Here is a 56,315-nt window from a genome sequence, read left to right as displayed (position 1 = left end):
GGACAAATTTGTGCACCTTGCGGCGCTGTGTCACGCGGCCCATAGGATACTCCTCATCAGCGTTAAGTGCGGGTTCGGCCGCCAGCTGCGGCGGCTCGCCCCTGAATCCATCATGAACTCTGTCCGGGCGTCAGCCAAGCAGACCGCTCCAGTCAACCGGACCCTCCGGTGCCGGCTTCCTGGCGGTGCGCTTGGTGGCCGGTTTGGCGGCAGCCTTCGCGGGGGCGGGCTCCGGAAGCGCGGCTCCCCACGGGAGGGCAAACGCCGGGACCGGCTCCCCCAGCTGGACGCCGTGCGGCGGGACCACCAGGATGCCGTCGGCCGCCGCCAGTCCCCGCATCATGCCCGGGCCGGTGTGCTGCGCCGGCGATGCCATCCCGTACAGCATACGGAACGGCATCAGCCTGGTCCGGCCGGGGTCGGGCTCGATCATGGTCCCGCACGGCACCTCGGTCACCGGCGGCGGCGTCCCGTGGCCCAGCGCGGCCAGCAGCGGGGCGCCAATCGTGGACAGCGCCATCATGGCGGCGAGCGGGTTCCCGGGGAGCCCGATGACGAAGCGCCCGTCCGGCAGTTCGGCCAGCACCGCGGGATGGCCCGGGCGCATGGCGATGCCATCAATCAGCAGCCTGCCGCCCAATTCCGCAACCGTGCGCCTGAGATGGTCAGTGCCGGAGCGGCCGGTGCCGCCTGTGGTGATCACGACGTCGGCCGGGAGTGTCTCGCCGGCCGACTCCGCGCCGCCCACCGGATCGTGAGCTGCGCCGGTGTCTTCGGTGTCTTCGAGCGCGGCGAGCCATTCGGCGTCGCTGTCCCCGATCTTGACCTCGCCCGCGCAGATTCCGCCGAGCATTTCCACGACGGCGCCGAGCTGCGGCCCGAACGTGTCCCGCACCTCCCCTGGCGCTGGGACGCCGGTGCTGACGACTTCGGCGCCGGTGAGCACCAGCCGCACCATCGCCTTGCCGAGGACCGGCAGGGCGTCGTGACCGGCGAGGGCGGCCAGGGCCAGGTGCGCGGGGTTGAGCACGGCGCCGGCCTTGATCAGCACCTCTCCGGCGGCGGCTTCCTCCGCGGCCTTGCGGATGTGTTCGCCGTTGCGGGGTTCCCCGGGCTTGGCGCCACCGCCCAGTTTCAGGACCGGCAGCCCGTCCTCGTCCGGGGCGATGACGCCGCTCTCGCTGCGGAGCACGGCTTTCGCACCCGGCGGGATCAGTCCTCCGGTGTTGATCGGGCTCGCCTGGTGCGGGGCCAGCCGCTGGCCCGGCTCGGCCAGGATCCACGGGCCGCTGCCGTTGACCGCCCAGCCGTCCATCGCGGAGGAGGCGTAGTGGGGCATGTCATGCAGTGCTGTCAGGTCCACGGCCAGCGTCCGGCCCAAGGCGTGCCGKAGCAGAATGGGCGAGGACGGGATGGGCACGGCGCAGTCGAAGGCCAGTTGCCGGGCTTCCTGCCAGCTGTGGGCGACATGCCGGTGCGGCGCCTCCGCGACGGCGGCGGCGCCGTCGTCGGCGTCATCGTCGTCGTGGGCGTTATTGTCGACGGAGGCGTCGGCATCCGGTGGCGCGGCGGACGGTTCGGACACGGAATCGTCGTCCTCGACGCCGCTGCTGCCGTCAGGGGGCTCCGGGGTCATGCCCCGGAAGCCTCGGCGGCGGCGTACTCCTTGGCGAGCTTCCGGGCCACGCCCATGGCGGCCTGCATTGACACGCTGTCCGGCGCCTGGCCGGATCCGGACGCCAGGCCGGCGGCGAAGCCGGCGATGAAGGTGGTCAGCGGCGCGGCCGGCCGGACGACGGAGTGGGCGGCCACACCGGCCAGCCCCAGCACTTCGTTGATGTCGATCTCGACATCTTCGAGCTCAAGGGCCTGGAGCAGCGCACGGCACCAGTCTTCAAGCGTTTCATCCTGGCTCTTCACCGTTTGCCTCCAAAGTTGAGTTGGGCCCCAGCGCCCCGGACTGGCCCGGACCGGGCGTGGACACCCCCATGGCGGAGGCGTCGTCCCAAGTGTCCACATCATCGGTGGAACCCGACGGAACCGGAACCTGCCGCAGCTCAAGACTAGCAAGGAGGGAGAACACTGAGCCCCCCTCGAGGGCGTTCCGCCGCGCCGCGTCGGCGACGGCGCGTTCTAGCGCGGCCGTGCCATAAAGTCCCACGAGGGGTTGCAGGCGGCCGTCCGCCGAAACGGCCACGAACCCGTCGACGGGGCCGGCCGCGGCGTCACCCGGGGCATTGGCGAGGACATCAGCCAGTGCGTCGAGCAAGGCGCGGACGGCGTCGGCCACGCGGGGCATGTCGCAGGCCAGCACGAGGGTCAGCGAGGCCGCGCCGGCTGCGGCGGGCTCGCCGCGCCCAACGGCGGCCAGGGCGGAAAGGCCGGCGGCAATCGCGGCGGCGGGTCCGCCAAACGGCGGGTCCTCGCGACAGCCGAGCACATCTGGTGGGAGGTCGCCGGGGTCGGGGCCGACGACGACGGTCCGGCGGGCGCCCCGGGCAGCCTGCAGTGACCGACTTAGCAGGGTGCCGCCGTCGACCGTCAGCCGGGCCTTGGGTACGCCGCCAAGCCTGGCGGACCGGCCCCCGGCGAGTACAACAGCGTCAAATTCCACCAGCCCAGCCTAGCCGCATCGGCCTCACCGCGGCCGGGTCAGCCCGCGACGCCGGTGCGCCTGCTCAGTGCGCCTTTTCGGGGAGCAGGAACGGATCCCAGGCGGGCGTCGGCTTCTCCAGTTCCTTGATCTGCCAGATCGTGCCCTTCGGCGGCCCGGGAACGAAGCCCAGTTTCCAGCCCATTTCGGCGGGCGTGTGGTCTCCCTTGGCGTTGTTGCAGCGCAGGCAGGCCGCCACCAGGTTCTCCCAGGAATCCGCCCCGCCCCGCGACTTGGGGTGGACATGGTCGATGGTGTGGGCAGCCTTGCCGCAGTAGGCGCAACGGTGGTTGTCCCTGCGGAGCACTCCCCTGCGGCTCACGGCCGTCAGGGTGTTGTAGCGCGGCCTGATGTACCGGTTAAGCAGGATCACCGTCGGTCGGCCGAGGATATCCTGCGGGCCCACCACGGGGTCATCCCCCTCGGCCACCACGCTGGCCTTCCCGGTCAGTACAAGCACCAGCGCCCGGCGGAAGGTGACTACCGCCAGCGGTTCATATCCAGCATTCAGAACGAGAGTGCGCATCCGCATACCTCTTCACGGCCGCACCCGCCAGGGGCACGAGGGCCGGCTGCCCTGTGCATGGTCGGGCTATGGATCGACACCACAAGAGTAAACACCGAACGCCCGGATTGCCGAATTTTTCTTTCCCCGGGCTTCCTGGCCGCGCCTCGGCGGTCGGGCGCGAACGAGCCGCAAACTGCAAAGGACCCCTGCCGCGAGGGCAGGGGTCCTTCACAAAGCTTCAGGCGTTAGACGCGCCTAAGTCCTAGCCGCCGACGCGGATGAAGACCGGGCCGGAGCCCACGTTGACGCTGTACAGCGCGGTGGTGCCGCCGTTCCAACCGCCATGGACGGCCATGCCGTTGCCGACGTAAACGGCGATGTGGGCCATGCCCATGCCGCCGTTCTGGTAGTAGGCGAGGTCGCCCGGCTGGGCCTCGGCGGCGCTCACGGTGCGGCCCAGGGACAGGTAACCCGCCGGCCAGCCGTGGTAGTGGACGCCGACTGCGGCCAGCGCGTTGGTGGCCAGCATGGTGCAGTCCTGGGAGACACCGATCTGTGCGTAGGCAGCAGCGGCGATCGAAGCGCCCATGCCGCTGACGGCGGCCGGAGCCTTGGTGGCCAGCGATGCGGTAACCGCGGTGCCGGTACCAGTTCCGGTACCGGTGACGGCGGTGTCCGCTTCCTGGACGTTGACGACGGGCTTGACCGCCTCGACAACCGGAGCCGGCGCGGTGGTGACAGCAGGCTTCTCGTAGGAGATCGCGATGCTGGAGGCCGCGGAGATCGTGGCCGGTGCGTTGGACTGTACTTCCATGGCCGAAGCGGAAGTCGATTCACGCTGAACGTTGGTCTCGGCAGCGTTGGCTGCGATACCACTGGTCAGGACCAGGCCGGAGGCTGCGGCGATAACCGCGGCCTGGCGACCCATACCACCGGCGTTGTCGCCGACGGCCTTAGCAATGACAGCCAGCGAGTTGGTCTTGGTGACCTCCGCGCGGTGGCGTGCAATGGTTGCACGAGTAGTCATTCAGTTCTCTCTTTCGTGATCCTTGGGTCCGCGCTGCTTGCAGGCGGGACTGAGGACGCTCCGGCATCTTGGGGGTACGCCGGATCGCCCCGAAACGGGTTTCTTAGCGAAGGGTGTACTGCGAAGACGCGCCAAAAGCGGGAACTGCGTTGTGTGATCCAGTCCGGGCGCCGGCAAGGGCGGCACGGAGCATGGAATTCAGCGGGCTCAACTGAGCCTCGCCAGCGCGAGAACGCGCAGCATTGTGGCGTGAAGACACGAAAGTAGCCTCTCCCAATGCCTACGAGGTGAGCTGTCGGATTCGGATGGGAGTCACCCGGCCGCGCTGCTTCCTGGGAAGCTTTGCGACTTAACCCCAAGGTCTTCTTGCGAAGACCAAAATTGGTTCCCCCGCCCCTGCCAGACGATGTCATGCGAACGGACCTTGAGCGGTGGCAGAGTTAGGCAATCCACTCAAGAGCGCCAACTTCGGAGAAGTTGGCGTGCTTCATACGGTACAGCAGTTGGGACTCAATGTCACATTCAGATCACGGCGTGTCACAGAAATGCGAGTGGTCCCTCGGCTTGGCTAAAGCCAGCCGAGCGGGTCAACAACTTCCCCGTTGACCATCACCTCGAAGTGGAGGTGGCAGCCGGTGGAGGCGCCGGTGGTCCCGCTCATCGCCACCACATCGCCACGTGAGACCTGCTGGCCCACGTGGACGTCGGACGACGACAAGTGGTTGTACGTGGTCTCCAGGCCGTTGCCATGGTCGATCACGACCCGGTTGCCGCCCCCGTAGGGGTGCCAGCCGGAAAAGGTTACGGTGCCGCTCGCGGCGGCATGTACAGGAGTGCCGCACTGGGCCGCGTAGTCCTGGCCCCGGTGGAATTCCCCGACGGCTCCCGTGATGGGACTGACCCGGTAGCCGAACGGCGAGGCCGTGACCATGGAATCCAGCGGCGCCCCGAGGCTGCCCGCGGAGGCTGCCCGGGTGATGCTGCCGACGGACTGCGCGCTCAGCAACTGCTTGAGCTTGCTGTCCGGGTCACCCTTGGTGGTGACGGCCGTGCGGTTGAAGTTGATTTCGGCGGCCGGGGCCTTGACCTCGGGCTGGGCCGCCGCGGAAACCGAACCGGACCTGGCCGCATCGGTGGCCATCACGGGGCCGGTGGCCGGAACTGTAACGGTGAGGACCAAACCCGTGGCGGCCAGGGCAATGCCTGCCTTCTGCCCCACGCCGCTGACAGCGGCGAAGTCTGTTACCTGACGGAACGCGCTGCGCCGGCCGCGGCGCGCTTCGCGGTGCGCGTCACGCGGGCGCTCGTCGAGGACGACGGCGGCCGGGCGTGGCTCCGGAGCGGGACCGGTCGCACGACGGCGGCCCCTGACGGTCTGGGTGGTCAAGAACGGTTCCTCTCTGGATAGCCTGCGAAGTTAGCTGTCGGATTCGGGTCAGAGAGATCAAAGACCCGGTCCGCCGGTGCAAGCATCCAGACGCAGGGGCATCCACGGAGGTCCCAGTTTGAATTGCTTGCCGCTAGCGGACTTCACCCCAAGGCTGTTGAATCAACAGCCGGTTGTGGTTCCCCCGCCTCTGCCAGAAGGTGAATCGCCGGCTGATCCGCTGGCAGAGCTCGGCTCCGGATCAGATAACGCTTTAGTATCAGTGCTAGTCATCAACTATAGGGGATTAAGGCAGGCGGTAATAATTCCGTTATCTCGCCTGTGCACAACTTACCGGCTGTCCGGCGGAAGGATTTTGACGCCAGGTTACCCGAGCGTGACGAACACATGGGCGGCGACCTCGGGAGGCAGCTCGAGGGCGCCTTCAATGTCGGGGACCCGGACCGAGATGTACTCCCCCACCCGCTCCAGCGACACCCTGGCGCCCGGACGGATTCCGCCCTCGTCCAGCTGGACCAGCAGCTCCGGCTCGACCTGGATCGGCTCGGCCAGCCGGCTCACGGTGATCCGCGAGTCGGCGCCGTAGCCGGCCATGGCGTCAAGCAGGTTGACCACGGCGCCGCGGTCCGGCGTCGGAAGCCCGCCCAGTTCGGCGAGTCCGGGAATCGGGTTCCCGTAGGGGGACACGGTCGGGTGGTCCAGCATTTCGAAAATGCGGCGCTCGACCCGTTCGCTCATCACGTGCTCCCAGCGGCACGCTTCCTCATGGACGTAGGCCCAGTCGAGCCCGATCACGTCGGCAAGTAGCCGTTCGGCCAGGCGGTGCTTGCGCATGACCTCGATGGCGCGCTTCCGGCCCGTTTCGGTCAGTTCAAGGTGCCGGTCGCCGGAGACAACCACGAGGCCGTCGCGCTCCATGCGGCCGACGGTCTGGGAAACGGTGGGGCCGGAGTGACGAAGCCGCTCGGCGATGCGGGCGCGGAGGGCGATGATGTTCTCTTCTTCAAGTTCCAGGATGGTCCGGAGATACATCTCGGTGGTATCGATCAGATCCGTCATTCAGCTCAGCTCCTCGAGCGCCGTCCTTGCGTCATTCCCACCGTACAGCGTGCGGGTTGCGCCCTGGCGAGATCCGCCGTACGTCACCGCACAGCCTAGCCTATTTTGAATTAGTCCGGATAATCTGTGGGCTGCCGCGCGGACCTGTGGACTACGCCCCGCCCGGCGCCGGGTCGCCGTCTCAATGACCGGACTATGACGGGCTTTATTCCCACCCGCGTGGGGCCGTCGGGCAGAATAAATAGCGGGTCCCGGTCACGCCCGGCAGAGCCCGTCCAAGCCACGCCACACACCCAGCCGAAAATTGGAGCCCCTGTGAGCGACACCAGCATCACCATCCCCGCGAACCTCCTGCCCAAGGACGGCCGGTTTGGCGCCGGCCCGTCGAAGGTCCGGCCGGAGCAGATGGAGGCCCTGTCTGCGGCGGCGGCGACGCTGCTGGGGACCTCGCACCGCCAGGCCCCGGTCAAGAACCTCGTGGGATCGGTCCGGAGCGGACTGAGCGACTTCTTCCGCGCCCCGGAGGGCTACGAGGTCATCCTCGGCGTCGGCGGGTCCACGGCGTTCTGGGACATTGCCAGCTTCGGCCTCGTGGAAAACAAGGCGCAGCACCTATCTTTCGGCGAATTCGGCTCGAAGTTTGCCGCGGCCACCAACAAGGCACCGTTCCTGGCCGAGTCCTCGATCATCAAATCCGAGCCCGGCACCCGACCCGAGGCGCGGGCCGAGGCCGGCGTCGATGCCTACGCGTGGCCGCAGAATGAGACCTCCACCGGTGTCGCCGCGCCGGTCAAGCGCGTGGCCGGCGCCGATGCAGGCTCCCTCGTGCTGGTGGATGCCACCTCCGCGGCCGGCGGCCTGGACGTGGACGTCGCCGAGGCCGACGTCTACTACTTTGCCCCGCAGAAGAACTTCGCCTCCGACGGCGGCCTCTGGCTTGGACTGTTCTCCCCGGCGGCTTTGGAGCGCGCGGCCCGGATCAAGGCCGGCGGCCGCTGGATCCCGGACTTCCTGGACCTCCAGACCGCGATCGACAACTCGCGGCTGAACCAGACCTACAACACTCCGGCGCTGGCCACCCTCGTGACCCTGGACGCGCAGGTGCAGTGGCTCAACGCCAACGGCGGCCTCGACTTCGCCGCCGCCCGCACCGCCGACTCGGCCGGACGCATCTACCGCTGGGCCGAGGCCTCCGCCTACGCCACGCCGTTCGTAGCCAGGGCCGAGGACCGGTCCAACGTGATTGCCACCATCGACTTCGACGACTCGATCGACGCCTCCGCCATCGCCAAGGTCCTGCGCGCCAACGGGATCGTGGATACCGAGCCGTACCGCAAGCTGGGACGGAACCAGCTGCGCATCGCCACCTTCGTGGCGATCGAACCCGACGACGTCTCCGCACTGCTCGAGTGCATCGACTTCGTCGTCGGCGAGCTCAAGAAGTAGCCACCGCGGCGTCCCTTCCGGGACGCGTCAGCGGTCGACGGCGTCGTCCGGGTCTTCCTCCCGGGCGGCGCCGCCGGTCGCCGAGCCGCCGGTCGCCGAGCCGCCGGTCACAGAGCTGCCGGGGACGACCCGGAAATACCGCAGGCCCCGCGCACGCCGGTTGAAGGCGATCCGCAGCTGCTTGGCCCGGACAATCCAGAGTATGCCGATCAGTGCCGCGATCAGCCCGGAGGCCGCCGCCACCCCCATGGACCAGCGCGCGCCGGCGACGTTCGCCACCCAGCCGACCAGCGGTGCGCCGATCGGGGTGCCGCCCATGAAGATCGCCATATACAAGGCCATCACGCGGCCGCGCATCACCGGGTCCGTGGTGGTCTGGACGTAACCGTTGGCGCTGGTCATCATGGTGATCGCGAAGAGGCCGACCGGCACCAGCGCGACGCCGAACCAGAAGTAGTCCGGCGCCAGCGCGGCGAGGCCGGAGGTCAGGCCGAAGGCGCCGGCCGCGCCGAAGATCACGCGCATGCGCGGCCGGCCCCGCCCGGCCGAGAGCAGCGCTCCGGCGACTGAACCGATCGCCATGATCGAGTTCATCAGGCCGAAGGCGCCGGCATCGAGGCCGAATTCGGTGCCGACCATGGCAGCGATAAAGAGGACGAAGTTCAGCCCCAGGGTTCCCACGATGAACACCGCCACCAGCACCACCACAATGTCCGGCCGGAAACGCACGTAGCGCAGGCCCTCGCGGATCCGGCCCTTCCCGGCCGGCGCCCGGGGCAGCTGGCGCAGCGAGGCGGCGGGGATTTTGGCCAGGCTCAGGAGCAGCGCCAGGAACGTGACGGTGTTGACCAGGAAGACCCAGCCGGGCCCGATGGCCACGGTGAGCAGGCCGGCGACGGCCGGGCCGATCATCCGGGCCACGTTGAACGAGGCGCTGTTGAGGGCAACGGCGTTGGGCAGGTAGTCGTCGCGCACCAGTTCGGAGACAAAGGTCTGGCGCACCGGGGCGTCCAGGGCGGAGACCACGCCCAGCAGCAGGGCGAATATGTAGACGTGCCAGAGCTGCGCGGCCCCGGACAGCACCAGGGCACCGAGCGCTGCGCTCAACACGGCCATGGAGGACTGTGTCAGGACCAGCAGCTGCTTGCGGTTGAAGCGGTCGGCGACCAGCCCGGCGACGGGGGCGAGGAAGAGCTGTGGTCCCAGCTGCAGGGCCATCGTGATGCCCATGGCGCCGGCGTCCTGGGCACTCAGATGGTCAAAGACCAGCCAGTCCTGCGCGGTGCGCTGCATCCAGGTCCCGATATTGGAGATCAGGGCGCCGATGAACCAGATCCGGTAGTTCAGGATGTGCAGCGATTTGAAGGTGGACCTCATGTCCCGACCTTCCGCTGCACGCTCCCGAACGGCCCCAAACCGTTAGTCGACCTCGACGGCGGACTCGTCCTGGACCGCTCCAGCGTCGGTTCCTGCTTCGGCAGGCTCTGCCTGCGCCTCCGCGGCACCGTCGTCGGCGGTCTCATCCGACGCAGCCGCGGCGGCGGGAGCTTCGGCGGCCTCGTCCTGCTGCGCATCTTCCGGGCGCACGCGTTCGGCCCACGGAACCCACTCCGGGGCCAGGATGGAATCCTCGGAGGGCAGCAGGCCCAGCTCATCCACCGTCACGGTCTTGGAGCGCGAATTGCGGGTCAGCACCGCGTACCACTGCCAACCGCCGTAGCCGGGCAGCTTGGACTCGAAGAGGTGCGTGACCAGGCGGTCGCCTTCGCTCTTCGCGCCCAGGTGCCGGCCGATCTGCTCTGCCGGCGCGATGCCTTCCACGGCGGCACGGGCCACATCGACGGACGCGGCCAGGAAGGCGTCGGGCTTGCCGACGCGCCACACGGGCACGCCGTAGCGCGGCTTGGATCCTGCTTTGGCGCCGGCGGCCTTGGCGGCCGCACCGGCCGCCGCGGCGGCGTTCTGTTCAGGTTCCGTTGTCATCGCAGAGCCTTACGCGTCCAGCTCGTCGGCGACCTTACGAAGCGCGACGGCGATCGCCTTGGCCTTGTTGCCTTCCGGGTACTTGCCCGCGGACAGCGTTCCCGAGAGGTTGTCCAGCACGCTGACGAGATCCTGCACCAGCGGTGCGAGGTCCTTGGCGCTGGGTCGCTTGGCCTTGGCGATCGACGGGGTCTTGTCCAGCACCCGCAGGCCCAGGGCCTGGGCTCCCTTGCGGCCGTCGGCGACGCCGAATTCCACCCGGGTTCCGGCTTTGAGCTCGGTTACGCCCTCGGGCAGCGCCGACTTGGGCAGGAAGACCTCCTGGCCGTCTTCGCCTGCGAGGAATCCGAAGCCCTTTTCCTTGTCATACCACTTGACCTTGCCGGTAGGCACGTAATCAACCTTCTTCGTTCTGCGGGGACGCGGCCGGCGGTCACCGCATCCGCATGGATATGCGGGTTCAGGGTGTGACTGCCCGGACCGTGTTGGTCTGTTCCTCCAAGGTTATCCTGCCTTGGCCACTTTGACGGCTTGAGGCGCGGGCGAAGCCGGGCTGTTAGCGTTGCCTCCATGACACCACAGCGCTTCCGGCGGCCCCTCTTGATTCTTGCGGCCACCGTTGCCGCGCTCTCGCTGGCCGCCGTCGGAGCCGTCATGGTCATGGCCTTCAACAACACGGTGGCGCCGGCCTGGGTCACGTCGACCGCGCTCTACGGGCTGCCCGTGGCGTTCCTGCTCATGCTCGCCCTGGTGGTCGACGCCGTCGCTGCCCGGCGCCGGACACCCGGGCACGGCGGAAGGTAGCGTTGGACTGATGTCCCTCATCCGCGCGCTCAGCAAGGAACTGCAGTCCCGCAGCGACGACTCGTTGCGGGCCCTGTTCTCCGCGCGGCCGGACCTGATTTCCCCGCCGGTGCCGGATTTCTCCGCCCTCGCCGCCCGGGCCAGCGGCCGGGTCAGTGTGCAACGGGCGCTGGAACGGCTGAACCGTCCGCAAATGCAGGTGCTCGAAACCCTGCACCTGTGCACCAACACGGACACCGGACACAGCGCGTCCGCCGCGACGCTCAAGCGCCTGATCAACGGCTCTTCCGTCGCCGCGCTGGACCGGCTGCTGCACTCCCTGCAGGAACCGGCGCTTGTGCACCGGGCCGACCCCCCGCACGGCGCCAGCCAGGCCACGGCCCGGCAGCGCCATTACCTCCCGGTCGGCAGCCTCAAGGACGTCATCGGCATCTACCCGGCGGGACTGGGACGCAGCTACACGGAGCTCGTCCGGCTCCAGCCCGCCTTCGCGCAGCGTGTGGTGCAGCTGGTCGGCGAGCTCCACCACACCGGCGCCGACATCGCCCCCGCCAGCACCCCGATGGAGGCGGCGCTGTCGCTGCAGCACTGGACCGCGTCGCCGGAGGCCCTGCAAGCGATCCTGGCCACCGCACCTGAGCGCACGACCGCGCTCCTCGCCCGCTTCGGAAACTGGGCCATGGGCGCGGTGCCCCAGGCGCAGCGCCGCGCGTCCGTGCTGAACGAGGGCTCCGACGTCGGGCCCGTCGACTGGCTGCTGGCCCGCGGGCTGCTGGTGCCGCTGGACGCCGCCCACGTGGAGCTCCCGCACAGCGTGGGCGTCTCGCTCCGGGGGGGCTTCGTCATTGAGCACTTCGCGCTCAGCCCGCCGGTGCCGAGACTGGGACAGACCAGCGCTTCGCTGCGCCGCAATGCCGCGCTCGGCGCCATCGCCGAAACCCTGCGGCTGACCGGCGAACTGCTGTACGCCGTGCGCGAGCAGCCGCTCGCCACGTTGCGCAGCGGCGGTGTGGGCATCCGGGAAATGAAGCGCCTCGCCGACGCCCTCCGAATCGGGCTGCATGAGGCCGGCGTCCTCGCCGAGCTGTGCGCCCTCTCCGGGCTGCTCCGCCTGGACGTGGACAGCTCCGCCTGGATCCAGGCGCCGCAGCTGGAATGGCTGACGCTGCCCCGGCAGGAGCAGTGGCTGTGGCTGGTCAACGCCTGGCTTGCCAGCGAACGGGTCCCGTCGCTGGTCGGACAGCCGGTCAGCGGCGTCGCCACCGCGCAGGCGCACCGCGGCACCGCCGGCAGCGCCATCAATGCCCTCTCCGCGGAGGCGCAGCGGCCGGACGCCCCCGTGGTCCGGAAACGGATCCTGGAAATCCTCAACGAACTCACCCAGGAGGCGGCCGCGGCCGACGGGGAGGCGCCGGTGCTGGACGCCGCCGCCGTGTTGGAACGGGCCGACTGGTCGCAGCCGCGGATGGCGCGGCGCTTCAGTTCGCTCATCCAGGGCGTCCTCGCCGAAGCCGAAATGCTGGGCCTGGTCGGCTCGGGCGCCCTCAGCCAGATCGGGGCGGCGATCGCCGTCGAACAGCCCGACGAAGCCCTGGCCATCCTCGGCGAGCACCTGCCGGCTGCGCTGAACCACGTGCTGCTCCAGGCGGACCTGACCGCCGTCGCCCCCGGCTACCTGGACCCGGAACTGAGCGAGAAACTCCTGACCATGGCCGACGCGGAGGGCCAGGGGCCTGCCACCATCTACCGCTTTTCCGTGGCGTCCGTCCGGCGCGCCCTGGACGCCGGGCAGGACGCCGGGGCACTGATGGACTTCCTGCGCGAGCACTCGGCCACCGCCGTGCCCCAGCCGCTGCAGTACCTCATCGAGGACACCGCCGCGCGCCACGCCCGGCTCCGGGTGGGCCCGGCCGCCAGCTTCATCCAGAGCGAGGATGAAACAGCCCTGCTGGAGCTGCTCAACACCCCCGCGGCGTCCGGGCTGGGCCTGGTCCGGATCGCCCCGACCGTGCTGGTCTCGCACGCCGCACCCCGGGAAGCCGCCCAGCTGCTGCGCGGGCTGGGCCTGTCCCCCGCGGTGGAGGAAACCGGTTCGGCCACCGTCCGGCYGCGCCGCAGCACCGCGGCGCCAGGCAGCGTCCGGCCGGTCTACACCGCCCCGCGCACCGCTCCGGCGGACGCCGACGTCGACGCCCAGCTCGCGGTGCTGCGCGACGGCGGTTCGCCTTCCTCCTTCTCCGATGCCGCCGCCCCCGGAAGCCGCGGGGCCGGGGCGGGCGGCGGCGAGGCCGCGACGCAACTGGGCCTGGAGACCCTGCAGAAGGCCATCCGGCTCAAGCAGCGGGTGGTGATGAACATCGTGGACAGCCTGGGGAATGCCACCCGCGAAACCGTTGTTCCGGTAGCAGTGAATGGCGGGCGTGTGCGCGTGTTCGATCCGGCCAAGGAAACCGAACGTGTCCTGTCCATCCACCGGATCATTGATGTTGAAACCACAGAGGAATTGCTCCAGTGAATGACGGACCGCTGATCGTCCAGAGTGACAAGACCATCCTGCTGGAAGTGGACCACGAACAGGCCACCGAGGCGCGCCATGCAATCGCGGCCTTCGCCGAGCTGGAGCGCGCCCCCGAGCATGTCCACAGCTACCGCCTCACGCCGCTGGGACTTTGGAACGCCCGGGCCGCCGGGCTGGACGCCGAACAGGTCTTGGATACGCTGCTCAAGTACTCCCGGTTCCCGGTGCCGCACTCGCTGCTGATTGACATCGAAGAGACCATGTCCCGTTACGGCCGGCTGCGGCTGGAGAAGGATCCGCAGCACGGCCTCGTGATGCGCACCTCCGACTATCCGGTCCTCGAAGAAGTCAGCCGCGCCAAGAAGATCGCTCCGTTGTTGGGGCCGCGGATCGATGCCGAGACCGTGGTGGTGCACTCCTCCCAGCGCGGCCAGCTCAAGCAGCTGCTGCTGAAGATCGGCTGGCCTGCGGAGGACTTCGCCGGCTACGTGGACGGCACGCCGCACCCCATCATGCTCAACGAAACCGGCTGGAAGCTCCGCCCGTACCAGCAACTGGCCACGGAGAACTTCTGGGCCGGCGGCAGCGGCGTCGTCGTGCTTCCCTGCGGGGCCGGCAAGACCCTGGTGGGTGCCGCCGCGATGGCCACGAGTTCCACCACCACGCTGATCCTGGTGACCAACACGGTGTCCGCGCGGCAGTGGAAGGACGAGCTGCTCAAGCGGACCTCGCTCACCGAGGAGGAGATCGGCGAATACTCCGGTTCCGTCAAGGAAGTCCGCCCCGTCACGATCGCCACGTACCAAGTGCTCACCACCAAGCGCGGCGGGCTGTACCCGCACCTGGAACTGGTCGACGGCAACGACTGGGGCCTCATCATCTACGACGAGGTCCACCTGCTCCCGGCGCCGATCTTCCGGATGACCGCGGACCTGCAGGCGCGCCGCCGCCTCGGGTTGACCGCCACCCTGGTCCGCGAGGACGGCCGCGAGGGAGAGGTGTTCAGCCTGATCGGACCCAAGCGCTACGACGCCCCGTGGAAGGACATCGAGGCGCAGGGCTACATCGCCCCTGCGGACTGCGTTGAGGTCCGGGTCGACCTCCCCCGGGACGAACGGGTGGCCTATGCCATGGCCGAGGACGCCGACAAGTACCGGCTCTGCGCGACGTCCGAGACCAAGACCGGGATCGTGGAGCGGCTTGTGGCGGAACACGCCGGCGAGCAGCTGCTCGTGATCGGGCAGTACATCGACCAGCTGGACGAGATCGGCGAGCGCCTGCAGGCGCCGGTGATCAAGGGCGACACCTCGGTCAAGGAGCGCCAGCGGCTCTTCGACGCATTCCGCGCCGGGGAGGTCCAGACCCTTGTGGTGTCCAAGGTCGCCAACTTCTCCATCGACTTGCCGGAGGCCTCGGTGGCGATCCAGGTTTCCGGTTCCTTCGGCTCACGCCAGGAGGAGGCGCAGCGGCTGGGACGCCTGCTGCGTCCCAAGCAGGACGGCCGGGCCGCGCGGTTCTACTCGCTCGTGGCCAGGGACACCCTGGACCAGGACTTTGCCGCGAAACGCCAGCGCTTCCTGGCCGAGCAGGGCTACGCCTACCGGATCATGGACGCCAAGGACGTCGGCGCAGGCAACTAGCAGACGCCCATTCAACACACATCCGCCTTTCAGAAAACTCACAGAGTCTGGGAGCATCATGGGAACCATGAAAAAGAACGGTCCCGAAGCCAAGCTGCTCGTCGTCGATGATGAACCCAACATCCGCGAGCTGCTTTCTACCTCGCTGCGCTTCGCCGGGTTCGAAGTCGTCTCCGCAGGTACCGGCCGCGATGCCCTCGCCGCCGCGGAGCTCCACTCCCCGGACCTCGCCGTCCTCGACGTGATGCTGCCGGACATGGACGGGTTCACCGTCACCCGCCGGCTGCGCGCCGCGGGCAAGCATTTCCCGGTGCTGTTCCTGACCGCCAAGGACGACACCGAGGACAAGGTCACCGGCCTTACCGTCGGCGGCGACGACTACGTCACCAAACCGTTCAGCCTCGACGAGGTGGTGGCCCGCATCCGCGCCGTGCTGCGCCGCACCCAGCCGCTGCAGGACGACGACGCCGTCATCCGGGTCGACGATCTTGAGCTCGACGACGACGCCCATGAGGTGCGCCGCGGCGGCACAGTGATCGAGTTGTCCCCCACCGAGTTCAAGCTGCTGCGCTACCTCATGCTCAACCCGAACCGGGTGCTCTCCAAGGCCCAGATCCTGGACCACGTCTGGGAGTACGACTTCAACGGCGACGCCTCGATCGTGGAGTCCTACATCTCCTACCTCCGGCGCAAGGTGGACATCGACCCCGCGGCGCCGGCCCTGATCCAGACGAAGCGGGGCGTCGGCTACGTGCTCCGGACGGCTGAGAAGCGCTGACCTTGCTGCACCGATGGAAGGCGGCATCGCTGCGGTCGCAGCTGGTCGCCATCATGATGGCCCTGATGCTCGTGGCCCTCACCGCCACGGGCGCGGGCACGCTTGCCCTGCTGCACAGCTATCTGCAGGGCCAGGTCGATGACAAGCTCAAGGCCGCCGTGGGATCGGCCCGGCAGCAGCAATCCTTCAGCCAGCTGCAGGACCAGAACCCGAACGTCCCCACCGACTATTCGCTGATGCTTTTCAGCCCGGGCCAGTCCGCCTACGTGTTCGGCGGCAGCAAGGGCTCACGGCCGGCCATCAGCAGCATCGCGCCGCAGGAGGCCCACGACCGCGGCGAGGTTCCGTTCCAGGTCCGCGGCACCGACGGGCGGAACTGGCGGGTGGTGGCCGTCAACGTGCTGGACGGCAACCAGCGCGCCGCCGTCGTCGTGATCGGACTGCCGCTGTATCCGGTGGATTCGGTGATGGAGCACGCCGCGCTCGTGGTGGTCGGCGTCGGGCTGCTGACCCTGGTGCTGGCCTTCTTCATTGCCACCTGGACCGTCACCCGGTCCTTCCGGCCGCTGGCGCGGGTGGAAAAGACCGCGGCCGCCATCGCCGCGGGCGACCTCTCGCGGCGCGTGGAAGTCGAGAACCCCGACACCGAGGTCGGCCGGCTCAGCCGGTCCCTCAACGCCATGCTGGCGCATATCGAGTCGGCCTTTGCCGCCAGGATGGCCTCCGAGGAGAGGATGCGCCGCTTCGCCGCCGACGCGTCCCACGAACTGCGCACCCCGCTGGTCACAATCCGCGGCTTCTCGGAGCTGTACCGGCACGGCGCCCTGGCCACGCCGGAGGACGTCGCCACCGCGATGGGCCGGATCGAGAGCGAGGCCAAGCGGATGGGTGCGATGGTGGAAGACCTGCTGCTGCTGGCCCGGATCGACGAACAGCGCCCGCTGCAGCAGAAGCCGGTGGACCTGCTGCTGCTGGCCCATGACGCCGTGGTTGACACCCAGGCCAGCGACCGCAGCCGGGTGATCTCGCTCCGGGGCCTCGACGGCGGCGCGGGGGCGTCGGCCCCGGTGATGGGCGACGAGGCGAAGCTGCGCCAGGTGGTCGGCAACCTCGTGGGCAACGCCCTGCGCTACACCCCGGATGGCACCCCGATCGAGCTCGCCGTGGGGGTGCGGTCCGACGCCGACGGGACGCGCCGCTCCGTGATCGAAGTCCGCGACCACGGGCCGGGTGTCTCGGAGGACGAAGCGGCCCGGATCTTTGAACGCTTTTACCGTGCGGACACTTCCCGGACCAGGGAGACCGGCGGCAGCGGCCTCGGACTGGCAATCGTGGCGGCCATCGTCGGCTCGCACTCGGGCTCGGTCCGTGTCCAGCCGACCGAGGGCGGCGGCGCCACCCTGGTGGTCAGCCTCCCGTTCCTGGCCGAAGCGGAGCCGCCGGAGGCCGAGACAGCAGAAGCGGAGCTGAAAGGCGCTGGGTCCGGCGCTGGGTCCGGCGCTAATGCGGGCGTGGAGCCTGGCCTGGGGTCGGGCGGCGCGGCGCGCGGGTAACCCTTTTACGCTGGTCGGGTTTTCCACATAGGGGGCTTCTCCGCTGGGGCAGGCCGCAGCGCCTTCCTAGGCTGACGGTGTCCGGAAAATCCGGACATCCTCATCCCCGGCACCCGTGAAAGGCCCTCCAGTGAGCATCATTTCCGTCGATACCGAACTGCTCCAGCTCAAGTCCGCCAACGTCCAGGCCACGGTGGAAAGAATCAGCGCCGACGTGCAGGCCATGAGGCACGGGCTGGACGAACTGCAGGCGAGCTGGCGCGGGTCGGCCGCCACCAATTTCCAGGCCCTGCTTGCAGAATGGACCCTGACCCAGGGCAAGGTCGAGGCCTCCCTGGCTTCGATCAATCTCGCGCTCAAATCCGCCGCGGCCAGCTACGCCCAGGCCGAGCTGAGCAACGCCCAGCGGTTCAGCTAGCGGCGGAGGCCTGCCCGCGGCCCTGTGTGCCTCCTAGGCCTCGGGAGTGCCCTGGTGGAAGCGGAGCCGCCATTGCGCGCCGTCCAGGACCCACAGGGAGCTGCGCAACGCCGTCCCCGTGCGGGTGTGGCTGCGGTAGGTGAGCAGCACGGCGCCCTCACTGAGGCGGTCCGCGGCCAGAAGCTCCAGCTCGGCGGGCACACCGGGATCATCCTCGAGGGCCATCATCGTCTCGTCGCGGGTCCAGAGCCGTCCGGAACTGCCGATCTCGGTAAAGTCCGGGTGCAGCAGCACTCCTGTGCGCCCCAGATCCGAGCGCGTCTCGGGGAGCAGCAGCTCTCGCTCCAGCGCCTCGACGATTGCCTCCGGGCTCTGCTCCGGGCCGGCCGCCGCAACGCGGGATTCCTCCTCCAGTTCGCTGAAGAGATCCGGCTCAGCGAAAAGGCTGGATTCGCCGAACAGCGTCGGCTCAGCGATCAGTTCCCGCGTTCCGGCGTGAGCGGACGATGCCTGCCGGGACTGCGCCGGGGCTGAGGCCGGGGCCGGCGCGGCCGAAGCCTGCTGCGCGGCGGGGGCAGTCTGCACGCCGGTGGCGGCAACGTCTCCGGCTCGGACGAAGCCGGGGCCCTGCCGGGCCGCGACGCCCTGCTGGTAGGCGGTGGCGGCGGCCCTGGCGCGGTCATCCGCGGCCTCGTTGAGGTCGTGGCCGGCGTGTCCGCGGACCCATTCGAAGGTGTACTTGCGTCCGGTGAGCGCCTGATCGATCTCCTTGAGCAGCTCAACGTTGAGCACCGGCTTGCCGTCGGACTTCCGCCAGCCTTTACGCTTCCAGCCGGGCATCCACTTGGTCACCGAGTTGATGACGTACTGGCTGTCGCACAGAATGTGCAGGTCCTCGCCCGGAAGGTGCGCCGTGGCCCGGAAGAGGTCCAGGACGGCCATCAGCTCCCCCTGGTTGTTGGTCCCGTGCGGCCACCCGCCGGCCCGCCAGCAGTCGTCGTTCACGTACCAGGCCCATCCGGCCGGGCCGGGATTTCCTAAAGCCGAACCGTCGGCCGCTGCTGTAATCGTCACTGCACCATCCTGCCAGACCTCCGCCGCCCGACGCTCCCGCACCACCGGCACTGGCACCGGCGCCGACACCGGGCAAGGGCACCCCACCAACCGAGAGAACGTCCGGCCGACCACCGCACCACCTGAGGGGCGGTGCCCCGGGGCGGGAGGGTTTGACGCCGACGGCGGCCCCACCAGTGGTGGGACCGCCGTCGTCGAACGTGCCGTCGCTGACGGAGAACCGTCAGTTCAGGCGTTCAGGGCTTGGTAGCCGGGTGGTTAGAAACCGCCCATGCCGCCCATGCCGCCCATGTCGTCGCCGCCGCCCATGGCCGGGGAGTTCTTCTCCGGCTTGTCGGCCACAACGGCCTCGGTGGTGAGGAACAGGCCGGCGATGGAAGCCGCGTTCTGCAGGGCCGAGCGGGTGACCTTGACCGGGTCGTTGATGCCGGCAGCGAGCAGGTCGACGTACTCGCCGGTTGCTGCGTTCAGGCCGTGGCCCGCGGGCAGGCCGCGGACCTTGTCCACCACAACGCCGGGCTCGAGGCCGGCGTTGAAGGCGATCTGCTTCAGCGGGGCGTCGATGGCTACGCGCACGATGTTCGCGCCGGTTGCCTCGTCACCTTCGAGCTGCAGGTTGGCGAACGCCTTGGCGCCGGCCTGGATCAGGGCCACGCCACCGCCGGCGACGATGCCCTCTTCGACAGCAGCCTTGGCGTTGCGGACAGCGTCCTCGATGCGGTGCTTGCGTTCCTTGAGCTCAACCTCGGTTGCGGCACCGGCCTTGATGACTGCAACGCCGCCGGCCAGCTTGGCCAGGCGTTCCTGCAGCTTCTCGCGGTCGTAGTCGGAATCGGAGTTCTCGATCTCGGCGCGGATCTGGGACACACGGCCGGCGATCTGGTCGGCGTCGCCGGCACCTTCGACGATGGTGGTCTCGTCCTTGGTGACAACAACCTTGCGTGCCTTGCCCAGCAGTTCGAGGCCGGCGGTCTCAAGCTTGAGGCCGACTTCCTCGGAGATGACCTGGCCGCCGGTGAGGATGGCGATGTCGGCCAGCTGTGCCTTACGGCGGTCACCGAAGCCCGGAGCCTTGACGGCGACGGACTTGAAGGTGCCGCGGATCTTGTTCACGATCAGGGTGGCCAGGGCCTCGCCCTCGATGTCCTCGGCGATGATCAGCAGCGGCTTGTTGGACTGCATGACCTTTTCGAGGACTGCAACCAGTTCCTTGACGTTGGAGATCTTGGAGTTGACGATCAGGATGTACGGATCCTCGAGGACCGTTTCCTGACGCTCGGCGTCGGTGACGAAGTAGGCCGAGATGTAGCCCTTGTCGAAACGCATGCCCTCAGTGAGCTCCAGCTCGAGGCCGAAGGTGTTCGACTCCTCGACGGTGATGACGCCTTCCTTGCCGACCTTGTCCAGGGCTTCGGCAATCAGGGCGCCAATTTCGTTGTCACCGGCGGAGATGGACGCGGTGGCGGCGATCTCTTCCTTGGTTTCGATTTCCTTGGCAGAAGCCAGGAGCTCGCGGGTGACCGCTTCAACAGCCTTCTCGATGCCGCGCTTGAGGGACAGCGGGTCAGCGCCGGCCGCGACGTTGCGCAGGCCTTCCTTGACGAGGGCCTGGGCCAGCACGGTTGCCGTGGTGGTACCGTCACCGGCGACGTCGTCAGTCTTCTTGGCAACTTCCTTGACCAGCTCGGCGCCGATCTTCTCGTAAGGGTCGTCCAGCTCGATCTCCTTGGCGATGGAGACACCATCGTTGGTGATCGTGGGGGCGCCCCACTTCTTTTCGAGGACGACGTTGCGTCCACGCGGGCCGAGGGTGACCTTGACGGCGTCGGCGAGGATGTTCAGGCCCCGCTCAAGACCGCGGCGTGCCTCTTCATCAAATGCAATGATCTTGGCCATAACGGCAGTAGTCCTTTCGGGACAGTCGTTAAGAATGAACCTTGCGCTGCGGTGCCCGCGACGGACGATTCCAACCCGGCAGCCTCTGTACGCCGCCGGGCCGGGGATCTCACCCCAGCCAGGTATTTCTCTCGCTCCCGGTCCGTCCGCCGCCTCCACGCGACCGGCCGAACCGGGGCGTCGAGTTAGCAGTCAATACGCGGGAGTGCTAACTCCATAATTAGCACTCCCCCGGGGAGAGTGCAAGCAGTGGTGAGGTCAGGGTGCGCCCCGCCGGGCGCTCTTCGCTAGGAGCGATCAGGAGCCGGCGCTGCGGGCCGTTTCGCTGCCGGTCATCTCGGCGTTGTTGTCCGGGCCATAGCTGTAGACCATGTAGGCGGCGGCGGTGACGTCGCCGTTGCTGTCGAAGTTGATCGGGCCGGAGGCGCCGTCGTAGTCGGGGCGCTTGCCGGCGCGGAGCGCGGCCACGCATTCCTGGTAGGACTTGCAGGCCGCGGCTTCCCCGGACGGGGCCCCGGTGCCGGCAGCCGTTCCGCCGGACACTGCGACCAGCTTCGAGGCGATGGAGGTCCCAGCGTCGTCCTCCGCCGCGGCGGCGGCGAGGGCGGCGAGGTTGACGGCGTCGTACGTCTCGGCGGCAAACGCCATGTCCTTCAGGCCCGGGTCGACGGCCACGAGTTCCGCCTGGAAGTGCGCGGAGGGGAACGTGCCCGGCAGGACCCCGCGGGCGCCGTCCAGCGCCTTGGAGCCAAGGCCGTCGCCGTACTGGTTTACGGCCCCGTCGCTGAGGATGAGCTTCTTTCCGGACAGTCCCGCGTTGTTGAGCTCGGCGATGGCGCCCTGGGCACCGTCCCGGGCCACCAGCACGACGGCGTCCGGCGAGGCAGCCTTGGCCGCCGCGGCCGCCTGTTGCGCCTGACCGGCCTTGAATTCAGCGTCGACGGAGGTGCCCAGGCCCGCGGCCTTCGCGGCCGCCGAGACGGCCACGGAGACGTCCTTGCCGTAGTCGCCTTCCTCGTGCACCACGGCAAGGGTCTTGGCGCCGCCGTCCTGGGCGAGCTTGACCAGGACCGAGGCCTGCGCGATGTCGGCGGCCGCGGTCCGGAAGTAGTAGCCGCCGCTCTTGTACGAGCTGAGTCCCGGCGCGGTGTTGGCCGGTGAAATGAGGGCGACTTTGGCGCGGGAGAGGACGTCGATGGCGCCGGCGGCGCGGCTGGAGTCGGTGGGCCCGATCACGACGTCGGCCTTGGCCGCCACCAGGTCCTTGGCCTGGGCCGCGGTGTCCGTACCGATGGACTCCGGCAGCAGTTCCACGGGCTTGCCCTTGTGGCCGCCCGCCGCGTTGATTTCCTTGACCGCCAGCTTCGCCGCCGCCAGTTGGGGCGGATTGAGGAAGTCCTGCCGGCCGGTGTTGTCCAGGATCAGGCCGATCCGCAGCGTTCCGTCGCCGCTCGCCTCCGCGGCATCCACCCGGGCATTGCCGGTGGGACCGGCGCAGGCGGCCAGCGCCACGGCTGCGGCCACGCCGGCGGCCGCTGCACGGCTGAACCGCCGGAGCTTGCGCCGGCGGCCATCGCTCTTCGGGGCAGCTGCCGCAGCGGAGACTGCCACTAGGCGGGCCGGACGCTTTCGGCCTGCGGGCCCTTTTCGCCCTCGCCGACTTCCAGTTCCACCCGCTGGCCTTCAGCCAAAGCACGGTAGCCTTCGCCCGCGATCGCGGACCAGTGCACGAAGACGTCGGCCCCGGAGCTGTCGACGGTGATGAACCCGTAGCCCTTTTCGGCGTTGAACCACTTGACGGTCCCCAGTGCCATGTTCTCCACACTTTCAGCTAGCTTGCGAACGGCCCACCCCAATGTGCGCCGCGTTATGCGAAATGAAGTCCGCAGACACTCTACCCACAGCCTTCCACCGGTGCCCGGGCAGGGTCCCGGCCCGGCCGGGAATAGTTATTCAGGCGTAACCGAAGCCGGCGGCCAGCCTGGGGCTAATTGAAACCGGGGCCGAGGACGATGACCAGCGGCATCTGGAATTCCGCCGAATCCACCAGGGTGCCAATCCCGAGGAGGGAACCCAACTCTGCGGCGTTGGCCTTCTGCGCCGGGCCGTTGTAGAAGACGACCGAGGTCTGCTGGGGGGCGCCGCCCCAGTTGCCGAGCGGGCCCTGGACCCATCCGGCGGCGGAGATCCTGGAGCCGACGCGACCGGCCAAGCCCGGCGTCGTGGTGCCGTTGTAGATCGCCACGGGCTGGGTCTTGTCAAGCTTCTGGTCCCCGGACTGGTCCGCGGCGGCGCTCGGCGTTGCAGAAGCGGAGGGCTTGGAGCCCGCGGGGGCGAGGCTCCCGGTCGGCTGGCTGCTGGGGGACGGCTTCGAGCCGGCGGACGTTGTGGGTGCCTGCGACGCCGCGGCGTTGTTGCTGGCCTGGTCCGCGGTCATGGCCGAGCCACCGGCGGGACCAAAGCCCAGTTTGGGCAGCAGAAGGAAGGCGACGAGGCCGACTACCAGGGCCGCGGCGCCGGTGGCGAGGACGGGGCCCAGCCGGCGGGCACCGGGAGCGGCGACCGTCCGGTGGACACCCTGGCGCGTGGAGGCCTCCGGGACCCGATCAAATTCATCCCGTGCGTACTTGGTCATGGTAAAACGACGTCCTTGCTGATTTCTGGCTGATGGCCCGACGCCGGAATCCGCGCGAAATTCCGCGCTTCCGGCCGGACCTCACGTGCTCTTAAGCGTCCGAGCCCAAACGGCGTGCAGTGCGGGCACGTTGTCGTGACGTACGTAGTCTACGCAATCTCTTCACCAGCATGGGATCGTGGGCCAGCGCCGCCTCGGTGTCGATCAGGGCGTTGAGGATCTGGTAGTAGTGCGTGGCGGAGAGGTCAAAGAGTTCCCGGATGGCTTGTTCCTTGGCGCCGGCGTACTTCCACCACTGCCGCTCCAAGGCAAGCATCTGCTGCTCCCGGCTGCTCAACGGCGAGTCTTCGGAGACTGCCGCCAGCACGGCGTCGGCGTCATCCGCCGACAGGTACTCGGGTGCTGCTTCGGCCACTGCACACTCCCTGGCTCGTTCCGATAGGTCTCCCCCACATGTTACGGCCGAATAACAGGCTTGTCATTTAGCCGGCCCGGCCGGCTGCCCGGGCTCCTGCGAGAATGAAGCCGTGCCTGATTCATCTAATCCCGACGCGCTCTTCGAACTTGACCCCGCCGCAGAGGCGGTGGACCTCGCGGCGATGGCGCACCTCCCCTTGGACGGGCTGGTGGCGCCGGACTGGGCCGCGGCGCTGGCACCGGTCGAGGGACAGCTGCGGTCGGTCCTCGCGTTCCTCGCCGCCGAGACGGCCGACGGCCATGAGGTGCTGCCGGCGCCGTCGAACATCCTCCGGGCCTTCCGGCAGCCGCTCTCCGGCGTGCGGGTTCTGATTGTGGGCCAGGACCCCTACCCCACACCGGGTCACGCCGTCGGGCTGTCCTTCGCGGTGGATGGCGGCACCCGGCCGATCCCGCGCAGTCTCGCCAATATCTACAAGGAGCTCGACGCCGACCTCGGGCTGCCGCCCCGCGTCCACGGTGATCTCAGCCGGTGGGCGGAGCAGGGGGTGCTGCTGCTCAACCGAGTCCTAAGCGTCCGGGCCGGAGCAGCCGGTTCGCACCGGAACAAGGGCTGGGAGGCCGTCACGGCGGCCGCCATCAGGGCCGTCGCGCAGCGGCGCCGAGACGACGGCAGCCCCGCGCCGCTCGTGGTGGTCCTCTGGGGCAAGGACGCGGAGGGCGTGCGGCCGCTGCTGGGCTCGGCCGCCGTGATCGCCAGCGCCCACCCCAGCCCGCTCTCGGCCTCGCGCGGGTTCTTCGGCTCACGGCCCTTCAGCCGCGCCAATGACCTGCTCACCGCCCAGGGTGACGGCACCGTGGACTGGGAACTGCCGCCGCTGCCCTGACCCGGTTCTTGGCTAGGCTTAGCTCCATGACTTCCGTCCCCGCCACCACCACCGCCAACCGGAACTCCCGGCCGCAGACCAACCTCACGGTCCTGCGCCGCGAGCAGCTCTCGCCGCACATGGTCCGGATCGTCGCCGGCGGCCCGGGTTTCGCTGCCTTCGTCAACAACGGTTACGTGGACCGGTACGTCAAGATCGCGTTTCCGCAGCCGGGGGTCGACTATCCGCAGCCGCTGGATCTCTGGGCCATCCGGGAGTCCCACCCGCGGGAAGAGTGGCCGCACACCCGGACCTACACCGTCCGTTGGGTCGACGAGGCGGCGGGCGAGCTGGCGATCGACTTCGTCATCCACGGCGATGAGGGCCTGGCCGGGCCGTGGGCTGCCTCCGCACAGGCCGGGGACAGCCTTGTCTTCACCGGGCCGGGCGGGGGCTACAACCCTGACCCGGCGGCGGACTGGTACCTCTTCGCGGGCGACGAGTCCGCCCTGCCGGCGATCAGCGCCGCGATCGAGTCACTCCCCCGGGATGCCCGCGGTCTGGCCTTCCTGGAGGTGGACAGCGACGCCGACGTCCTGGCGATCGACGCCCCGCCCGGGGTGGAACTGCGCTGGCTGCTGCGCCGCGGGACTCCGGCCGGAAACGGGACCCTGCTGGTGGACGCCGTACGCGGCGCGCAGTGGCCCGAGGGCCGAGTGCAGGTCTTCGCGCACGGGGAGCGCGGCTACATGAAGGGCCTGCGCCCGGTGTTCTTTGCCGACCGTGGCCTCGAACGTGGCCAGGTCTCGCTCTCCGGGTATTGGGCCAGTGGCCGGGTAGAGGACGACTTCCAGGCCGAAAAGAAGCTGCCGATCGGCAAGATCTAGCCAGCCATCCCCGGCTGACGCGGGCTGGCGCCGCGGAGTTTCCCCACTTTTGCCGCCACGACGCCGGGACAGGCCGGCGCGGCGGGCTGACACGCCGTCGGAGCCCGGCGAAGGTGGGGAAACCCAGCGCACCAGGCCGGGGGCAGACGAGCCATCTCCGCCGTCGTTAGCGGCGGCGGGCGCGGCGCCGCTCGTTGCTGGCCAGGCTCCGGGTCAACGGCCGGGCGAGGGTGTCGCCGAGCACAATGCCGGCCGCGACGCCGAGCACGATTGCCCCGGCATTGAGCATCCCGCCGGCTCCCATCAGGATCTCGGACTCTTCGATCGTCAATACATACATGGAACGGAATATAGTCAGCCCCGGCAGCAGGATGAGCGCCGCGGGCACCGCCACGACCAGCTGCGGGGCCCCCATCCGGAGTGCGACCACGCGGGCCAGGAGGCCGATGACCACGGCGGCGAGGGCCGGGGCGAACCGGGGACCGATCCCGATGGCTGTTCCCCCGATCAGCACCAGATGACCCACGACGCCGACGGCCGCCGTCGGCAGCAACAGCTTCAGGGAGGTCTGCTCGGTGACGCCGATCGCGACGACCGCGATGGCCACCAGCGGCACCAGCACCCACAAAGGATACTTCGGCGGGAATGTTTCGGTGACGTCAATGGACTGCATCCCGGTCATCGCCCCCACCACAAAGCCGACGGCGATCCCGGAGACCAGCGCGCCGAAGGTCAGCATGGTGGACAGGAACCGGCCGGCCGCGGTCACCGGGAAGCCGTTGATGGCGTCCTGCACCGAGGAGACGAGCCGACCGGTGGGCAGCAGCAGGAGGATTCCGCCGACCACCACGATGGCGGGGGCGATCTGGATTCCCAGCGGGCTGCCGAAGCGCCAGAGCAGCAGGGCGATCAGGGTGACGACGAAGGAACAGGACGCCGTGATGAAGAAGTCCGGGGTGCGCCAGCGGCCCAGTTGCCGCGCCAGCAGGCTGATCAGCAGGTTGGACAGGAAGGCGATGCCGGACGCGGCCACCCCGCCGCCCAGCACGCCGACGAACACCGCGGAGAAGACGCCGAAGGCCACGGTGACCATCCAGCGCGGGAATGGCTTCGAGCTGTGCGTGATCTCTTCGAGCCGGCGCACCGCTTCCTCGCGGCCCACTCCGCCGGCCACGATGTCCGTGACCAACTGGTGGACCTGGGCGAGGCCGGCGTAGTTGTTGGTCCAGGACCGCACCACGCGCAGCAGCGTAATGGGTGTCTGGTCCTTCGGGGCATAGTTGATGGCCACCGACTGGTTGGTGATGTCCACCTCGATGTTCTTCAGCCCCAGCGCGGCGGTAATGGCGATGATGCTGGTTTCCACTTCGAGGGCACCGGCGCCGTAGCGGAACATCGATTCGGCCAGCTTGAGGGCAAAGTCGATGGTCTTGCGGGCGGAGGTGTCCACGCCTCCGACCTGGATCATCGGGTTGGCGTACGGGCTGCCGGCCAGCCGGTCGACGATGCTCAGCGGTGCCGTCGGCGGGTTCTCACCTTGGACCAGCCTGCGGAGCATGCGTTTGGCGGCGGCGTTCTGGCGCACCTGCAGGGGCGACATCGGCTCGGTCCGGGGCAGGCCGTCCGTCTGCGGCCCGCGGCGGCCGTCGGGTGGTTTGGTCATTCCGGCCTCCTCATTTCACCTTGCGGGCGGTCTAGTAGAACTGCTGGCCCGTGCGCCGCGTGTACAGCTGGCGGGCGACGCGCTCCCCGGCGGCCATCCAGGCCTTGTACTTCAGCGGACTCAGGACCTGGTCGTAGCAGCCGACGAAGTCCGTGACGGTCTTGCTGAAGCTGGTCTTGAACAGGCCGAGGCCGTGGAAGGGATTGGAGGTGTCCTTCAGCTTGTCGCTGGGCGGCGTGCCGCAGAAGTCGTATTCGGTGCAGCCGAGTTCCTTGAGCTGGTTGATGGCCGTCCACTGGACCAGGTGCGAGTCGCCGTACTGGCTGCGCTTCTGCAGGGAACCGCCGTCCTTGTAGGTGCCCTTCCGTCCGTAGTTGATCACGAACGCCCCCACCGAGGGCACGCCGTTTTCATAGACGAAGAGCAGCCGGCCCTGGCCGCGGTCCACGAAGTTGGTCCAGAACTGGCGGTAATACTCGTACTCGCGGACCCGGACCTGGGACTTGGCCTCCACGGTGTTCGTCATCAGCGCGTACATCGCCCGGAAGTTCTCTTCGGTCGGCTCCACGTTGTGGACCTCGACCTCCTCGCGGATGGCCCGCCGGACGGCGTTGCGGCCGCGGGAGTGCAGGTTGCGCAGCAGCTGGTTTTCCTGCGGCGAGATGTCCAGCAGCGCGGTGGAGTCGTTGGGCTGGAGGTTGTGGGTCTTGACCAGGCCCGCGCCTTCGATGACGCGCCGCGCGTCCTCCGACAGGACGATGTCGGGCTCGATCTTGATGGCGAATACCCCCAGCCGGGCGCGCTTGACGAAGTCGGCGTTGGCGGCCGCGATGCCGGGGATGTCCTCCACCGAGGCCACATCCGGGCCCTTGATGAGGTACCAGAGCTTGCCGAGGAGGGGGAAGGACTTCTCCAGGACCAGGTTGTAGCTGGTGTAGTCGGCCGTCTCATAGACCAGGTGGAGGGGCTTCCAGCCGAAGTGCTGCTTGACCTCGGCGAAGGCCTCGGATTGAAGCAAATTCCCGCCGTTGGGGTTCGCGGTGACGTGGGCGTCCCAGTTGGCAACCTCTTCGGCGGAGGCAAAGCGGGCAGTGAATTCTCGCAAGGGTGCGGTATCCAATCTTTGCGGAACGAGCTTCGGCGGCATGGCTGGCATGCAGCATCAAGTCTATCGGGAGGCCGGCGGCTCTCAGGGCGCTGCGGCCCTGTGCCGCCCGTCGCACCGGGTTTACGCTGAAGGTATGGATGCGCAGCCGGAACCGTCAGCCGTCCGCCGGCAGTTCCGTCCGGGCGGGGCCGGGACGCGCCGGCCCGGCGTCGAGGCGGTGGCCCTGCTGGTACTGCTCGGCGCTTCGGCCCTCGTGGCGGCACTCGGCGGACTGGCCAGCGCCAGCAACGTCGACGGATGGTACGCGGCTGCGGACAAGGCCCCGTGGTCTCCGCCGAACTGGCTCTTCGGGCCCGTCTGGACGATTCTGTACATCGCGATGGCCGTAGCGGCATGGCTGGTCTGGCGCAGCCGGGCGGAAGGCGCCAGGCCCGCCCTCACCGCCTACGCCGTCCAGCTGGTGCTGAACCTGCTGTGGACCCCGGTGTTCTTTGGCTTGTACCCCGCCTTGGGTTCCCCCGCGCTGTGGATCGGCTTCGTCATCATCGTGGCGCTGGCGGTCGCGGTGGCCGCCACCGTGCTGCGCTTCGGCCCGATCAGCCGCACCGCCGGGCTGCTGCTGCTCCCCTACCTGTCCTGGATCGTGTTCGCCGCGTCACTGAATCTGTGGGCGGCACTGAACAACTGAGGACAATCAGGAACGACTGGGAAATCAGCACTCCACCACGTTGACGGCGAGGCCGCCCATGGCGGTTTCCTTGTACTTGGAGCTCATGTCCTTGCCGGTCTCGCGCATGGTCACGATGACCTCGTCGAGCGACACGCGGTGTGAGCCGTCGCCCCAGAGGGCCATCTTGGCGGCGTTGATCGCCTTGGCTGCGGCGATGGCGTTGCGCTCGATGCACGGGATCTGCACCAGCCCGCCGATCGGGTCGCAGGTCAGGCCGAGGTTGTGCTCCATCGCGATCTCGGCGGCGTTCTCCACCTGCTGGGGCGTTCCGCCCATCACCTCGGCCAGGCCGGCGGCCGCCATTGACGACGCCGAACCCACCTCGCCCTGGCAGCCCACCTCGGCGCCGGAGATCGAGGCCTGTTCCTTGTAGAGCACCCCGATGGCACCGGCGGTCAGCAGGAACTTAACCACGACGTCGTCGCGGTCGGCCTGGGTGGCTTTATCCATGCCGGGGGCGAAGTGCAGCGCGTAGTAAAGCACGGCCGGAATGATACCCGCGGCGCCGTTGGTGGGCGCGGTGACAACGCGGCCGCCCGAGGCGTTCTCCTCGTTCACCGCGAGCGCGATCAGGTTCACCCACTCCTGCCAGTACTTGGGGTCCCGGTAGTCCGGGTCCTGGCCGTGGTTTTCCTTCATCAGCCGTTCGTGCCAGTCGGGGGCCCGACGGCGGACCTTGAGCCCGCCGGGAAGCAGGCCCTCGCGCTTAAGGCTGACCTCGACGCAGCCTTCCATCACGGAGTAGATGTGCAGGAGGCCTTCGCGGATCTCCTCTTCGGTACGGGAGGCGCGCTCATTTACGAACATGATTTCGCCGATCGAGAGCCCCTTGGACTGGCAGCGGCCCAGCAGTTCAGCGGCCGTGCGGAACGGCAGCGGGAGTTCCTTCTTGGACTCGTCGAGTTCCTTCAGCGCCGCGTCCTCCTCACCCTCGCGGACGATGAAGCCGCCGCCGACGGAGAAGAAGGTGGCGCTGTGCACGACGGCGCCGTCGGCGTCGGACACCGTGAACGTCATGCCGTTGGTGTGCCGGGGCAGGATGGTGAGCGGGCGCAGCACCATGTCCTTCACGCCGTAGGGCAACGCGACGGATCCGGCCAGGTGCAGGGTGCCCGTCTGGGCAATGGCGGCCAGCCGGTCCTCGACTTCCTCGGGGAGGATCTTCTCCGGGTGGAAGCCCTCGAGTCCGAGCAGGATGGCGGTCATGGTGCCGTGGCCATGGCCGGTGGCGGCGAGGGAGCCGTACAGGTCAACCCGGAGCGACGCCACGCGGTCCAGATCCCCCGAGGCCTTGAGCTCCTCGGCAAACACCGCAGCAGCCCGCATCGGCCCCACGGTATGCGAACTCGAAGGCCCGATCCCAATCGAAAAAAGATCAAAGACGCCAACAGCCATTACTGAATCCTAACTAGGCACTGCGGTCGGGCGGGGAGGGGGACGGACATCCTCTGCATGCTGCTCCTTCGTCGCTTTGACGCATGCTGCCGGATGCTCGGCCCCCTCCCCGGGGGCCGTCACCGTGAGCGGCACTATGTGGTTGAGACGTCAATGCGGGGGCGAGGTGCCCACGAGGGGCCGGCGGAGCCGGGCTTTTCGAAAGCGTGCGTCTAAGCGAGGGACGAGCGAGCACGCGTGCAAAGTCCGGTCCGCCGGGCCCGGAGCCAACCCGAAAGAGATCGGCCCCGGAGCCAGCCGCAGCGGTCAACCTAGATTAGCAACCGAGGGGTAGAGCGGGTGGGCGGCGGCGAGGGCATCGACGCGGGAGCGCAGACCGGACAGGTCCGCGCCGGCGTCGGCGGTCAGCGCCTCGGCGATGATGTCCGCAACTTCGGTAAAGGCGGCCTCGCCGAAGCCGCGGGTGGCCAGCGCCGGGGTGCCGATCCGCAGCCCCGAGGTAACCATCGGCGGGCGCGGGTCGAACGGAACGGCGTTGCGGTTGACGGTGATGTCGATTTCCGCGAGGCGGTCCTCGGCCTCCTGCCCGTTGAGCTCGCAGTTGCGCAGGTCCACCAGGACCAGGTGCACGTCGGTGCCGCCGGAGATCACGTTGATCCCCTTGGCGGTGACGTCCGGCTGGACCAGGCGCTCGGCGAGGATCCGGGCGCCGGCCAGCACACGTTCCTGGCGTTCCTTGAACTCGGGCGAGGCGGCGATCTTGAACGCCACGGCCTTGCCGGCGATGACGTGCTCCAGCGGGCCGCCCTGCTGGCCCGGGAACACTGCCGAGTTGATCTTCTTGGCGATGTCGGCGTCGTTGGAGAGGATGATGCCGCCACGCGGACCGGCCAGGGTCTTGTGCGTCGTGGAGGTGGTCACGTGCGCGTGCGGCACCGGAGACGGGTGCAGCCCGGCCGCGACGAGCCCGGCGAAGTGGGCCATGTCCACCATCAGGTAGGCCCCCACGGAGTCGGCGATCCGGCGGAATTCCGCGAAGTCGAGCTGGCGGGCGTAGGCGGACCAGCCGGCGACGATCAGGGCCGGCTTGTGCTCCTGGGCCAGGCGCTCCACCTCGGCCATGTCGATCCGGTGGTCATCCTCCCGGACCTGGTACGGGATGACGTTGTACAGCCGGCCGGAGAAGTTGATCTTCATGCCGTGGGTCAGGTGTCCGCCGTGCGCCAGGTTCAGGCCCATGATGGTGTCGCCCGGACGGATCAGGGCGTGCATGACCGAGGCGTTGGCCTGCGCGCCGGAGTGCGGCTGGACGTTGGCGTACTCGGCGCCGAACAGGGCCTTGACCCGGTCGATCGCGAGCTGCTCGACGACGTCGACGTGTTCGCAGCCGCCGTAGTAGCGCTTGCCCGGGTAGCCCTCGGCGTACTTGTTGGTCAGCACCGAGCCCTGCGCCTGCATGACGGCCTTGGCGGTGTGGTTTTCCGAGGCGATCATTTCCAGGCCGTCGCGCTGGCGGCTGAGCTCGGCGTCGATCTTCGCGGCGATCTCCGGATCCAGCGCGGACAGTTCAGCGTCCAGGCTCGGCGAAACGACCTGCTCGAATACCGCGGTGTTTGTACCTGCGACCGCGGCGGCGCTCACAGTTCGCCGCCGTTCTTGGACGCGTAATCCTGCGCGGAGAGCAGCGGGCCGTCCGATTCGGCGGCGACCTTGAAGAGCCAGCCGGCGCCGTACGGGTCGCTGTTGATCAGGGCCGGGTCGTCGACGACGGCGGGGTTGATTTCGGTGACCTCGCCCGTGACGGGGGCGTACAGGTCCGAGACGGACTTGGTCGACTCGACCTCGCCGCAGGTCTCCCCCGCGGTCACCGCGGAGCCGACCTCGGGCAGGTCAACGTAGACGATGTCGCCCAGGGCGTCCGTGGCGACCGCGGAGATGCCGATGGAGACAATGTTTGATCCGGCGTTGCCGGAGTCCCGCGCAACCCACTCGTGCTCGTCGGAGTACTGCAGTTCAGGGGCAACTTTTGCCATGTGTTTTTCCTAAGTCTTGAAGTGGTCGTTGGTGCTAAATCAATTGTGGCCGGGTTGCGGAGTGACCGTGGCCGGGTTACGCGGCGCGGCCCGCCATCCTCCGCGTGCTCGCTCGTCCCTCGCTTAGACGCACGCTTCCGGATGACGTCCCCCACCGCTAAATGCCAGTTCAGTTCCGGAGGCCAATAGTTTTGGGCCAAACCGCCGTTCTCCGGAAAGAAACAGAGGCCGTCGATATCTTTTAGAGCCGACCCTCGGTAGGCGGTACGGGCCCCATCACCTTTGGCTTTCGAAGGCGATGGCTCCCGTTGGTTTTGGTGTTGTGGGTTGTTCTAAAAGGTGAGCTGTCCACGAGGGGGCGGCTGGCCGCGGTTTTCGAAAGCGTGCGTCTAAGCGAGGAACGAGCGAGCACGCGTGAAAACTGGGGCTAGTCGGTCCCGGAGCCGGGGACGGCCGGTCCCGGAGCCAGCCACAGCTCCGGGACGCGAATAGCCGGGCTACTTTTGGCGCTTGTAGAACGGCAGTGCGACAACTTCGAACGGTTCGGTTTTGCCGCGCAGGTCGATGTCCAGTGCGGTGCCGGGTTCGGTGAACTCGACGTCGACGTAGGCCATGGCGACCGGGTAGCCCAGAGTGGGGCTGGGCTGGCCGGAGGTGACTTCGCCGACCGTGTTGCCGTCCTTCAGGACCGGGTAGTGGCCGCGGCCGGCCCGGCGTCCGAGGCCCTTGAGCCCGACGAGTTTGCGCCCGGCGGTGGAGCCTGCGCCGGCCTCCTTCTTGGCGGCCAGGGCAGCCTTGCCGACGAAGTCGCCGTCCTTGGACAGCGCGACGACGGGGCCGAGCCCGGCGGCGAACGGGTCGCCCTCGAGGGAGAGTTCGTTGCCGTACAGCGGCATGCCGGCCTCGAGCCGGAGCGAGTCGCGGGAGGCCAGGCCGGCGGGCGTCAGCTCGCCGTCCTCGGCGATGGCGATGAGCGCCTGCCAGAGGGCGGCGGCGTCGTCGTTGGAGACGAAGATTTCGAAGCCGTCCTCACCGGTGTAACCGGTGCGTGCCAGCAGCAGGTCCTGGCTGGCGCCGCTGACCATGAACGGGACGTCGACGGCGGCGTAGTACTTCAGGCCGGTGACGAGCTCGTGCTGGGCGGCGGGGACCAGGCGGAGCAGGATGGCTTCCGCTTTGGGGCCCTGGACCGCGATCAGCGAGGTCTCGGCGGAGGCGTCCCGGACCGTGACGTCGAACTTTCCAGCCCGCTCGGCCAGGGCCGCGGCGACGACTTTGGCGTTGCCGGCGTTGGGGACGACAAGGAATTTCTCGTCACCGCGGCGGTAGGTGATGAGGTCGTCGATGATGCCGCCGTCCTCGTTGCAGATCAGCGAGTACTTGGCCTTGCCGACCGCCATGGCGGAGATCTTGCCCACGAGGGCGTAGTCCAGGAAGGCGGCGGCGTCGGGGCCGGTGACCCAGACCTCGCCCATGTGGGAGAGGTCGAACAGGCCGGCGGACTTGCGGACGGCGTGGTGTTCGGCGAGTTCGGAGCTGTACTTCAGCGGCATCTGCCAGCCGCCGAAGTCCGTGAAGGAGGCGCCGAGTTTTTTGTGCTCTTCGTAAAGTGCCGTGTAGTTCTCAGTCATCGTTGGCTGTCCCTAGTTGTTAGAGGCGGAGTTGGCGGAGTCGTCGGAGTGGGCTGCTGTGTCTTCCTCGAAGGCTTCGAGGGGAGGGCATGAGCAGATCAGGTTGCGGTCGCCCGCGGCCCCATCGATCCGGCCGACCGGCGGGAAGTACTTGTCCTGCTTTAGCGTGTGCACCGGGAAGACGGCCTGTTCGCGCGGGTAGCTTCGCTCCCAGTTGGTGCTGATGACGGCGGCCGCGGTGTGCGGGGCGTTGCGCAGCGGGCTGTGCTCCACGGTGAAGTCTCCGTGGGCCACCTGGTCAATCTCGGCGCGGATGGCGATCATGGCCGTGATGAACCGGTCGATCTCGCCGAGGTCCTCGGACTCGGTGGGCTCCACCATCAAGGTCCCCGCCACCGGGAACGCCAGGGTGGGCGCGTGGAAACCGTAGTCGATGAGGCGCTTGGCGACGTCCTCGGCGGTCACACCGGTCTTGGCCGTGAGTTCGCGCAGGTCCAGGATGCATTCGTGGGCCACCAGGCCGCCCTCGCCGGTGTAGAGCACCGGGAAGTAATCGTTGAGGCGGGCCGCAATGTAGTTGGCCGCGAGCAGGGCCGACTTGGTGGCCTCGGTCAGGCCCTGTCCGCCCATCAGCTTCACGTAGGCCCAGGAAATCGGCAGCACGCCGGCCGAGCCGTAGCGGGAGGCGGAGATCGGCGTGCCCTCGGCGCCGTTGGCCGGATCAGCCGCGTTGCCGGGCATGAACGGGGCCAGGTGGGCCTTCGCCGCGACAGGTCCGACGCCGGGTCCGCCGCCGCCGTGCGGGATGCAGAAGGTCTTGTGCAGGTTCAGGTGCGAGACGTCTCCGCCGAACTGGCCCGGCTGGGCCAGTCCGACGAGTGCGTTGAGGTTGGCGCCGTCAATGTAGACCTGGCCGCCGGCGGCGTGGACGGCATCGCAGACCTCGCGGACGTCGGCGTCGTACACCCCGTGCGTGGACGGGTAGGTGATCATGATCGCCGAGAGGGCGTCCTTGTGCAGCTCGATCTTGGCCTGCAGGTCAGCGTGGTCGATCGTGCCGTCGGAGGCGGTGGCCACGACGACGACCTTCATGCCGGCCAGCACTGCGGAGGCGGCGTTCGTGCCGTGCGCGGAGGCCGGAATGAGGCAGATGTTGCGCTGGTCGTCGCCGCGGGAGAGGTGGTAGCCGCGAATGGCGAGCAGTCCGGCGAGCTCACCCTGGGAGCCGGCGTTCGGCTGGATGGAGACCTGGTCGTAGCCGGTGATCTCGGTCAGCTGGGCTTCGAGGTCCTCGATCAGTTCGCGCCAGCCGGCGGTCTGGGATTCGGGCGCGAAGGGGTGGATGGAGGCGAACTCCGGCCAGGAGATGGCTTCCATTTCGGCCGTAGCGTTCAGCTTCATGGTGCAAGAACCCAGCGGGATCATGGTGCGGTCCAGGGCCAGGTCCCGGTCGGAGAGGCGGCGGATGTAGCGCAGCAGCTGGGTTTCGGAGCGGTGCGTGTTGAAGACCGGGTGCTGGAGGTAGTCGGAGGTGCGCTCGACGGCGGAGTCCAGGGCAAACGCAGTGTCCCTGCCTGCGGCACTATCCGCGACGCTGGCGCCGAAGGCGGCGACGACGTCGGCGACGATCGCCGCCGTCGTGGCCTCATCGGCGGAGATGCCGACCGTGTCGGCGTCGACGGCGCGCAGGTTGATGCCCTTGGCGTCGGCGGCGGCGATGAATTCCGCGGCCTTGCCCGGCACGGAGACGGTCACGGTGTCGAAGAACGAGGTGTGCAGCACGTCCAGTCCCGCAGCTTTCAGCGAGGCGGCAATGGTCCGGGCGTGGCCGTGGGTGGTCTCGGCAATGGCCTTCAGCCCGTCCGGGCCGTGGTAAACGGCGTAGAAGGAGGCCACGATGGCCAGCAGCGCCTGGGCGGTGCAGATGTTGGAGGTGGCCTTCTCACGGCGGATGTGCTGTTCGCGGGTCTGCAGCGCCAGCCGGTAGGCGGGGACGCCGGCGTTGTCCTTGGAGACGCCCACGAGGCGGCCGGGCATGGAGCGCTCCAGGCCCTTCTGGACGGCCATGTACGCGGCGTGCGGGCCGCCGAAGAACAGCGGCACGCCGAAGCGCTGGGCGGAGCCGACCGCGATGTCCGCGCCCTGTTCGCCCGGGGAGGTGATCAGGGTCAGGGACAGCAGGTCCGCGGCCACGGTGACGAGCGCGCCGCGTTCCTTGGCGTCCGCGATGACGTCCGAGTGGTCGAACACGCGTCCGGAGGCACCGGGCTGCTGCAGCACGACGCCATTGATGACGCCCTCGGGCAGGCCCTTGGATAGGTCCGCGACCTCGACCTCGAAGCCGAGGGCCTCGGCGCGGCCCTTGACGATGGCGATGGTCTGCGGGAGGCAGTCGGCGTCGAGGACGGTCTTGCCGTCGTGGGCCGTCTTGTTCTTGTTGGCCCGTCGCATCATCAGCACGGCCTCGGCGACGGCCGTGGCTTCGTCCAGCAGCGAGGCGTTGGCGATCGGGAGCCCGACGAGGTCCTGGACCATGGTCTGGAAGTTCAACAGCGCCTCGAGCCGGCCCTGGGAGATTTCGGGCTGGTACGGCGTGTACGCGGTGTACCAGGCCGGTGCCTCGAGGATGTTGCGGCGGATCACGGCCGGGGTGACGGTGTCGTAATAGCCCTGGCCAATCATCTGCACTGCGGTCTTGTTCTTCGATGCCAGCTTGCGCAGTTCGGCGAGCACTTCCACTTCGCTCAGCGCCGCGGCGAGCGCCAGGTCGGAGTCCTGCCGGATGTCCTTCGGGACGGCGGTATCCACCAAGGCGTCGACGGTGTCGTAGCCGACAGCCTTCAGCATGGCGTCGACGTCGGCCTGGCGCCGGGCGCCGATATGCCGGTCAACGAAGGACGTGGAGGCTGAGGTAACAGTCACAAGGAACTCCATAACTAAGGCGGCGCAGGGTACGCCACATTGATTCGGGTTCCTCCCCGCTCTGTATTGGACCTGAGAGTTTCCGCGCAGCCGCTTTCGCGAGGCTCCGCTTGCACCGTCGGTGAGCACAGCGCGCCGCGTGACGCACTTGCTGCTTTCCAGAGTTGCCTTGCCGCGGCGGTACATGGGCCTGAGAGATTCCTGGGGAGGGTTTGCTCCTACGGCGCCTGCTTGTACCTACTTGCAGAACTCTCCCGCCGCAGATCAAAGGCATATTCAATTGCTCGTGACCGCAGTCACAACTCCCATTGTCCTATGCCGGAGGCACGTCCGCAAACTCCGGTACCCGGGCCGCTTCAGCGTTACGGTAGAGCGGTGGCCAAGAGGCGGCGGCGCATGCGGCCACTGGGCAAATTACGACTCAAGGAGACAATTCATGCTGGAGCGAAGGCCATTCGGGAACACTGGTTTGGAAGTCTCCATCGTGGGGCTCGGCGCCGGCCAGATCGGTGAAAGTGATGTCACCGAGGCCGAAGCCGCCGAGGTGCTCAACGGGGCATTGGATCTCGGCGTTACGCTGATCGATACCGCCGCCAGTTACGGGCTGAGCGAAGAGCGCATCGGCCGGCACCTCGGCGGACGCCGGGACGAGTTCGTATTGTCCACAAAGGGTGGGCCCAAGATCAACGGCCAACGGGACTGGTCGCCGGGCAGCGTGCTGGAGAGTATCGAACAGTCCCTGCGCTTGACCCGGTCGGAACGGCTCGACGTCTTCTATCTGCACTCATGCCCGCTTGAAATCCTGCGGCGTGGCGATCTGCAGGACACCCTGGACCAGGCAGTCGCCGCCGGCAAGATCGGTGTCGCCGGCTACAGCGGAGACAACGCGCCGCTCGCATTCGCTGTGGACTCCGGCCGGTTCGGTGCCATCGAAACCAGCGTCAACATAGCCGACCAGTGGAATCTCCGAAACGTTCTCCGTCCCCGGTTCGGCCCGGGAGTCATCGCCAAGCGCCCGATCGCGAACGCGCCGTGGCGCTTCGCTGAACGACCCACCGGGAACTACGCGGAGCTCTATTGGGAACGGCTGCGGGCCCTGGAGCTCGACCCAGGAGACCTGGACTGGGCCGAGTTCGCCCTGCGCTTCACGGTGTACGCGCCCGGCGTGGACACCGCAATTGCCGGCACGGCCAAGCTGGCCAACCTGCGCGCTAATATCACCGCCGCCGGACGGGGCCCTCTTCCGGCTTCTGCACTGGAAGGCATCGACCGCGCCTGGCACGCTGTGGGCTCCGGCTGGCCGGCCTCGACCTGACGGCCCGGCAAGCCTAAAGCCGCCCTTAGCTGCGCAGGCGTTCGACGGCGGCCAGCAGGCTCTCGACGTCGCCGGCCACCTCGGCCGGCGCCTCGCCGGGTCCCCGCGCCAGCATGGCGTTGAAGTACAGCCCGTCCCCCATGTACAGCACGGGCTTGGCCATGGCGGGGCCCACATCAGCGGCAAGGAGCGCCAGCCAGCTCGCCTGGACTCCTGCCATCCGCCGCAGGGTCTCGGCGTGGGCCACCTCGGCCAACCGGGTGGCGGCCACGAAGACCCGGTCCAGCGGGGTATCGGCCCATACGGAGGATCTGATGAAGTACGCCGCCGCTCCTTCCGGTGCCGCGGCCATGGCCGCCAGGTCCGCGGCGAGGAGCCGGTCCAGGCGCTCAAGCAGCACCGAGATCATGGCCTCCTTGTTTGGGAAGTGGTACAGCAGTCCGCCTTTGGAGACGCCGGCCCGCCGGGCGACCGCGTCCAGTGTCGCGGCGCGCTCCCCCTCCGCAATGAGGAGGGATTCGAAGGCGTCGAGGACGGCTTCGCGGGCTACGGGTTTTCTGGCCATGGCTCCCATCATGCCTGCCGTGACGCGAATTTCTTAACTGTACCGTCTGGACGGTACAGTTAACCGTCATGAGCACCGCATCCCTGTCCGCAGCCACCCGCACCGAACAGGCCCCGCGCGCGCCTTGGCGCGACTGGCTGGCCTTGTCGCTGCTGATGTTCCCGGTCCTGCTCGTAGCCGTGGACAACACCGCGCTGACCTTTGCCCTGCCGGCGATCGCCCGCAGCCTGGACGCCACCGGGGTGCAGCTGCTGTGGATCGTCGATGCGTATCCGCTGGTGCTGGCCGGCCTGCTCGTGGCGATGGGCAGCCTCGGTGACAGGATCGGCCGGCGCCGGCTGCTGTTCATCGGCAGCACCGGTTTCGCCCTGGTTTCCGCGGTGACGGCTTTCGCGCCCAGCGCGGAATGGCTGATCGCGGGACGGGCCGGCCTGGGCTTCTTCGGCGCCATGCTGATGCCGTCCACGCTGTCCCTGATCCGCAATATCTTCCCGGAGCCCAACCGGCGGCGGCTCGCGGTGGCGATCTGGGCCGCGGGCTTCTCCGGCGGCGCCGCGCTGGGCCCGATCTTCGGCGGCTGGCTGGTGGAGCACCTCTGGTGGGGTGCGGTCCTGCTGGTCGCCGTGCCGATCATCCTGCCCCTGCTGGTCCTGGGCCCCGCGCTGATTCCGGAATCGCGGGACCCCAACCCGGGCAGGGTGGACGCGCCCAGCATCGTCTTGTCCCTGCTGGCCATGGGTCCGGCGGTCTACGGCATCAAGATCCTTGCGACCGACGGCGTGGCGCTGGAGCCGCTCGCGGCCCTCGGGATCGGGCTGCTGATGGGGTACGCCTTCGTCCGGCGGCAGCGCCGGCTGGCGGCCTCGGCATCCTCTGCTCCGCTGCTGGACCTCAGCCTCTTTGCCAACCCGGTCTTCAGCACCGCGATCACCGCCAACGTCCTGGCCCTGTTTTCGTACAACGGTTTCATCTTGTTCCTCGCCCAGCATTTGCAGCTGCTCGAGGGGCAGTCGCCGTCGGAATCCGGCATGGCGATGATCCCGGCACTCGTCGCCACCGTCGTTGCCGGGCTGCTCGTGGTCCCGCTGGTCCGCAAGGTCCGTCCGGGGTTCGTGGTGGCGGGCGGCCTGCTCCTTAGCGCTGCGGGTTATGGCCTCGTGGCCTTCGGAGACCACGGCGCCGGGCCCGGCGTGCTGCTGGCCGCCCTGCTGGTGCTGTGCCTGGGGGTCGGCGCGGCCGAGACCATCTCCAACGACCTGATCCTTGGGGCGGCGCCGGCGGCGAAATCGGGCGCAGCGTCCGCCATCTCGGAAACCGGCTACGAGGTGGGCTCCCTGCTCGGCACCGCCATCCTCGGTTCCATCCTGACCGCCTCCTACCAGCGCAACCTGCAGCTGCCCGCCGGCGTCGCCGGGATGGCACCGGCGGAAACCGCGGCCCAGGCCGGCGAGACCCTCGCCGGGGCCGCCGAACTGGCGCATACCCTCCCGGCTCCGCTGGCCGAGGCCGTGATGGCTGCCGCCCGGGCCGCATTCGACTCCGGCGTTCACATCACGGCCGCCATCGCGCTGGTACTGATGGCCGGCGCCGCGGCCCTCGCCGCCGTCGTGCTGCGCAAGGTACCGACGGCGAACTAGGCGTCAGGCGCAGGGCACCTCTGTTCAGATGGCAGCGGCCGGCAAGGCGTTAAATGGCAAGCGTCCGACGCCGGGACGGAACCCGGCGTCGGACGCGTGGAAGTAAGCGCGTAGAAGGAAGCGGCTACTTCTTGGTGTCCGGCGTGGTGACGCTGGCGGTGGCACGCATGGTTTCGGCGTTGACCATCCAGGCGTACTGCTCGAGCTTGGCAATGAACGCGTGCAGCAGGTCGGCGGTCGTGGGGTCTTCCTCGTCCACCTCATCGTGCACCTTGCGCATCGTACCGACGGCAGCCTCAAGGGCGGCGACGATCTTGTCGATCGCGTCCTTGGTGTTGATCAGGCCGGTCGGGAATTCTGCGAGTGCGGTGGTCTTGGAAACGGTGGAGCTGCGGCCGTCCGGCAGGGCGTGGAGGGCGCGCATACGCTCGGCCAGGTCATCGGCAAAGCCGCGGGCGGCCTCGATGATCTCGTCAAGCTGCAGGTGAAGGTCGCGGAAGTTCGTCCCCACGATGTTCCAGTGCGCCTGCTTGCCCTGCACATGGAGTTCGATCAGGTCCACGAGAACGGCCTGCAGGTTGCTCGTCAGGGTGGGCGTTGCTTTCATGCATCCTCCTTGATAGGAACGGCTTGGCGTTATGCCTCAGACGCTACCCCACCGAGCAGACGGCACGCGATGGTCGCGGCGCAATTTCACGTTCAGCTTACTAAGTAAGCTTAGTAAGCCTCCCGGGGCCGGCTCAGACGGCCTGGTTCAGCATCGGCCCCTGCGGGAAGATGGCCCGGGTGATCCCCCCGGCGGTGGCTTCGGAAAGCTGGGCGAGGTAGTCGTTCCGGCGGCGCGGCGTGATCCGGGACTGCGGCTCGAAGCCCTGGTCCGGGTCGTCCGCGTAGTGGGCGGTGAGGCCATCACGCATGAGGCGGATCGCCTCGGCGCGCTGCTGCGACACGGCGGCGTGCGTGGAGCCCAGTTCGGCTGCCAGGTCCTTGACCGTCCGGTCGCCGAAGTAGATCTCCTCGACGACGTAGCGCATCCGTTCCGGCAGCGACTTCACGGCGGCACGGAGGTACTGCAGCCGTTCGTCCGCGAGCACCGAGCTTTCCGGGGACAGGGTCTCCGCGGCGAGGGTGTCAACGACGGCGTCGTCGAGCGGTGTGAGGGTGCGCGACGCGTCCGCGAGGGCGGCTTCGACGACGCTTTGCTGGACGCCGAGCGCGGAGGCGATCTCGTCAACCGAGGGCGTGCGTCCGAGAGCCGCCGCCAAGGTTTCCTGAACGGACATGGTCTCTTTGATCCGGCGGCGTGCCGAGCGCGTGGCCCAGTCGCTGGCGCGCATCTCATCGGCGAACGCGCCAAGGATGCGGCGGCGCGCGAAGGCGCCGAAGGGCACGCCAAGGTCAGGGTCGAAGGAATCGGCCGAGGTAATCAAGGCCACGGCGCCAGCCGATGCCAGGTCATCGCGCGAGAGGTGGGACGCCTTCGAGCACAAATCTGAGACGAGATAGCCGACCAGCGGAAGGTGCTGGGTGACCATCTCGTTGCGTTCCACGCGATTCAATAGTGTGTCCCCCCATGAGACGGATCAGGAGCTTTAAAACCCTGAGAGCCGCACCCACAAACGGTCCAGCGCTCCCCCCATGGGAGGCGGTGTTCGAAGCTCGGGCGCAGCACCCAGAACGAAACCTATCACCTGATCCGGCATCTGCGTGTACCCTCAGGGAAAAGCTTGGCGGAAAATGCGGAAAGCCGTAATTTGGCCGTGATGGCAGGGGAAATGGGGCCCATGGGTGCAGGGGATCTTTCGGCGGCGCTGTGGCAGGAACGGCGGCAGTTGGAACTGCTCCTGTTCAGGTTGGAAACCCAGCGCCTGCACGTGGCCGCCGGCAACACCCACTGGCTGACCTTCACCGCTTCCGAGGTGGAAGCCGTTCTGGACCGGCTGCGCTTCGAAGCGCTGGCCCGCAATGTCGAGTCCGCGGCGGTGGCGGCCGAATGGGGCCTGCCGGCGCAGGCAACGCTGGTTGAACTGATTGCCGGCGCGCCGCAGGGGTCCTGGCCCACCGTCCTGCAGGAGCACCTGGACGGATTGCGCGGCTTGATGGGCCGGCTTGGCGAGGCCGCCCGCGCCAACGAGGAGCTGCTTCGAAGCCTGCAACGGCCCGCGGGCCCGAACGATCCTGCCGGAATCCTCGAACAGCTGACGGTTGCCGGAAACATTGAGCGTGCCCTTGCCATTACGCGCCGCGCGACCCAGCCGCTCATGGCCCAGTACCTAGGCGACGACGCGAACTCGCACTGACGGCCTTTAGTCGCGGGCGGCCGCCGGGGGCAGCAGGCCGCGCAGCGCGTCCTCGGTGCCGGGACCGGATTCGGCGCCTGCTTCAGCTGCCGCCAGGTTCGCCGCAGCAATGGCCTCGATTACTTCCCGCCGCTGGATCGGAACGCCGCGGGGCGCCTCGATGCCGATCCGGACGCCGTCGCCGCGCCCTTCCAGAACAGTGATGACGATGCCGTCGCCGATCATGATCTGTTCGCCCGGCTTGCGTGTTAGTACCAGCATTCTCTCAATCTACCCTTCGCGGCCGGACGCTGCGGCCCACGGCGTCGGCCGGGTCGCCGGCCGGCCATCGATCCAGCCCACCGGCAGGCCGAGGGCGTCCACGCTTTCGGGCGTCCCGGTGTCCGCTGCGCCCACCACGGCCACCGCGGCCACCTCGAGCCGGGCCCGCAGCAGGCTCACCCAGCGGGCGGTGTCCTCGTGCTTGCGCCCGGCGTCGACCACAACCCAGAGCTGGTCCGGGGAAAGCGCCGAGATCGCCTGCAGCCGCGCCAGGGTATTGCGGGCCTTGCCGAGCCCGAAGGCGGCCAGCACCGTCTGCTCGGTCTCCACGGCGTGGGCGCGGGCCGCCGTCGCGCTCTGGCGTCCGTCCAGGTGCAGGTGGCCGTAAGCGCTCAATTCTCCGGCGGTGCGCACGTCCGCGCCGCCAGCGGCGATGGACATGGCCAGGGCGGTGTCCATCGCGTCGTCGCCGAGGCCGACCAGCACCACCAGGTCCCCGGTGCCGCTCAGCGGGACCGGCACCGGCTCGCGCGCCGGCGCGGCATTTCGCACGGACGGCGACGGCGGCACGCGGTCGTGGGCCGGTGCGGTGCGCTCCCCCGCGCCGTTCCCCGGGCGTGCTGCCCGGTCCGGGGCGGGCTGTCCCGCTCCGGCCGACGTCGGCCGCAGCCCGGATCCGAGCTGGTCCAGCAGTTCGGCGAAGTCCGGCGACTCGGTCGAGACCCCTGGGGTGCCGGTCCGGTGCAGGGTCAGTTCGGCGGCGTCGGCTTCGGCCAGCAGGGCGGCGATCGCGTCGCCCTGCAGCTGGTGGGCGGGGGCCGCGGCGATCCGCGTGCTGGGCGGCGTCTCCGTCCGCCGCGGCGCTTCCCGGACGGTATCCCGCGGGGCCTCTGCCGATGTGGCGGCGGCCCGCTCCACGATCTCACCCTCGGACAGGATGTCCGCATCCGGCACGACCTCGCCGGTGACGACGTCGTGCTTGGGCTGGACCTCGACGATGGCCTCGTAGCGGTTCGCCGCGAACAGCCCGGCGATGCCGGGACTGATCACGCGCTCGGCGGAAACGATGCGGGCCGACGGGCCGTACTGGGCCTCGGCCTTGCTGCGGATTTCCTCCAGCGAGGCTCCCTTAAGCCGATAGCGGTTCGGCATGGCGCACGACTCCTACAGTTTCGATCCGGACATTGGCGGAAGTGACTTCGCGGTACGACAGCACCGGAACGGACCCGGGCTGGGCTCCGATAAGCCGGTGGATGGCCGGACGCAGCGCCGGGGCGCAGACCAGGACGGCCTGCCGGTTGGCGGCGGCCGCGGAGTCCACCGCGTTGCGCACCGAGCGGAGCACGGCGTCGAGCCGGTCCTGTCCCATCACGATCTGGCTGCCGCCCTCGGCCGGCCGCATATCCTCCAGCATGGACTGTTCCAGGAGCGGGTCGATCATGATCACGTTGAGCACCGGGCCCTCCATGAACTTGGCGGTCAGCGCCGGACCGAGTGCCTGGCGGGCCGCCTCCACCAGCGACTCCGGGTCGGTGGAAACCTTGGCCCGGAGGGTAAGCGCCTCGTAGATGCGGGCCAGGTCGTTGATGGGGACCTGCTCGTCGAGCAGGCCTTGGAGCACCCGCTGCAGCTCGGCGAGCGAGAGCAGCGCGGGAGTCAGTTCGTCCACGGCGGAGGGGCTCTGCTTGCGGACGCCCTCGGTCAGCACCCGGACATCCTCGCGGGAGAGCAGCCGGGCAGCATTGCCCGTGACGATGGAGGACAGGTGCGTGACCAGCACCGAGACGCGGTCGATCACGGTGGCCCCGGTCATCTCGGCGTTGTGCCGCATCTCGGCCGGAATCCACTTCCCGGCGAGCCCGAAGACCGGCTCAATCATGGCGACGCCCGGGAGCGAGTCCAGTGAGTCGCCGAGGGCCAGCATCTGGCCGCCCGGGGCGGTGCCGCGGCCGGCCTCCACCCCGGCGATCCGAATGGCGTAGGTGGCCGGCGGGAGATCCACACTGTCCCGGGTGCGGACCGGCGGGATGACCAGGCCCAGTTCCATCGCGATCTTGTGCCGCAGCGATCGGACCCGGGCCAGCAGGTCGTCGGAGGCGCCGGAGACCATGTCGACAAGGTCGGGGGCCAGCAGGATCTCCACGGGGTGGACGCGCATGTCCTCCAGCAGCTTCTCGTTGGGGTCCAGCTGCGGGGAGTTCAGCGCGGCGGCCTCGGCGCCGCGGGCCTTTTCCGCCTGCTGCTGGCCGGCGGCGGTGCGGCGCGAAGCCAGGATCAGGCCGGCGCCGACCAGGACGAACGGAATGGGCGGCATGCCGGGGATGAGGGCCATGGCGAGGGCGGCCACGCCCGCGATCATCAGGGCGTTGGGCGACTGCAGCAGCTGCGTGGAGGCCGTCCGGCCCATGTCCGCCTCCGCGTTGGACCGCGTCACGATCATGCCGGTGGAGACAGCCATCAGCAGCGCCGGGATCTGGGTGACAAGTCCGTCACCCATGGTCAGCAGGCCGTAGGTGTTGAGGGCGTCGCCGATCTCCATGCCGCGCTGCAGCATGCCGATTGCGATGCCGCCAATGAAGTTGATGATGATGATGATGATGCCGGCGATGGCGTCACCCTTGACGAACTTCGAGGCGCCGTCCATCGCGCCGTAGAAGTCGGCCTCTGCCGAGACCTCGGCGCGCCGCTCCCGGGCCTGGGTGTCGGTAATCAGGCCGGCGTTGAGGTCGGCGTCGATCGCCATCTGCTTGCCCGGCATGGCGTCCAGGGTGAACCGCGCCCCGACTTCGGCGACGCGCTCAGCGCCCTTCGTGACCACGACGAACTGGATAACCACCAGAATCAGGAACACGACGGCGCCGATGATCATGGAGCCGCCCACGGTCACCTTGCCGAAGGCCTCAATGACCTGGCCGGCGTAACCGTTGCCGAGGACCAGCCGGGTGGAGGCAACGTTGAGGCCCAGCCGGAACAGCGTGGCCACGAGCAGCAGCGAGGGGAACACGGAGAAGTCCAGCGGCTTCTTCACGAACATGCTGGTCAGCAGCACCAGCAGCGCCAGCAGGATGTTGCACACGATGAGGAAGTCCAGCAGCGGGGCGGGCACGGGAACCACCAGCAGCAGCACGATGCCCACAATGCCGATCGGCACCGCCAGCCGGGCGAGCCTGTTGTTCATGATGCGGTCCTTTCACAGACGCTGGTTCCAAAAATGTTCGCGAAGATGCTCATAGCGCGGCTCCGGCCATCCGGTGCAGCCCGGCTCCGGCGCCGCGGGCCTTGAGCGACATGACGAAGGCCAGCACCCCGGCCACGGCGTGGTAGAAATCCACCGGGATCTCCTGCCCCAGCTCGCAGGCGCCGTGCAGCGCCCGGGCGAGCGGGATGTCCTGGACCATGGGCACGTTCTTCGCCTCGGCCTCCTGCCTGATCCGCGACGCGACGTGGCCGGCACCCTTGGCCACCACCCGCGGGGCCGACTTTCCGGGCTCGTACTTCAGCGCGACGGCGACGTGCGTGGGGTTGACGAGGACGACGTCGGCGTCCCCGATTGCCGCGATCATGCGGTTCCGGCTCATGGACAGCTGCCGGGCCCGGCGCTGGGAGCGGATCAGCGGATCGCCTTCGCTGCTCTTGTTCTCGTCCTGGACTTCCTTCTTGGACATCCGGGTCTTCTTCCGGTTCCGGCGCATCACCACGAAGAAGTCCACAGCCGCCAGCGCGATGCCGGCGAAGACGGCGAACTGGACCAGGGAGGAGATGCCGCTCCCGGCCGCCGCCACGACGCCGGACACCGGAAGGCCGCCGGCGGTGAGCAGCACCGGGATGAGCCCCTGAACGACGGAGTAGAGCACGAGGCCGACAACGCTGGCCTTCAGCAGCGCCTTGATCCCGCCCCACAGCGCCTGGGTGCCGAAGATGCGCTTCAGCCCGCTGAGCAGTTTGAAGTTCTCGAAGTCCAGGCGGAACTTCTTCAGGTGGATGCCGCCCTGCAGCGCCGAACCCACCAGGACGACAAGGAGCACGACGATTAGCAACGGTCCGAGGATTCCGGCGAGCGCGCCGAGGCCGTCCTCGAGGGCCTTCACGGCCCTTGCCGGATCCGGCTGCGCCATGACGCCCCGGACGCTGAAGAGCTGGTCCGTGGCCGCGTTGGCCCCGCGCTGCACGGTCGCGGGGATCATGACGGCGGCGGCGCCGACCGCCAGCCAGGCGGTGAGGTCCTGGGAGCGCGAGAGCTGGCCCTTGGAGCGGACCTCCCGCATGCGTTTGTCGGTGGCTTGTTCGGTTTTTTCCTGTGAATCCGCCATCAGCCCACCCCCAGCACAGTCTTGGCGGCCTGCCCGGCGAGGGTGGAGACGATCCTGGGCAGGGCGAGGAAGAGGAATCCTGCCAACGAGAGGGTCAGCATGATCTTGAGCGGGAAGCCCAGCGAGAAGGCATTCAGTGCCGGGGCCACCCGGGTCAGCAGGCCGAGCCCGACGTCGGCGAGGAACAGCACCACCAGCAGCGGGCCGGCGATCTGGACGGCGGCGAGGAACATGCCGGTGACGGCGGAGGTCATGGCCTGGACCGGCTGGGCCAGGTCAAGGCCGCCGGCCAGCGGCAGGGCGGTGAAGCTTCCGGTCAGGCCGCCGATGACGAGCTGGTAGCCGTCCGAGGAGAACAGCAGGGCGAGCGCCGCCATCTGCAGCAGCCGGGTGAACTGGGCGCCGTTGACCATCATCTGCGGGTCGAAGGCCTGGGCCATCTGGAAGCCGCTGAAGAGGTCGATCAGGCTGCCGGCGGACTGGACCGCTGCGAAGACCAGCATGACCAGGAAGCCCAGGACCAGGCCGGTGACGAGTTCCAGGACCACTCCGGTGAGGAAGCCTGCCGTGTCGCGGGCGACGTAGCCGGCGGAGAGCCGCTGCGAGACGGCCAGGCCCAGGCCGACGCCCAGCATGGCTTTGATCCGCCCGGGGAAGGCCTGGTGCGCGAAAGGCGGTGCCACGATCAGGAATGCCGTCATCCGGACGGTGGCCAGCAGGAGGACTTCCAGCCACGTCTGATCGATCGGGATGCCCACCTCACAAGCCTCCGAGCAGGGAGGGGATCTTGGCGAAGAGGTCGTTGGTGAACGCGACCATCTCCGAGATCATCCAGTGCCCGCAGATCAGCAGCGCCACCGCCACGGCGGCCAGTTTGGGCACGAAGGAGAGGGTGGCTTCCTGGAGCTGGGTGATGGACTGAAGCAGGGAAATCGCCAGGCCCACCACCAGCGCGGTCACCAGCACCGGGGCCGAGAGCTTGGCGGCCACGATCATGGCCTGGAGGCAGATGTCCAGGACGGCGTTGGCGTTCATCCCGAGCCTGCATAACTTTGGATCAGCGAGGTGATGATCAGGCCCCAGCCGTCCACGAGGACAAAGAGCAGGATCTTGAACGGCAGCGAGATCATCACCGGCGGAAGCATCATCATGCCCATCGACATCAGGGCCGCGGAGACGACGAGGTCGATCACGAGGAACGGGATGAAGATGACGAAGCCGATAATGAAGGCGGCCCGGAGTTCGGAAATCATGAACGCCGGGATGAGCGTCTGCAGCGGCACCGCTTCCGGCGTGGCCGGGTTCTCCATGCCGGCGGCGCGGGTCATCAGTGCGATGTCTTCCTCGCGGGTGTGCGCCAGCATGAAGTGCTGCAGCGGGCCCGAGCCGGCGCTGAGCGCGCCGTTGAAATCCAAGGTGCCGTTCAGGTAGGGCTGCACGCCGATGGTGTTCATCTCGTTGATGACCGGCCACATGACGAAGATCGACAGGAACAGGGCCAGGCCCGCCAGCACCTGGTTGGGCGGTATGGACGGGAGCGAGAGCGCGTTGCGGGTCATCGCGAGCACCACGAAGATCTTGGTGAACGAGGTCATCATCAGCAGCAGCGCGGGCGCGACGGACAACAGGGTGATCCCGATCAGGGTCAGGACCGCTGTGGATGGCTTTCCGTCCATGCCGTTGATCTCGATGTTGACGCTGCCGGTGTCCGGGCTGGCCGGCGGGGTTGGCGGAACCGGCGGCACGGGGGCAGTCGCATGGCCGGCGGAGGCGTTAAGCCAGAGCAGCAGGACGGCGCAGAGCACGGCGGCGACGCCGATGGCCAGGAACCTTGTGGTTCGGCTGATGCCGGTTCGGCTGCTGCTGGTTGACGGGACGCGGGCGGAGCGGGCGGTGGCAGGGCGGATCAATTGCGGCGTCCGCTCCTGAGAGCGGCAGCGGCCTGCTTCCAGGTGGAACCGGCCAGAATTGACCCGTGCAGCGGCGGGTGGGACGCGGCGGGCGCGGTCCCGCGCCCCGGGGCGGTCCGGGGGTGGGGTTCGCGGCGGATGGAGTTGCGGCGGGACAGCGGCCGGTCCGGTGCCCCGGGCTCGCCAGCCGCAAGGCTGCCGACCTGGTCCGCGGTCCCGGCCCCGTTCACGGGTGCGGCGGAGGCAGCGGCTCCGGCTCCGGCTCCCGCGCTTGCGAGGATCTGCGCGAAAGCGCCGGCGGCACCGGCGCGGCGGGGCTCCGGATCCAGGGCCTCTGCGGCCTCTGCCGGGATGTCGCCGGTGTGCAGGACGTTGACGGCGTGGTCGGTGACGCCGAGCAGGAAGCGCTGGCCACCGGCGTCGACCACCACTACGGAGGCACGCTGGCCGACGCTTTGGCGGCTGACGACGCTCAAGGCGGCGTCAGCGCGGCGTCGTCCCGTGCCTTTGCCGAGACGGCGCTGCAGCAGCCAGATCAGTCCAAGCACCGCGCCCAGGGCTACGGCTACCCGCAGCCCGAGGATCAGCGAGTCCATTCAGCTAAGCCCCTCGGCCACGTCGAGGATCCGGGTGATCCGCACGGCGTAGTCCTGGTCCAGGACCACAACCTCGCCGTGGGCGATCAGCCGTCCGTTGAGCAGAACGTCGGCGGGGGCGCCCGCGGAGCGGTCCAGTTCGATGATCTTGCCGGGTTCGAGCGAGAGCACGTCGCGGACGGACATGCGGGTGCGGCCGATCTCCACGGTCAGGGCCATCTCGATGTTGTTGATGCGGCCCAGCCGGCCGGCCACCGTGTCGCCGCCGCCGAAGAGGTCGCCGGCACGGTCCTGGCTGGTGCCGTGTTCGCGCAGCCGGACCGCGAACCATGCCGCCGGGCTGGTGCCGTCGGAGAGTTCGAAGACGGCAGTGTCGGGGTCCGAAAGCAGCCCGGACGCGTCGGACTCGCGCAGGTCCGAGAGCACGCCGGCGCCGAAGACCGAGCTTGCGCTTTCCATCGCGGGGCGGAGGACATCGGTGACGGAGACGACGCCGAGTTGGCCGCCGGCCATTCCCCCGGCCGCCTCGTCCAGGAACGTGCGGTCGCTGAGCATCAGGGCGAGGTCTGCGGTCACGGAGCCGACGAAGGTCGCGGTGACGGCCTGGCGGGCGTAGGGGGCTGCGGCGCGGGCCGGGACCAGCGCGACGACCTTCAGGGCTACCGGGCTCGGCAGTTCCTCAACGAGCCGTTCCGCCGACGATTCATGCTTGGTCAGGGTGATGCTCATTGGTTATTCTCCTCGATTGTGACAATGACGGCTGCGGCCCGGGACCCGTTGCGGGCCGGGGCGGCGGTGGCCAGCCTCGTGCCATCCAGGGTGAGGTCGAACGGCCGGTTTTCCAGGTGCGGGAGGGTCAGGACGTCCCCCACCGCGAGGCCCAGCACCTGGCTGGGGGTGACGTACGACGTCGAGAGCCGCACCGAGAGTTCCACCGGGACGCGCTCCAACTGCGAGCTGATGCGGGCGGCGGCGTCCCCGCGGTTGTCCGTCGGGTTGACCTTCTTCAGCCGGCCCAGCAGGATTCCCGCCGGCACCGCCAGGGTGGCCGGGGCACTGATGTTGCCGACGTTGATCGTGAAGGAGGCGACAATCATGAGTTCGCTGGGCGCTGCGGCCTGGGCGAACTGGGAGTTGTACTGGACGGTGTCCACCCGGATGGTTTCGCTCAACAGCGGCCCGAGCGAGTAGCCGAGGTCCTCGAGGGCCTCGTCCATAAGTCCCTTGACCAGGGCCTGTTCAATCTGCGTGAACTTCCGGTCCGGCATCACCGTGTCGTTCGAGGCGCCCAGCATCCGGTTGATCCAGCCCAGGGCCGAAGGAGCGGGGAACTGCACCACCAGCTTGGAATCGTGCGACTCCACGGTGCACAGCACCATGGCGGTCACCGCCGGGAGGGAGGCGGCGTACTCGTCGTAGCTCTGCATGCCGACGTCCTCGAGCCGCACCACGGACTTCACGCGGACCTTGGCGGTCAGCTGGGTGCCCCACTGGCGGGCGAACGTCTCGAAGGCGAGTTCCAGGACGCGGCTGTGCTCTCGCGCCAGCGTCGCGGGACGCCGGAAGTCATAGACGCTGACGGTCCGCTCCCGTACCACTTCCCGCTCATCCAGAACACTCACGGTTGCCACTATCGGCAAGGGATCCGCCGTCGTAAGCAGTCTGCCCCAGGCAATAAACGGGGCGTCAGACAGCACGCGAAAGAGCCGCTATTTCTGGGTCAGCTTCAAGGCCTGGGGAATGAGGGCCCGGACGACGTCGGGCTTGTCGGAGATGACTACGATGTCCACCCGCCGGTTCCGCTCCATCAGCGCCGGCGTGGAATCGTCGTTGACCTGGCGGGCCGAGCCGAAGGCGACGGCCCCGATCCGCTGCGGCGGGATCCCGCCGCGGTCCACCATGTAGCGCAGCACGTTGACCGCGCGCGCCGAGGACAGTTCCCAAGTGGACGGGTACGCGGTAATGCCCTTCGCTGCGTGGCCTTCCACCATGATCTCCAGCGCCGCGGGGCCGAGGATGGGCGAGATGATGTGCAGCACCTGGGACGCGCGGTTGGTGAGCTCGGGCCGGTCGGGGGCGAAGAAGGCCTGGGAGCCGATGAGCTTGACCGTCAGGCCGCGCTGGTCGATTTGGAACTCCACGTTCTGGCTGAGCCCGGCGGCGGCCAGGCCGGCCTTCATCTTTTTCTCGAGGGCGCGCAGCCGGTCCACTTCTTTCTTCGCGGCGGCGAGGGCTGCGTCCTGGGCTTTCTTGTCGTCCGACTGGACGGCGGCAAAGGCCTCGAGGTCTTTGTTGACGAATTCGGGCGGGACCACGGTCCCGGAGGCGGTGTCCACGGTTTCCGAGGCCACCGCGCCGAACCCGGTGGCGAGCGAGTTGCGCAGCTTCTCAAACTTGTTCGCGTCGACCGTGGACATGGCGTAAAGGACGATGAAGAGGCACATGAGCACGGTGACCATGTCCATGTAGGAAGCCATCCAGCGTTCGTCGACGTGGTGCGCTTCGGGTTTCTTGCGGGGCCGGCGGCGTCCGCTCACGCTGCGGTGTCCATCGACTCCGCGGTGCCGTCACCGCTGGGCGCCTTGCGGCCCTTGTCGGCGCTCTTGAGCTGGTGCTCCGGGACCATGGAACGGAGCCGTTCGGCCAGCAGCAGGGGCTGGGCGCCGGACTGCACGGCGAGCATGCCCTCCATCACGAGGGTCATGCGTTCGATGTTCAACTCGGAGAGCCTGGCCAGTCGCGAACTGAACGGCAGCCAGATGAAGTTGGCCGAGAGCAGGCCCCACAGGGTCGCGACGAAGGCGGCGGCGATCATGTGCCCCAGTTCGTCCGGCTTGGAGAGGTTTTCGAGGACGTGGGTGAGGGACACGACAGTTCCGACGATCCCCACGGTAGGGGCGTAGCCGCCGAGGCTGGCGAAGAACTTCGACGACGCGTGGTCGCTGCGGGACTTCGTGTCAATCTCGTCCTCCATCTGCAGGCGGAGGTCCTCGGCGTCGGTGCCGTCTGCGATGTTCTGCAGGGCTCGGGCCAGGAACGGATCCTTGACGCTCGCGGCCTCTTCCTCAAGGGAGAGCAGGCCCTCGGCGCGCGCCTTTTCCGCGAAGCGGACCATCTGGTCGATGCTTTCCTGGGGCTTCGACGTCTTTCCCATGAACATTGCCGGCACGGCCTTGAACGCTTGGATCACGTCCTTGAGCGTGTTGCCGGCCAGCCCGATGGCCAGGGTTGCCCCGAAGACCAGGACCAGGGGCCCGGGCAGCAGCAGGCCGGAGATGCTGCCACCTTCAATGACCACCATGGTGACGACGGAACCAAACGCGAGGAGCAGTCCAATGATTGTTGCGGGATCCATGGCTTACTTCCTTGGTGGTTCAGGTGCGGAGGCGTCGTCGTCCGGTCCGGCAGGCGGGACCAGGCTCAAGGGGTAGCCCGTGACGGCAGGAAAATCCCGCGCCTTGTTCAGGACGTAGGCGCGGTAGTCGGCAATCAGCTCGACCACCTCGGCCAGGCTTTCGAGCACAACATAAGCGGCGCCGTCGAGCGTGACCAGGTGGGTGTCCGGGCTCTCGTGGATCCGTTCAATCAGGTCCGGATTGACCGCGAAGCGCGTTCCGTTGAGGCGTGTGACAACGATCATGGGCCGATTCTGCTCTGGGGACTGCCTGGCGGTGCGGCCAAGCGGCGGGTAGGGGTGTTCTCCCCTTACTGTCGGCCGCCCCCGCGCTTTCGTTAGGCGCCGCGGACACACGAAAGGGGCCCCCAAGGGACCCCTTCCATGTGGCCCGCCGTTCCACGGCCTTCGTTCGCCCGAATTTCGCTACGGCAACGGACACCCGCGGCGGAAACGGACCTGCGCGCCCCGGATCCGGGGCGCATCAGGCCGCCCGCGCCGCGTTTTTCCAAAACCGGTGCGAAAAAGCACGGCCGGCACCGCGTCTGCCGTCGAACGGGTGCATGCGGCGGACAGCTCGGGTCCTCGGAGCTGGATGAGTCCCGTGGCTGTCTTCCGTGCGCCCCTCGCTGGCGACCTTGGACCGCGGTGCGCCAGGGGTTAGCGCTTGAGGTTGCCGAGCTCCTGCAGGACCTCGTCCGAGGTGGTGATGATGCGGGCGTTGGCCTGGAAGCCGCGCTGGGCGACGATCAGGTTGGTGAATTCCTGGGACAGGTCCACGTTGGACATCTCCAGCGAGCCGCCGGCCAGGGTGCCGATGCCCGGGTCGCCGGCCGCGCCCAGCTGGACGTTGCCGGAGTTGGCGGTGGCGACGTAGGAGGAGCCGCCGGCCTTCTCGAGGCCGGCCGGGTTGGTGAACTTCGCCAGCGCAATCTTGGCGAGGACCTGCTTGGTGCCGTTGCTGAAGGACCCGATCAGGGAGCCGTCATTGCCGAGGGTGAAGGATTCCAGCTTCCCGGCCGGGGTGCCGTTCTGGCCGCTGACGGTGAGCGAGCTCATGCCGGCGAAGGAGGACACCTGGCTTACGTCGATGGTCTTGCCCGCAACGTTGAGCTTGCCCGGAGAGGTCAGCCGGCCGTCGGTGAAGCTCATCCGGTCCGCGATGGTGGCGCCGCCGTCGGTGGACACACCCCAGCCGCCGGGCTGCTGGACAAAGGTGAGGGTGAGGTTGCTGGCGGCGCCGACGGAGTCGTAGACCTTGACCACGCGGTCGAACGACGCCGAACCGGCGTCCGCGGGCAGGTTGCCGTCCAGCGTCATGGAGGTCGTGGGGGTCGCGATCATGGTGTTGGGGTTAAGCGTGATGTCGCCGATGGCACCCGCCTGGTCCACCTTGCCGTTGTTGGCGGTCCAGCCCTGCAGGATGCCGCCGTCCGGGCTGACGAGCTGGCTGGCAGCGTCGAACGTCATGGATCCCGCACGGGTGAACAGCTGCTGGCCGCCCTTGCTGGTGACGAAGAAGCCGTCGCCGGAGATCATCATGTCCGTGGCGCGGCCGGTGCTCTGCGAGGAGCCCTGGGCGAAGTTGGTGCTGACGCCGGCGACGCGGACGCCGAGGCCGATCTGCGCCGGGTTGCTGCCGCCGGACTCCCCCTGCGGCGCTGACGCGCCCTGGGTCAGCTGCGAGAGGGTGTCCTGGAACTGCGTGGAGGACGCCTTGAAGCCGGCCGTGTTGACGTTGGCGATGTTGTTGCCGGTGACATCCAGCATGGTCTGGTGGGCACGAAGGCCGGAGATTCCGGAGTACAGCGAGCGGAGCATGGGAACTGCCTTTCTACGGGAGGAAACTGGTCAGGAAGCGGCCGGCGCGGTAAGGCCGGTGATGGAGTCGAGGGGGATGGAGAGATCGCCGACCTTGACGGTCGGTACTGCGTCGGCGAAGGAAACCGAGCTGGCGATTCCGGTGCCGGTGGTGCCGTCGGCGAGTTTGTAGTCAACGGAGTGGCCGATCAGCTGTGATGCTGCCGAGCGCATCTGGAGGGAGAATCCCTCCTTGCTGTTGGAAGTCAGTTCGGTCATCTTTTCCATCATGGAAAGCTGGATGGTCTGCGCCATCATCTGGTTCGTATCCATGGGGGCGCTGGGGTTCTGGTTCTTGAGCTGGGCCACGAGGAGGGTCATGAACACGTTGGCGTCCATGGACTGCACGGGGGCCCGGACGGCGGCAGCCTGCGGGGTCGTCCCCGCGGCCGTAACCGGCTGCGGGGCGATGGGCTGGATAGTCATGGGTCGGGTTCCTTCGTGTCAGACGAGAATGTCGAGGGTGGTTTGGGGACCGTTCAGGATCCTGGTATTGCGCAGCGACGCTTGGTCCGCCAGAGCGTCCCACCGGTGCCCCGGCCGCGGTTCGCCGGGCCCGTTCCGGCCGCCGGGTCCCGAGCCGGCGCTGCCGGCGTCGGAGGCTTCGCGGCCGGCTGCACCCTGTCCCGCGTCCCCTCCTGCGTCCTGGCCCCGGCCCGCCGGTCCGCTGTGGTCCGAGAGGTCGAGGGTCGCACCGAAGCCGGCGTCGGCAAGTTCCTTGCGCAGTTCCGGCAGGATCCCCCGCAGCGCTTCCCGGCCGGTGTCCCCGGGAGCGAACAGTTCGATCCGAACGCCGGCGCCGTCGATGTGGGCGCGCACGGTCAGCGGACCGAGGTCCTCGGGGGTAACTTTCAGGGTCATGATGTGCTGGCCGTGCGGGGCCGCAGCGAGCGTGAACAGCGGCTTTGCCAGCTGCGGGGTGAGGGCGGGCTGCTGGGCCGGAGCCGGAGTCGCGGCCGCCGGTAGTGCCGTGCTGCGGGCCGGGCCCGGCGCGGGCGGGGCCACCGCTGCGGCGCCGGCAGCGGCCACGCTGTCCGTCGCTGCGGGAGCAGCCGGACGGCTCTCGGCGGGAGCGTCGGGGGCCCCGCCGGGGAGCCTCCCTCCGGTCCCGACGACGACGCCGGGCAGGCCCGGTG

General features: G+C 68.6%; 56 protein-coding genes and 4 riboswitches (1 of these 60 running past the window's edge). Of the genes, 13 read left to right on the top strand and 43 right to left on the bottom strand.

Going from position 1 to position 56,315, the window contains the following annotated elements:
- The 8 genes from fdhD to AC1DGE_RS12715 form a co-directional block, all read right to left on the bottom strand.
- A protein-coding gene (fdhD, locus tag AC1DGE_RS12750; RefSeq protein WP_476909111.1) for a formate dehydrogenase accessory sulfurtransferase FdhD crosses the window boundary here: on the bottom strand, window positions 1-43 show its 5' end (the start). Its footprint begins 842 nt before the window's first position; only the first 43 of its 885 coding nucleotides appear in the window; the start codon lies at window positions 41-43; the stop codon falls past the left edge of the window.
- 87 nt (window positions 44-130) lie between these two features.
- On the bottom strand, window positions 131-1,636 hold the full coding sequence (locus AC1DGE_RS12745; protein ID WP_476893146.1) for a molybdopterin-binding protein: 1,506 nt from the start codon (window positions 1,634-1,636) through the stop codon (window positions 131-133).
- A complete protein-coding gene (locus tag AC1DGE_RS12740) occupies window positions 1,633-1,920 on the bottom strand; it encodes a DUF6457 domain-containing protein (RefSeq protein ID WP_349627252.1) in 288 nt (95 codons plus the stop codon). Before AC1DGE_RS12740 ends, AC1DGE_RS12745 begins: the two co-directional genes overlap by 4 nt.
- Window positions 1,904-2,614: a molybdenum cofactor guanylyltransferase gene (gene mobA, locus AC1DGE_RS12735; RefSeq protein ID WP_441418267.1), complete on the bottom strand. Its 711-nt coding sequence runs from the start codon at window positions 2,612-2,614 to the stop codon at window positions 1,904-1,906. The genes AC1DGE_RS12740 and mobA overlap by 17 nt, the downstream gene beginning before the upstream one ends.
- Before the next feature lie 64 nt (window positions 2,615-2,678).
- Window positions 2,679-3,179: an HNH endonuclease gene (locus AC1DGE_RS12730; protein ID WP_441418266.1), complete on the bottom strand. Its 501-nt coding sequence runs from the start codon at window positions 3,177-3,179 to the stop codon at window positions 2,679-2,681.
- A 244-nt stretch (window positions 3,180-3,423) separates the two neighbouring features.
- Complete coding sequence (locus AC1DGE_RS12725) at window positions 3,424-4,188, bottom strand: NlpC/P60 family protein (protein ID WP_476917562.1); 765 nt, start codon at window positions 4,186-4,188, stop codon at window positions 3,424-3,426.
- Window positions 4,189-4,451: 263 nt separating this feature from the next.
- Window positions 4,452-4,610, bottom strand: a riboswitch (cyclic di-AMP (ydaO/yuaA leader).
- A gap of 146 nt (window positions 4,611-4,756) precedes the next feature.
- Window positions 4,757-5,575 (bottom strand): M23 family metallopeptidase, encoded by an 819-nt coding sequence (locus tag AC1DGE_RS12720; protein WP_441418264.1) that lies wholly within the window; start codon window positions 5,573-5,575, stop codon window positions 4,757-4,759.
- Window positions 5,576-5,579: 4 nt separating this feature from the next.
- Window positions 5,580-5,799: riboswitch (cyclic di-AMP (ydaO/yuaA leader) on the bottom strand.
- Between the two features lie 142 nt (window positions 5,800-5,941).
- On the bottom strand, window positions 5,942-6,634 hold the full coding sequence (locus tag AC1DGE_RS12715; protein WP_175322028.1) for an iron-dependent transcriptional repressor DtxR: 693 nt from the start codon (window positions 6,632-6,634) through the stop codon (window positions 5,942-5,944).
- 315 nt (window positions 6,635-6,949) lie between these two features.
- Between AC1DGE_RS12715 and serC the strand changes: the two genes are divergently transcribed.
- Window positions 6,950-8,080 carry a phosphoserine transaminase gene (serC, locus tag AC1DGE_RS12710; RefSeq protein WP_476917561.1) on the top strand — a complete coding sequence of 377 codons (1,131 nt, stop codon included), beginning with the start codon at window positions 6,950-6,952 and terminating at the stop codon, window positions 8,078-8,080.
- Between the two features lie 27 nt (window positions 8,081-8,107).
- Here the strand turns inward: serC and AC1DGE_RS12705 are convergent, their stop codons facing one another.
- The 3 genes from AC1DGE_RS12705 to AC1DGE_RS12695 are packed head-to-tail and all read right to left on the bottom strand — an operon-like array spanning window position 8,108 to window position 10,456.
- Entirely contained in the window at window positions 8,108-9,457 is a 1,350-nt protein-coding gene (locus tag AC1DGE_RS12705; protein ID WP_476917560.1) for an MFS transporter, read from the bottom strand.
- Window positions 9,458-9,499: 42 nt separating this feature from the next.
- The gene (locus tag AC1DGE_RS12700; protein ID WP_441418261.1) at window positions 9,500-10,063 is read right to left on the bottom strand and encodes a DUF3027 domain-containing protein; all 564 of its coding nucleotides are present in this window, start codon (window positions 10,061-10,063) and stop codon (window positions 9,500-9,502) included.
- A gap of 9 nt (window positions 10,064-10,072) precedes the next feature.
- Entirely contained in the window at window positions 10,073-10,456 is a 384-nt protein-coding gene (locus tag AC1DGE_RS12695; RefSeq protein WP_175322024.1) for a cold shock domain-containing protein, read from the bottom strand.
- Between the two features lie 177 nt (window positions 10,457-10,633).
- On the opposite strand from AC1DGE_RS12695, the gene AC1DGE_RS12690 reads away from it, so the two are divergent.
- From AC1DGE_RS12690 to AC1DGE_RS12665, 6 genes are all read left to right on the top strand, one after another.
- Window positions 10,634-10,867: a hypothetical protein gene (locus AC1DGE_RS12690; RefSeq protein ID WP_441418260.1), complete on the top strand. Its 234-nt coding sequence runs from the start codon at window positions 10,634-10,636 to the stop codon at window positions 10,865-10,867.
- Between the two features lie 10 nt (window positions 10,868-10,877).
- A complete protein-coding gene (locus tag AC1DGE_RS12685; RefSeq protein ID WP_476917559.1) occupies window positions 10,878-13,382 on the top strand; it encodes a helicase-associated domain-containing protein in 2,505 nt (834 codons plus the stop codon).
- Window positions 13,379-15,025, top strand: a complete 1,647-nt coding sequence (locus tag AC1DGE_RS12680) for a DNA repair helicase XPB (RefSeq protein WP_175322021.1) — start codon at window positions 13,379-13,381, stop codon at window positions 15,023-15,025. Before AC1DGE_RS12685 ends, AC1DGE_RS12680 begins: the two co-directional genes overlap by 4 nt.
- A 67-nt stretch (window positions 15,026-15,092) precedes the next feature.
- Window positions 15,093-15,803 carry a response regulator transcription factor gene (locus AC1DGE_RS12675; RefSeq protein ID WP_175322020.1) on the top strand — a complete coding sequence of 237 codons (711 nt, stop codon included), beginning with the start codon at window positions 15,093-15,095 and terminating at the stop codon, window positions 15,801-15,803.
- A 2-nt stretch (window positions 15,804-15,805) separates the two neighbouring features.
- Complete coding sequence (locus AC1DGE_RS12670) at window positions 15,806-17,356, top strand: sensor histidine kinase (RefSeq protein ID WP_476917558.1); 1,551 nt, start codon at window positions 15,806-15,808, stop codon at window positions 17,354-17,356.
- 130 nt (window positions 17,357-17,486) lie between these two features.
- Window positions 17,487-17,774, top strand: a complete 288-nt coding sequence (locus AC1DGE_RS12665) for a WXG100 family type VII secretion target (protein WP_441418257.1) — start codon at window positions 17,487-17,489, stop codon at window positions 17,772-17,774.
- Between the two features lie 33 nt (window positions 17,775-17,807).
- On the opposite strand, the gene AC1DGE_RS12660 is transcribed toward AC1DGE_RS12665, so the two are convergent.
- The 6 genes from AC1DGE_RS12660 to AC1DGE_RS12635 form a co-directional block, all read right to left on the bottom strand.
- Window positions 17,808-18,848, bottom strand: a complete 1,041-nt coding sequence (locus tag AC1DGE_RS12660) for an RNase H family protein (RefSeq protein ID WP_476917557.1) — start codon at window positions 18,846-18,848, stop codon at window positions 17,808-17,810.
- 258 nt (window positions 18,849-19,106) lie between these two features.
- Window positions 19,107-20,744 carry a chaperonin GroEL gene (groL, locus tag AC1DGE_RS12655; protein ID WP_175322016.1) on the bottom strand — a complete coding sequence of 546 codons (1,638 nt, stop codon included), beginning with the start codon at window positions 20,742-20,744 and terminating at the stop codon, window positions 19,107-19,109.
- A 297-nt stretch (window positions 20,745-21,041) separates the two neighbouring features.
- The gene (locus AC1DGE_RS12650) at window positions 21,042-22,268 is read right to left on the bottom strand and encodes an ABC transporter substrate-binding protein (protein ID WP_441418395.1); all 1,227 of its coding nucleotides are present in this window, start codon (window positions 22,266-22,268) and stop codon (window positions 21,042-21,044) included.
- Between the two features lie 86 nt (window positions 22,269-22,354).
- Window positions 22,355-22,558: a cold-shock protein gene (locus tag AC1DGE_RS12645; RefSeq protein ID WP_175322015.1), complete on the bottom strand. Its 204-nt coding sequence runs from the start codon at window positions 22,556-22,558 to the stop codon at window positions 22,355-22,357.
- Window positions 22,559-22,731: 173 nt separating this feature from the next.
- On the bottom strand, window positions 22,732-23,379 hold the full coding sequence (locus AC1DGE_RS12640; RefSeq protein ID WP_441418255.1) for a LytR C-terminal domain-containing protein: 648 nt from the start codon (window positions 23,377-23,379) through the stop codon (window positions 22,732-22,734).
- Between the two features lie 91 nt (window positions 23,380-23,470).
- Window positions 23,471-23,794 carry a DUF3263 domain-containing protein gene (locus AC1DGE_RS12635; protein WP_441418254.1) on the bottom strand — a complete coding sequence of 108 codons (324 nt, stop codon included), beginning with the start codon at window positions 23,792-23,794 and terminating at the stop codon, window positions 23,471-23,473.
- 184 nt (window positions 23,795-23,978) lie between these two features.
- On the opposite strand from AC1DGE_RS12635, the gene AC1DGE_RS12630 reads away from it, so the two are divergent.
- Together AC1DGE_RS12630 and AC1DGE_RS12625 are read left to right on the top strand one after the other, a co-directional pair.
- Window positions 23,979-24,683, top strand: coding sequence for a uracil-DNA glycosylase (locus AC1DGE_RS12630; RefSeq protein WP_441418394.1), 705 nt, complete (start codon window positions 23,979-23,981; stop codon window positions 24,681-24,683).
- A 26-nt stretch (window positions 24,684-24,709) separates the two neighbouring features.
- On the top strand, window positions 24,710-25,549 hold the full coding sequence (locus AC1DGE_RS12625; RefSeq protein ID WP_476917556.1) for a siderophore-interacting protein: 840 nt from the start codon (window positions 24,710-24,712) through the stop codon (window positions 25,547-25,549).
- A 166-nt stretch (window positions 25,550-25,715) separates the two neighbouring features.
- Here AC1DGE_RS12625 and AC1DGE_RS12620 read toward each other — a convergent pair whose 3' ends face one another.
- Entirely contained in the window at window positions 25,716-27,212 is a 1,497-nt protein-coding gene (locus AC1DGE_RS12620) for a threonine/serine exporter family protein (RefSeq protein WP_441418252.1), read from the bottom strand.
- A gap of 31 nt (window positions 27,213-27,243) precedes the next feature.
- Entirely contained in the window at window positions 27,244-28,317 is a 1,074-nt protein-coding gene (locus AC1DGE_RS12615) for a lipid II:glycine glycyltransferase FemX (RefSeq protein ID WP_441418251.1), read from the bottom strand.
- A 136-nt stretch (window positions 28,318-28,453) separates the two neighbouring features.
- On the opposite strand from AC1DGE_RS12615, the gene AC1DGE_RS12610 reads away from it, so the two are divergent.
- Window positions 28,454-29,008 carry a TspO/MBR family protein gene (locus tag AC1DGE_RS12610; RefSeq protein WP_476917555.1) on the top strand — a complete coding sequence of 185 codons (555 nt, stop codon included), beginning with the start codon at window positions 28,454-28,456 and terminating at the stop codon, window positions 29,006-29,008.
- A 24-nt stretch (window positions 29,009-29,032) separates the two neighbouring features.
- Here the strand turns inward: AC1DGE_RS12610 and AC1DGE_RS12605 are convergent, their stop codons facing one another.
- The 5 genes from AC1DGE_RS12605 to gcvP form a co-directional block, all read right to left on the bottom strand.
- Window positions 29,033-30,445 (bottom strand): L-serine ammonia-lyase, encoded by a 1,413-nt coding sequence (locus AC1DGE_RS12605; RefSeq protein ID WP_441418249.1) that lies wholly within the window; start codon window positions 30,443-30,445, stop codon window positions 29,033-29,035.
- Window positions 30,446-30,751: 306 nt separating this feature from the next.
- Window positions 30,752-32,086, bottom strand: coding sequence for a serine hydroxymethyltransferase (gene glyA / locus AC1DGE_RS12600; protein ID WP_441418248.1), 1,335 nt, complete (start codon window positions 32,084-32,086; stop codon window positions 30,752-30,754).
- Complete coding sequence (gene gcvH, locus AC1DGE_RS12595; protein WP_476909100.1) at window positions 32,083-32,478, bottom strand: glycine cleavage system protein GcvH; 396 nt, start codon at window positions 32,476-32,478, stop codon at window positions 32,083-32,085. Before gcvH ends, glyA begins: the two co-directional genes overlap by 4 nt.
- Window positions 32,479-32,975: 497 nt before the next feature.
- Window positions 32,976-34,109: a glycine cleavage system aminomethyltransferase GcvT gene (gcvT, locus tag AC1DGE_RS12590; protein ID WP_476917554.1), complete on the bottom strand. Its 1,134-nt coding sequence runs from the start codon at window positions 34,107-34,109 to the stop codon at window positions 32,976-32,978.
- 12 nt (window positions 34,110-34,121) lie between these two features.
- Complete coding sequence (gcvP, locus tag AC1DGE_RS12585) at window positions 34,122-37,043, bottom strand: aminomethyl-transferring glycine dehydrogenase (protein WP_476917553.1); 2,922 nt, start codon at window positions 37,041-37,043, stop codon at window positions 34,122-34,124.
- Between the two features lie 39 nt (window positions 37,044-37,082).
- Window positions 37,083-37,198, bottom strand: a riboswitch (glycine riboswitch).
- Between the two features lies 1 nt (window position 37,199).
- A riboswitch (glycine riboswitch) is annotated at window positions 37,200-37,298 on the bottom strand.
- A gap of 202 nt (window positions 37,299-37,500) precedes the next feature.
- Between gcvP and AC1DGE_RS12580 the strand changes: the two genes are divergently transcribed.
- A complete protein-coding gene (locus AC1DGE_RS12580) occupies window positions 37,501-38,346 on the top strand; it encodes an aldo/keto reductase (protein ID WP_476917552.1) in 846 nt (281 codons plus the stop codon).
- Between the two features lie 25 nt (window positions 38,347-38,371).
- Here the strand turns inward: AC1DGE_RS12580 and AC1DGE_RS12575 are convergent, their stop codons facing one another.
- Window positions 38,372-38,911, bottom strand: a complete 540-nt coding sequence (locus AC1DGE_RS12575) for a TetR/AcrR family transcriptional regulator (protein ID WP_441418243.1) — start codon at window positions 38,909-38,911, stop codon at window positions 38,372-38,374.
- Between the two features lie 68 nt (window positions 38,912-38,979).
- On the opposite strand from AC1DGE_RS12575, the gene AC1DGE_RS12570 reads away from it, so the two are divergent.
- The gene (locus AC1DGE_RS12570; protein WP_476917551.1) at window positions 38,980-40,548 is read left to right on the top strand and encodes an MFS transporter; all 1,569 of its coding nucleotides are present in this window, start codon (window positions 38,980-38,982) and stop codon (window positions 40,546-40,548) included.
- 124 nt (window positions 40,549-40,672) lie between these two features.
- Here AC1DGE_RS12570 and AC1DGE_RS12565 read toward each other — a convergent pair whose 3' ends face one another.
- Complete coding sequence (locus AC1DGE_RS12565) at window positions 40,673-41,155, bottom strand: Dps family protein (protein ID WP_441418241.1); 483 nt, start codon at window positions 41,153-41,155, stop codon at window positions 40,673-40,675.
- A 133-nt stretch (window positions 41,156-41,288) separates the two neighbouring features.
- Window positions 41,289-42,107 (bottom strand): sigma-70 family RNA polymerase sigma factor, encoded by an 819-nt coding sequence (locus tag AC1DGE_RS12560; protein ID WP_441418240.1) that lies wholly within the window; start codon window positions 42,105-42,107, stop codon window positions 41,289-41,291.
- A gap of 225 nt (window positions 42,108-42,332) precedes the next feature.
- On the opposite strand from AC1DGE_RS12560, the gene flgN reads away from it, so the two are divergent.
- Window positions 42,333-42,848, top strand: coding sequence for a flagellar export chaperone FlgN (gene flgN, locus AC1DGE_RS12555; protein WP_476917550.1), 516 nt, complete (start codon window positions 42,333-42,335; stop codon window positions 42,846-42,848).
- Between the two features lie 6 nt (window positions 42,849-42,854).
- On the opposite strand, the gene AC1DGE_RS12550 is transcribed toward flgN, so the two are convergent.
- The 16 genes from AC1DGE_RS12550 to AC1DGE_RS12475 form a co-directional block, all read right to left on the bottom strand.
- A complete protein-coding gene (locus AC1DGE_RS12550; protein WP_441418238.1) occupies window positions 42,855-43,109 on the bottom strand; it encodes a carbon storage regulator in 255 nt (84 codons plus the stop codon).
- 9 nt (window positions 43,110-43,118) lie between these two features.
- Entirely contained in the window at window positions 43,119-44,261 is a 1,143-nt protein-coding gene (locus AC1DGE_RS12545) for a hypothetical protein (RefSeq protein WP_476917549.1), read from the bottom strand.
- Window positions 44,239-46,287: a flagellar biosynthesis protein FlhA gene (locus tag AC1DGE_RS12540; RefSeq protein ID WP_476917548.1), complete on the bottom strand. Its 2,049-nt coding sequence runs from the start codon at window positions 46,285-46,287 to the stop codon at window positions 44,239-44,241. The genes AC1DGE_RS12545 and AC1DGE_RS12540 overlap by 23 nt, the downstream gene beginning before the upstream one ends.
- Before the next feature lie 49 nt (window positions 46,288-46,336).
- A complete protein-coding gene (locus AC1DGE_RS12535) occupies window positions 46,337-47,419 on the bottom strand; it encodes an EscU/YscU/HrcU family type III secretion system export apparatus switch protein (protein WP_476917547.1) in 1,083 nt (360 codons plus the stop codon).
- The gene (locus tag AC1DGE_RS12530; protein ID WP_441418234.1) at window positions 47,419-48,177 is read right to left on the bottom strand and encodes a flagellar biosynthetic protein FliR; all 759 of its coding nucleotides are present in this window, start codon (window positions 48,175-48,177) and stop codon (window positions 47,419-47,421) included. The genes AC1DGE_RS12535 and AC1DGE_RS12530 overlap by 1 nt, the downstream gene beginning before the upstream one ends.
- Before the next feature lies 1 nt (window position 48,178).
- Window positions 48,179-48,454 carry a flagellar biosynthesis protein FliQ gene (gene fliQ / locus AC1DGE_RS12525; protein WP_175321994.1) on the bottom strand — a complete coding sequence of 92 codons (276 nt, stop codon included), beginning with the start codon at window positions 48,452-48,454 and terminating at the stop codon, window positions 48,179-48,181.
- Entirely contained in the window at window positions 48,451-49,266 is an 816-nt protein-coding gene (gene fliP, locus AC1DGE_RS12520) for a flagellar type III secretion system pore protein FliP (RefSeq protein WP_441418393.1), read from the bottom strand. Before fliP ends, fliQ begins: the two co-directional genes overlap by 4 nt.
- A 59-nt stretch (window positions 49,267-49,325) precedes the next feature.
- A complete protein-coding gene (gene fliO / locus AC1DGE_RS12515) occupies window positions 49,326-49,925 on the bottom strand; it encodes a flagellar biosynthetic protein FliO (protein ID WP_441418233.1) in 600 nt (199 codons plus the stop codon).
- Complete coding sequence (gene fliN, locus AC1DGE_RS12510; protein WP_441418232.1) at window positions 49,926-50,654, bottom strand: flagellar motor switch protein FliN; 729 nt, start codon at window positions 50,652-50,654, stop codon at window positions 49,926-49,928.
- On the bottom strand, window positions 50,651-51,547 hold the full coding sequence (locus AC1DGE_RS12505) for a flagellar motor switch protein FliM (RefSeq protein WP_476893159.1): 897 nt from the start codon (window positions 51,545-51,547) through the stop codon (window positions 50,651-50,653). Before AC1DGE_RS12505 ends, fliN begins: the two co-directional genes overlap by 4 nt.
- Window positions 51,548-51,634: 87 nt before the next feature.
- The gene (locus tag AC1DGE_RS12500) at window positions 51,635-52,462 is read right to left on the bottom strand and encodes an OmpA/MotB family protein (protein WP_441418230.1); all 828 of its coding nucleotides are present in this window, start codon (window positions 52,460-52,462) and stop codon (window positions 51,635-51,637) included.
- Window positions 52,459-53,280, bottom strand: a complete 822-nt coding sequence (locus tag AC1DGE_RS12495; RefSeq protein WP_476909088.1) for a motility protein A — start codon at window positions 53,278-53,280, stop codon at window positions 52,459-52,461. The genes AC1DGE_RS12500 and AC1DGE_RS12495 overlap by 4 nt, the downstream gene beginning before the upstream one ends.
- A 3-nt stretch (window positions 53,281-53,283) precedes the next feature.
- Entirely contained in the window at window positions 53,284-53,565 is a 282-nt protein-coding gene (locus tag AC1DGE_RS12490) for a flagellar FlbD family protein (protein WP_476909087.1), read from the bottom strand.
- A gap of 414 nt (window positions 53,566-53,979) precedes the next feature.
- Window positions 53,980-55,140, bottom strand: coding sequence for a flagellar hook protein FlgE (locus AC1DGE_RS12485; RefSeq protein ID WP_441418227.1), 1,161 nt, complete (start codon window positions 55,138-55,140; stop codon window positions 53,980-53,982).
- Window positions 55,141-55,170: 30 nt separating this feature from the next.
- On the bottom strand, window positions 55,171-55,605 hold the full coding sequence (locus tag AC1DGE_RS12480) for a flagellar hook assembly protein FlgD (protein ID WP_441418226.1): 435 nt from the start codon (window positions 55,603-55,605) through the stop codon (window positions 55,171-55,173).
- Between the two features lie 18 nt (window positions 55,606-55,623).
- The coding region (locus tag AC1DGE_RS12475) for a flagellar hook-length control protein FliK (RefSeq protein WP_476917546.1) at window positions 55,624-56,315 on the bottom strand (692 nt) is incomplete at its 5' end.

Source organism: Arthrobacter sp. 05N425 (assembly GCF_056397125.1).
Note: the sequence above shows the minus strand (reverse complement) of the source record. Positions and strands in the feature narration are given on the sequence as shown.

Coding starts and splice junctions, on each gene's coding strand:
- AC1DGE_RS12730 (WP_441418266.1), bottom strand. CDS start 3,179: ATGCGCACTCTCGTTCTGAATGCTGGATATGAACCGCTGGCGGTAGTC.
- AC1DGE_RS12725 (WP_476917562.1), bottom strand. CDS start 4,188: ATGACTACTCGTGCAACCATTGCACGCCACCGCGCGGAGGTCACCAAG.
- AC1DGE_RS12715 (WP_175322028.1), bottom strand. CDS start 6,634: ATGACGGATCTGATCGATACCACCGAGATGTATCTCCGGACCATCCTG.
- AC1DGE_RS12705 (WP_476917560.1), bottom strand. CDS start 9,457: ATGAGGTCCACCTTCAAATCGCTGCACATCCTGAACTACCGGATCTGG.
- AC1DGE_RS12700 (WP_441418261.1), bottom strand. CDS start 10,063: ATGACAACGGAACCTGAACAGAACGCCGCCGCGGCGGCCGGTGCGGCC.
- AC1DGE_RS12690 (WP_441418260.1), top strand. CDS start 10,634: ATGACACCACAGCGCTTCCGGCGGCCCCTCTTGATTCTTGCGGCCACC.
- AC1DGE_RS12675 (WP_175322020.1), top strand. CDS start 15,093: ATGAAAAAGAACGGTCCCGAAGCCAAGCTGCTCGTCGTCGATGATGAA.
- groL (WP_175322016.1), bottom strand. CDS start 20,744: ATGGCCAAGATCATTGCATTTGATGAAGAGGCACGCCGCGGTCTTGAG.
- AC1DGE_RS12645 (WP_175322015.1), bottom strand. CDS start 22,558: ATGGCACTGGGGACCGTCAAGTGGTTCAACGCCGAAAAGGGCTACGGG.
- AC1DGE_RS12640 (WP_441418255.1), bottom strand. CDS start 23,379: ATGACCAAGTACGCACGGGATGAATTTGATCGGGTCCCGGAGGCCTCC.
- AC1DGE_RS12630 (WP_441418394.1), top strand. CDS start 23,979: ATGGCGCACCTCCCCTTGGACGGGCTGGTGGCGCCGGACTGGGCCGCG.
- AC1DGE_RS12625 (WP_476917556.1), top strand. CDS start 24,710: ATGACTTCCGTCCCCGCCACCACCACCGCCAACCGGAACTCCCGGCCG.
- AC1DGE_RS12620 (WP_441418252.1), bottom strand. CDS start 27,212: ATGACCAAACCACCCGACGGCCGCCGCGGGCCGCAGACGGACGGCCTG.
- AC1DGE_RS12610 (WP_476917555.1), top strand. CDS start 28,454: ATGGATGCGCAGCCGGAACCGTCAGCCGTCCGCCGGCAGTTCCGTCCG.
- AC1DGE_RS12605 (WP_441418249.1), bottom strand. CDS start 30,445: ATGGCTGTTGGCGTCTTTGATCTTTTTTCGATTGGGATCGGGCCTTCG.
- gcvH (WP_476909100.1), bottom strand. CDS start 32,478: ATGGCAAAAGTTGCCCCTGAACTGCAGTACTCCGACGAGCACGAGTGG.
- gcvT (WP_476917554.1), bottom strand. CDS start 34,109: ATGACTGAGAACTACACGGCACTTTACGAAGAGCACAAAAAACTCGGC.
- gcvP (WP_476917553.1), bottom strand. CDS start 37,043: ATGGAGTTCCTTGTGACTGTTACCTCAGCCTCCACGTCCTTCGTTGAC.
- AC1DGE_RS12575 (WP_441418243.1), bottom strand. CDS start 38,911: ATGGCCAGAAAACCCGTAGCCCGCGAAGCCGTCCTCGACGCCTTCGAA.
- AC1DGE_RS12570 (WP_476917551.1), top strand. CDS start 38,980: ATGAGCACCGCATCCCTGTCCGCAGCCACCCGCACCGAACAGGCCCCG.
- AC1DGE_RS12565 (WP_441418241.1), bottom strand. CDS start 41,155: ATGAAAGCAACGCCCACCCTGACGAGCAACCTGCAGGCCGTTCTCGTG.
- flgN (WP_476917550.1), top strand. CDS start 42,333: ATGGGTGCAGGGGATCTTTCGGCGGCGCTGTGGCAGGAACGGCGGCAG.
- AC1DGE_RS12550 (WP_441418238.1), bottom strand. CDS start 43,109: ATGCTGGTACTAACACGCAAGCCGGGCGAACAGATCATGATCGGCGAC.
- AC1DGE_RS12545 (WP_476917549.1), bottom strand. CDS start 44,261: ATGCCGAACCGCTATCGGCTTAAGGGAGCCTCGCTGGAGGAAATCCGC.
- AC1DGE_RS12540 (WP_476917548.1), bottom strand. CDS start 46,287: ATGAACAACAGGCTCGCCCGGCTGGCGGTGCCGATCGGCATTGTGGGC.
- AC1DGE_RS12535 (WP_476917547.1), bottom strand. CDS start 47,419: ATGGCGGATTCACAGGAAAAAACCGAACAAGCCACCGACAAACGCATG.
- fliQ (WP_175321994.1), bottom strand. CDS start 48,454: ATGAACGCCAACGCCGTCCTGGACATCTGCCTCCAGGCCATGATCGTG.
- fliO (WP_441418233.1), bottom strand. CDS start 49,925: ATGGACTCGCTGATCCTCGGGCTGCGGGTAGCCGTAGCCCTGGGCGCG.
- fliN (WP_441418232.1), bottom strand. CDS start 50,654: ATGAGCATCACCCTGACCAAGCATGAATCGTCGGCGGAACGGCTCGTT.
- AC1DGE_RS12495 (WP_476909088.1), bottom strand. CDS start 53,280: ATGGATCCCGCAACAATCATTGGACTGCTCCTCGCGTTTGGTTCCGTC.
- AC1DGE_RS12490 (WP_476909087.1), bottom strand. CDS start 53,565: ATGATCGTTGTCACACGCCTCAACGGAACGCGCTTCGCGGTCAATCCG.
- AC1DGE_RS12485 (WP_441418227.1), bottom strand. CDS start 55,140: ATGCTCCGCTCGCTGTACTCCGGAATCTCCGGCCTTCGTGCCCACCAG.
- AC1DGE_RS12480 (WP_441418226.1), bottom strand. CDS start 55,605: ATGACTATCCAGCCCATCGCCCCGCAGCCGGTTACGGCCGCGGGGACG.